The organism is Hymenobacter aranciens (genome assembly GCF_030580865.1).
Classification (GTDB): domain Bacteria; phylum Bacteroidota; class Bacteroidia; order Cytophagales; family Hymenobacteraceae; genus Hymenobacter; species Hymenobacter aranciens.
Genome location: NZ_JAUQSY010000007.1, coordinates 226542 through 282319 on the forward strand (window position 1 = coordinate 226542; position 55778 = coordinate 282319).

Consider the following 55778-nt stretch of genomic DNA (forward strand, 5'->3'; position numbering starts at 1 on the left):
ATGATGGTGTTCGGGTTTGCCCCGCTGGTGGCGTAGTCGCCGGTGGTCGTGATACTGCTAATCGATAAGGCCGCCGTGCCTGCGTTCGTCAGGGTGAAAATGGCGGTGCCGGGGGTATTTACCACCTGCGAGCCGAAGTTGTAAGCCCCGCCGCCGCTGGGGTAGCTGGTGCTGCCTTCCGTCACGGCCAGTTGCGGGGCCAGTACGGTGAAGGTTACGCCGTTGCTGGTGCCGCCGGGCGTCGTCAAGGTGACGTTGCCGGTAGCGGCGCCGCCGGGCACCACGATGCCGGTAATCTGCGTGCCCGCGCCATTCACGGTGAAGCCAGTGGTTACAGCGGTACCGCCCGCGAAATTAATGGACGAGGCACCGGTCAGGTTCGTGCCCGTGAGGGTAACGCTGGTGCCCACCGTACCGCTATTCGGACTGATGCTGCTTAGCATCGGGGCCGGCGTCTGGCCGTTGCCGGTCAGGTTCACGGTGTAGGTGCCCAGGCTGGAGGTAATCACCAGCGTGCCATTACGAACACCACTGGCCGTGGGCGTAAAGGTGGCGCTGACCGTAGCCGAACCACTGGCCGGCACCGTGGTGGGAACCGCGCCGCTCAGGGCGAAATTGCCGGAGGCGGTAATGCCGGAAATGGTCAGGGCCGCGTTGCCTACGTTGGTCAGGGTGAATGCTACGGGCGCGCTAGTGGTGTTCACCACCTGGTTGCCAAAGTTGTAGACGCTTCCATTGTTGGGGTAACTGGTGCCGCCCTGCGCCACGGCCAGCTGCGGGGCCGTCACCGTGAAGGGGAGGCCGTTGCTGGTGCCATCAGGCGTGGTTACCGTTACGTTGCCGGTGGTGGCGCCGATGGGTACGCTCACCGTCAGGCCGCTAGCCGTGTTGTTGCTGATGGCCGTCGTCGTGGTGCCGTTAAAGCTCACGCTGGTGGCACCCGTCAGGTTGCTGCCGGTCACGGTGACGCTGGTGCCTACCGGGCCGCTCGTGGGCGAGAGGCTGCTGAGGGCCGGCGCGGGCGTGGTCAGGTTGTTGAAGCGCACGCTCACCGTGCCACCGAAGTTGGCGGTGAGCAGGTCGAGGTCGCCGTCGCTGTCCACGTCGGCCAATGCCACGGTGGTGGGAGCAACGCCCACGACCGGGTTGGTGCCGCCGCCAAATACGCCGCTGCCGTTGTTGAGGCGCACGCTCGCGCTGGTGTTGCTAAAGTTGGCCGTCACTAGGTCGAGGTCGCCGTCGCCGTCCACGTCGCCCAGCTTCACGCTGTAGGGCGAGGTGCCCACAGCCACTTCCGTACCGCCGCCGAATACGCCCGCACCGTTGTTAAACCGCACGCTCACATCGTTGCTGCCGTAGTTGGCCGTCAGCAGGTCGAGGTCGCCGTCGCCGTCCACGTCGCCCAGGGCCACGCTATACGGGTTGGTGCCCACGTTCAGGTCGGTGCCGTTGCCGAACACGCCCAGGCCATTGTTGAGCCGCACGCTTACCGTGCCCACGTTGCTGTTAGGCGTCAGCAGGTCGAGGTCGCCGTCGCCGTCCACGTCGCCCACTACGGCGGTGTAGGGGCCGCTGCCCACGGCCGGGTCCGAGCCACCGCCAAAGCTGCCGCTACCGTTGTTGAGGCGAATGCTCACCGTGTTGCCGTCGTTGCTGGCGGCTAGAATATCGAGGTCGCCGTCGCCATCCACATCACCCAGCGTTACGCTGAAGACGTTATTAATAGCGGTAGGGCCCACGGATACTTCCGAGCCGCCGCCGAAGCTGCCGCTGCCATTGTTGAAGCGTACACTTACTGTGTTAGCGCCGTAGTTCGAAGTCAGCAGGTCGAGGTCGCCGTCGCCGTCCACGTCGCCCACCGTTACACTGCGGGGCAAGCTACCCACGGCCACCTCAGTGGTGCCGCTGAATGTGCCGCTGCCGTTGTTGAGGCGCACGCTCACCGCATTGTTGTCATCATGGGAAGCCAGAACGTCAAGGTCGCCATCGCCATCCACGTCGCCCATCGTCATGCTATAGGGGTAGAGGCCCACGGCCGGGTTAGTCCCGCCGCTGAAGACGCCCGTGCCGCCCGTGGCGGCCGCCGTGAACTGCACCACCCGCGCCGCCGCGAGGCTGCCGCCCGCTGTGGCCGTGGCGGCCGTCGTCACCGTGGCCTGCACCGTTTCGCCGGGCTGGAAGGTGGTGGCGGGCGTGTACGTCAGGGTCGAGCCACTGGCCACGGCTGGCGTCGCACCCCGCGTCAGCAAGCCGCCGCGCTGGCCGGAGAATACTTTCAACGCCGAAGCCGAGCCGCTGGTAACAGCCTGGTTGAACGCAACCTGCACCGGGCTGGTGCGGGCGGCGTTGCGCAGGTTGGCCACGGGGCTCACGGCCGTGATGGCCAGTGGCGTTAGCACGGTAAACGCTACCCCATTGCTGGTAGCGCTGGCCGTACTCACGGTCACGTTGCCGGTGGTGGCACCAGCCGGCACCACGATGCCGGTAATCTGGGTGGCCGTCACGCTGAAGCCACTGGTAACCGTGGCACCGCCGCCGAAGGTGATGGTCGTGGTACCGGTCAGGTTCGAGCCGTTCAGGGCTACGATGCTGCCCACTGCGCCGCTCGTGGGCGAAATGCTGGTCAGGGCCGGACCGACCACGCCGGTGCCGGTCAGGTTCACGTAATAGTAGCCCAGGCTGGAATAGATAGTGAGGTAGCCCGAGCGGGTGCCGGAGCTTAGGGGCGTAAAGGTGGCGCTCACGGTGGCCGTGCCGCCGGCGGGCACCGTGGTGGGCACAGCGCCGCTGACACCGTAGTTACCCCCGGACGTAATGCTGTAAATGGCTAGGTCAGCCGTACCCGCGTTGGTCAGGGTGAAGGTGACGGGGGCGCTGGTAGTGTTTACTACCTGGCTGCCGAAACTGTACGCCGTGCCGTTGCTGGGGTAGCTGGTGCCGTTCTGCGTGACGGCCAGTTGGGGCGTCAGGACGGTGAAGACGGGCCCGGTGGCCGTGCCGCCGCCGTTGCTCAGGTACACCGGGCCGGTGGTGCTGCCGCTGCGCACCGTGAAAACCAGCGTAGTGCCGTTGTTGCTGCTGATGGTGCCCGTGCTGCCGGTGCTGCCGTTCACCCGCACCGTCACGGTGCCGCCCGTCAGGTTGGTTCCGGTGATGGTGACGCTGGTGCCCGCGGGGCCGCTGGTGGGCGAGATGCTGGTGATGGTGGGCTGCTGGTACACCGTCAGGTTCACGCCGTTGGTGGTCACGGTTCCGGCCGTGGCCGTTACCGGGCCCGTTACGGCGCCGGCGGGTATCACCACGCCGGTAATCTGCGAGCCGGCGGCATTCACGATGAAGCCGCTGGTTTGGGTAACCCCGCCCCCAAAGGTGATGGTGTGGGTGCCGTAGAGGTTGCTGCCGTAGAGCGTAAGCGTAGCGCCGAGCGCCGCCGCCGCCGGGCTCACGCCCGAGAGGCTGGGCGTGGTCACGGTGAAGACGGGGCTGGTGGCCGCGCCGCTGGGCGTGGTCACGGTGATGGTGCCGGTGGTAGCGCCGGTGGGTACCACGGCCGAGATAGTCGTGGCCGAAGTAGCCGTAAAGCTGGTCGCCGCTACCCCATTAAAGCTCACAGCCGTGGCCGTACCCAGATTGATGCCCGTGATAACGACGGTGCTGCCCACCGGCCCCATCGTGGGCGCAATGCTGGTGATGCCGGGCTGGGTGCCCCCAATGTTGAAGCGCACGCCCACGGTGCCGGCGTTGCCGTTGTTGTTGTCACTCACCAGCAGGTCGAGGTCGCCGTCGCCGTCCATGTCGGCCGTGTTGATATTCAACACATACGACCCTACCGGAATGCTCTGGGTCAGACCGAAGATACCCGTGCCGTCGTTGAGACGCAGCAGCACTCGGCGGTCATTTACTTCCGAGGTCAGCAGGTCGGGGTCACCGTCGCCGTCCACGTCGGCCAGCACCGCGTCGTACGAGCGGTTCTCCTGGGCCACGCTGCGGGTGCTGAAGTTGCCGCTGCCGTTATTCAACCCAATGGTGGTGCCCAGGGTGCCGGTGCCGGTGCTGCACACCGCAAAGTCGAGGTCGCCGTCGCCGTCCACGTCGCCCAGCGACAGCTGGTAGGCGTAGTCGTTGACGGTAACCGTCTGCGTTTTGGTGAGTGCGCCGTAACCGTTGTTGGTCAGCACGTACACGTAAGCCGGATAGTTGAAGGTGCCGGACAGGGCATCGAGGTCGCCGTCGTTGTCGAGGTCGCCTACCACCAGGCCGCGCGAGGAGAAGCCCGTTGTAGTACCCTGCCCGGCGCCGAAGGTGCCGGTGCCGTCGTTCAGGCTTACGCCCACTCCTCCCGAGTCGGACGACACCAGGTCGAGGTCGCCATCGCCGTCCATGTCGGCCAGCACTACCTCTCCACTGGCGCTCACGGTCTGGCCGTTGGTAAAGACGCCGCTCCCGTTGTTGAGGCGCACCAAGGCCGATGAGCTGCCGGTGCCCACGAAGTCCACGTCGCCATCACCATCCACGTCGCCGGTGGCGATGTAGCTGTTGGCGCCGGCCAGAGTTTGTGAAGTGCTGAAGGATGTGCCGTTGCCGTTGTTCAGGCGCACGTTCACGCCGGCGCCGTTCGGGCCGCCCACGATACCTACCAGCATGTCCTGGTCGCCGTCGTTGTCAACGTCGGCCGTCACCACGGCCAGCGGGCCAGTGCCTACGCTATGGTCGGCGCCCAGCTGGAAGAGGCCGCGGCCGCCGGTGCTCACGCCCGTGCGGAATTGGTATACTTTGGACCGCGGCAAGGTTTCGCCGCCGGTAGCCATAGCGGCACTCGTGACGGACACGCTCACCACCTCGCCGGCCTGGTAGGGCTGCGTGGGGGTGTAGGTGAGGGTATTGCCGCTGCGCACTACCGGGGTGGTGCCGCGCGTGAGCAGGCCGCCGCGCAGGGTCGAGTGCACCCGCAGGCCGTTTTCGGCGCCGGCCGCCAGGGGCAGGCTGAAGGTAAGCTGCGAGGGGCTGGTCAGACCAGCAGCGCGGTTGTTGATGGTCGGCGACACGGTCGTGACGGCCAGGGCCGCGGTCAGCGTGAACGTGAGGCTGTTGCTGGTGCCGACCGGGGTGGTTACCGTCACGGGGCCGGTGATGGCCCCGGCGGGCACGATGATGCCGCTAATCTGCGTGCCGGCGGCGTTGATGGTGAAGCCGCTGCTGACGGTGTTATTTGAGCTGCCGGCGAAGGTGATAACCGTGGTGCCGGTGAGCGTGGTGCCCGTGAGGGTGAGGCCGACGCCCGTCGGGCCGCTGCCGGGGCTGATGCTGCTGAGCACCGGCGGCTGAATTACCGTGAACGTGCCGGTGCTGGTGACGGTGCCCCCCAGGGCCTGCACGCTGATGGGGCCGGTGGTAGCGCCCGCCGGCACCGTAGCCGTGATGCTGGTGTTGGAATTCACCACGAAGCTCGTGGCGGCCGTGGCGTTGAAGCTCACGCCGGTAGCGCCGGTGAAGTTGGTGCCCGTGATGGTGACGCTGGTACCCACCGGCCCGCTCGTGGGCGTGAAGCTGGTGAGCGTGGGCGGCAACACTACGATAAATATAGTGGAGCTGGGGGCGCTGGTGCCGGCGGCCGTGGTTACGTTAAGATAGCCGTTGGTGGCGCCCACGGGCACGTTTACCGTGAGGCTGGTGGCGGTGTTGTTGGCAATGGCCGTGGCCACGGTGCCATTGAAGCTCACGCTGGTAGCGCCAGTGAAGTTGGTACCGGTGATGATAACGCTGGTACCCTGGGCGCCGCTGGTGGGCGTGAACGAGGTGATGATGGGCACTAAGGAAGGCCCGTTGAGGCAGACGTTCACGGCCCCATACGAACTCCCCGACGAACCGGAGCTTTCGAGCAGCACATCGAGATCGCCGTCGCCGTCCACGTCGCCGGTGGCCAGGTTGTCTTCGGCGCCACCGGTGCTGAGGCTCAGGGTCTGGCCCCCGCCGATAATCCCGTTGCCATTGTTGAGGCGCACGTTGAGCGCCCCGGAGCTCACGGCCAGCAGGTCGAGGTCGCCGTCGCCGTCCACGTCGGCCAGGTCCACGTCGCTGGGATAATAGCCGCCCAGTACCGAGCTGCTGGCGGCGGTGCTGGGGTAGGTGCCGTTGCCGTTGTTCTTCCAGATAGCAACCGTCCCAGGCCAGTTGTAGGAGCAGGTGGCCAGGTCGAGGTCGCCGTCACCGTCCATGTCGCCCACGGCCACGCTCACGCTTTGGCCAGCGGTTATGGTGGAGCCGGCGGGACCCGAGGCGAACGTGCCGCTGCCGTTATTCACATACGTCGCAATCGAGGTGCTGCTGCCGTTGCCGCCGTTGCCTATGTCGCGCACGATGTCCAGGTCGCCGTCGCCGTCCATATCGGCCAGCACTACGTGCGCGGTGTTGGTCGAGGGCAGGGTCTGGCCGCCCCCAAAGCTGCCGCTGCCGTTGTTGAAGCGGATGGCCAGCTCCGAGTACAGCCGGAGCGGCGCCACCAGGTCGAGGTCGCCGTCGCCGTCGAGGTCGCCCAGGGCCAGCGTCGGCGCCGAGCCCGTACCCAGCGACACGGTACCGTTGGTGCTGAAGCTGCCGCTGCCATTGTTCAGCAGGATGGTGGCCCAGCCCACGGGCAGGGTCGAGGACCCTTGCTGGTATACCTGGGCCACGGCCAGGTCGAGGTCGCCGTCGTTGTCGAGGTCGCCCATGGCCAGCCCGGCCGCGCCGTCGAAGGTCATGATTTGGCCGCCGCTGTAGTTGCCCGCTCCGTCGTTGAAGGTGATGCCTACACTGCCGCTGTAGCTGCCGCTGGTGGCCATGTCCAGGTCGCCGTCGCCGTCGAGGTCGCCCAGGCATACGTTGCTGGCAGCGCGCGATGCGGGAGCGTTGGAGGCCACCGCGAAGTTGCCGGTGCCGGTGGCGCCGACGGCCGTGCGAAACTGGTACACCTTTTTGCTTACGGTCAGGCCGCTGGCGTTGGCAATGGTGGCCGGCACCGTCACTTCAACCAGCTCTCCCGGCTTGAAGTCGGCCCGGCTGCCGGGCAGGCTGCTGCGGAACGTAGCCGTGCTGCGGCTCACCGTTACGTTGCCGGCCTTGCGGCCGCCCACCTGGCTCGAAAACACCCGCAGGTTTTGCGCCGAAGCGGCCGTTACGGGTTCCGAGAAGGTCGTGCTCAGCGCGGAGCTGGTCACCAGCGCGGTATTCAACGCCGGCGCCGGGTTGGTGCTGGTCACGCGCAGCTGCGCCGTGAAGGCCGTGCTGGGCACGCTGGTGCCGCCCGGCGAGGTCAGCACCACCTGCTGGGTAGCGCCGGTGCCGGTGGGCACCGTGAAGCTGAGGCTGGTGGCTGTGCCCAGGGTGAAGGCGGCCGCGACGCCGTTCACCGTTACGTCAGTGACGTCGGCCAGGCGGCTGCCCGTCAGGGTGATGGTCGCGCCGGCCTGCCCGCTGGCGGGCGCAAAGCTGGTGATGACCGGGGGTAGCGACACCAGGAAGCTGAGGGCGTTGGTGGTGCCGCCGGGGGTGCTGACGGTGAAGGTGGCGTTGCCGGGTTGCAGGCCGCTGGGCACTACCACGTTCGAGAGCGTAGTGCCGGCCGCGTTGGCCGAGTAGCCGGCGGCCCCGAAAGTGCCGCCCACCCCGGTGAAGGTAACGGCGCTGGGGTTTTGCAGGTCGGTACCCGTCACGGTGAGCACGGTACCAGTGGCGCCCACGGTAGGCGTGGTGCTGGCCAGGGCCGGGGTCGGAATGACGGTAAGGTTGGTGCTGCTGGTGGCCGAACCGCCCGCCGTGCTGATGCGAATAAGGCCGGTGCTGCTGCCCGCACCCACCACAAAGCTGAGGGAGGTGCCGGTGGGCGTGCCCGAGATAGTCCCCGCCGTGCCGTTAACCGTGACGCCGGTGGCGCCGGCCAGGCCGGTGCCCGTCACGGTGACGGTGGCGCCGGCGCGGCTGGTGGTGGGCGCAAACGAGGTGATGGTGGCCGTGGCGTTCTGGTTCAGGAGCACGCCCACGGTGTTGCTGCCGTTATTGTTACTCACAATATCGGCCAAGGCGTCGCCGTTGAGGTCGGCCAGGGTCAGGGCCAGGGGGGCGCTGCCGGGGCCGGCGCTGTAGCTGGTGACGGTGCCGAAGGTGCCGGGGCCGCTGCCCAGCAGCACGCCGACGGCATTGCTGCTGTTGAGGGCCAGCACGGCGTCGGGACGGCCGTCGGCGTTCACGTCGGCCAGGGCGATGGCGGCGGGGGCGCTGCCGGCGCCAGTGCTGGTCGTCGTCACGGTGCCGAAGGTGCCGGTGCCGCTGTTCAGCAGCGTGCCAATGGTGTTGGAGCCGGTGTTGGCCGTCACCAGGTCCGGCCGGCCGTCGGCGTTGAGGTCGGCCAGGGCCACGCCGTTGGGGGTGCTGCCGGCGCCGGTGCCGTAGGCTGTAGCAGCGCCAAAGGTGCCAGGGCCACTGCTTAGCAGCACGCTGGCGGTGCTGTTGCCGCTGTTGGCCGTCACCACGTCGGGGCGGCCGTCGCCGTTAATGTCGGCCATGGCTACGCCCAGCGGGGCGGTGCCGGTGCCGGTGGCGTAGGTCACTACCGTGCCGAAGCTGCCGCCGCCCGCGTTCAGCAGCACGCCAATTGTGTTGCTGCCGTTGTTGGCCGTTATGATGTCGGGGTTGCCGTCGGCGTTCACGTCGGCCAGGGCCAAGCCCAGGGGGGCGCTGGCGGCGCCGCTGCCGTAGGTAGCCACAGCGCCGAAGCCGCCGCTACCGTTGTTCAGCAATACGCCTACCTGGTTGGTGCCAGTATTGGCCGTTACCAGGTCGGGATAGTTGTCGCCGTTCAGGTCGGCGGCGGCCACCCACTGGGGGGCGCTGCCGGCGCCGGTGCCGTAGGTGGCGGCGGCCCCGAGGCTGCCCGTGCCCGAGCCCAGCAGCACCGCCACGGTATTGGTGGCGTTGTTGGCGGTGGCCACGTCGGGCTTGCCATCGGCGTTGAAGTCGGCCACGGCCACGCCCACCGGGGCGCCGCCCGTGCCCGAGCTATACGTGGTGGCGGTGCCAAACAGCTGCGCCTGCGCTGCCGGCGCCAGGGCCAGCAACGCGGCGCTCATCAGCAGGCGGCGCATGGCCCCCGCTGCTCTCCCAATCCCTTTCGAGGAGAAGTGTTTCATATAAGCTTCCTGAACAATGATGATAGTCGTTGCTAACGTCCGTATTTAACGCAAGCAAAGGATTTTGCAAAACAGGCGCCAAAGGTCTGACTATTTGTTCGTACTTCCTACTATTTGTTCGGTATATCAGTCTAAAAATTCTTTTTTTTTAGCGCCGTTACGGCCGGGCTTTGCCAGAGCGACCCGCTGGTGATGGCCCTGTGACCATCCGTATAGTTTATAGTTGGCGAGGCCACTACGTAAGCAGCGCTGGGAATATTCCTGCTGCCCCCGCACCACTGATTACTAGTGGAGCCACTGCAGTAGCCGAAAAAGCTTGGCAAATATCTGTTTAGGTGCGTGTTGTAGAGAAGCTGCCATCCGCCGTCACTATGGCCATCATTACTGCTGTAAAAGCTGTTGAAATGACGCTACCGGTGCGCAGGGCGGCTTGCGTGACCAACTCAACACCAGGCCGCTGCAGGATAGTAACACCTTTGCGGAACCGGTCACCGAGACCGGTCACCGAGACCGGGTGCTCATTCTGGGTGTACGATATGGCCTTTAGAGGCGCTATTTGCTGCCCCTGCCGGTGCTGGTAAGGCAGGAGTGGTATCCACAATTGGTTGGCTCAATGCTGCTTATACTAGCTGATATAAGCAGGAATTGGCAAGTCTGCCACATAAAGCCAAAAAGGCCCTCAGCGTGCGCTAAGGGCCTTTTTTGTGGTCGCATAGGGAAATTAGGAATGCTGCCCGAGGCTGCCACAGGGCCCGCAATGTGGGCCAGCTTTACGCAAACGCGGGTAGCAGTCGCACGGCTTAGCACCGCTTGGCATCCGCTGGCAGGAAACCCGCCACAGAAACTGCCACACTACGCCGCCCGCCGCCGGGGCGACTTGCGCATGAATTCCTCGACTAAACGCAGCTCGTCCACGCCCACGTAGTGGTTAAACGCTTCCTCGGTCTGGTGGCCGGTGGCCTGCATAATCAGGCGCGCCGGCACGCCCTGGTAGAGCTTGAGGGTGACGAAGGTTTTGCGGCCGATTTTGGTTGTCAGGTTCAGCCGGGTGATGCCCGAGAGGCGCTGCACCACCTTCAGAAACTCGTTGGCCCGGTAGCACTCGGGCACCAGCAAATCGAAAGGCGAGCGGTGCTCGTAGCGGTTGGCCAGCGCGACGGGCTGGAATAAATCGTCGTCGTAGAAGGGGATGTACACCGTGGCCTCGTTCTTGGCCGTGGAGTCGAGCACGAGCAGGTTGCCGCGCACGTGCTGCCAGGCGGCGCGGTTGGCGTCGCTGATGCGCAGGCCGGTGTAGCAGCACTCCAGAAACTTGTCGCGGGCCAGCTCGACGTGCGCCAGCCAGGCCTCGGCCGAGGCATCGTCCTGGTGCTTGCCAGTGGCGCGGCTCATCTCCACGCGCAGCACCAGCAGCCGCTCCCGGGTGGCGGGGTCGGTGAAGTCGAGGGCCGCGATGGTGCGCAGCTCGGCTTCGCTGAGGGCATCGACGCGGCCACGCAGTTTGGGGGCCGTGAACTTGCGGTAGTGCCGGTGCACCGGCATATCCAGTTCCGCTTCGGCCCAGCCCAGGAAGGCTTTGAGCCGGGCGATGTGCTTGCCGAAGGTATTGACACCCTGGCCCAGCTCCTCGAGCATGTAGCGGCGGAAGTCCTGGTAAAATTCCAGGTTGAGGTTTTCCACGCGCAGCTCGATGCCCCGGGCCTCGGCGTATTGGTGGAAGCGCTCGCGGGTGGCCTCGAAGCCCGCCTTGGTGGTTTTGGAGAGCGGCTTGCCCGAGTGGCCCCGCGGCTTGTACAGCTGCTCCTGAATCCAGCGGCGCTGCAGCTGGTCGAATTCGGAGGTGGTAGGCGCGTCGGCCGTGGCCACCGGGGCAGGGGAGGGGGCCGGCTCCGGCACCGGGGCCAGGCGCAGCGCGGCCTCGACGGCGGTGCGGAGTTCGTCCTTGGGCAGCTTGCGGCCCTCGCTGGTGGCACGCTCCTGGGCCTGACCGGCGGCTTCGCTGGCCCGGTTCAGGCGCGGGTTGACGGCAGCGTGGGGCGTGCCGGGCTGCACCTTCACGAGCTTGGCGGCCTCGTCCCAGTGCTCGGGGCGCACAACCACGCCCGTGCCCAGGCGCAGGCGGTTGCCCTCCCAGCTGATGGTAAGCTGCACCGGGGCCGTGCCATCGGCGGCCAGGGCGTCGAGGCGGAGCTGGCGGGTGAGTTTCATGGCAGGGCGGGTAGAAAGGCCACAAGGTAGAAAAAGCGGCGCAAACCCGGGAATTCACAGCCGCGGCGGGCATAAATACGTAAGTGTTTTTGTTGCACTTTACTTCTTATACTTTGCATTCAGATGGCCGATACGGTTCTGTTTTCCGAGTCTTATGGCTCCGTGCTCGTGGATGAGCAGGTGCCCTGCGTCATTACCCAGTGGCACGGCTTTGCCAACCAGCAGCAGTTCCGCGCCCTGCAGGGCTTTGCCCTGGACTACTTCGAGCAGCGCTCGACGCCGGCGCGGCCCTGGGGCTGGGTGGGCGACGTGCGCCAGATGAGCGCCATCCCGCAGGCCGTGCAGGAGTGGCTGCGCGACGAGTTTAACCCCCGGGCCACGGCGGCCGGGCTGCGCGAGGTGAGCGTGGTGCTGGCCGAGAGCGTGCTGGGGCAGCTGGCCACCCAGCAGTACGCCGACCGCACGGCGCAGGCCGTGACCAAGGGCAGCTACGAGCTGCGCACGGCCTACTACCCCACCCTGGCCGAGGCCAAGCAGGGGGCGCGGCAGTCCCTGGCGCAAACCGCCGGCTAACGACGCAAGAGGGCGCGCCCGGGCGGCGCTACCTTACGCCCCGGGCTCCACTACCAGGGTTTTAATGACCAGCTTGAGCGCGGCGGTGAGGTTCTGGAAGTTGTTGTCGAGGTGCACCTGGCGCTGCTGCATGGCGGTCAGGGTGTTCTGAATTTCATCGAGCTGCTGCTCAATGGTGGTCTGCACTTCGCGGATGCGTTGCAGGGAGTGGTCGGGGTTGTCGGATGCGGGCATGGGTATAAGGCTTACCGGGTAGAGGTTAGCTGGTTAACCGGGATTGCGGCGAAAAGGTTGAGTCAGCGGGCGGCGCTTAGCTACCCGGCGTGGCTGGCTGCGCGCGGGTAGAGGTGTCGCCGCGTAGCAGGGCAATGACGTCGTTTTTGGTGGTAATGACGTCTTCCTGCGACTTGATGAGCCGGTGTAATTGCTCGTTTTCGACCTGCGTCAGGCGCAGTTGCGCCGCGAGCTCATGCGGAGGGAGGCCGCCGGGGGAAGCCGGGGCGGGGTCCGACTGCCCCTCCCCGTCGGGGGTAGCCAGGTGAGTTTCGACCAACTGCTGGAGCGCTTGCACCCGGTAGAGCAGCTCCGCTAGTTGGTCGTGCGAGCGCGAATCCATCGAGAGGGTGTACAGTAGAGTTTCGCGTTGTACGGCGCTGGGGCAATCCGTGGCGAAAAAAACCTGCTTCTTTCGCTGAAAAACGGCTTATTCGGCGCGCTGGCACCCGGTGAAGCGCCGGCTGGCCCCGGTGCCCGGGCGCTTGCCCGCCCCGCTACCGGGGCCGCTACCCGAGGCCGCATCGTCAGGGTGCTGGGGGTAGTTACCGGCTCAGGGGTCGGCGCGCTGCAACTGGTGCAGCAGCAGGCGCAGGTAGCGGTTGAGCACGGCCAGCAGCTTGCTGCGGTAGCGGGCGTAGGGCTGCTGGGTGGCGGCGGGCTCCAGCAGCTGGTGCAGGCGAAGCAGCGTGGTGGCGCGGGCCTGGAAGCAGGGGCCGGCTTCGCCGTGGCTCACGCTGGTGAGCAGGGCCACGGCGTGGGGCACGTAATCGGCCAGCGCGGGCAGTTGGGCGAGGCGGCGGTTGGCAGGCAGGGCCGCGATGGTATCGCGCAGCAGCAGCACGCGAAAGACCAGCGGACGCAGGGCCTGGCGGGTAGCGGTAGACAGGGCGGGCGTGGACACGCCCGTTCCTTAGCAGGAAGCGGGCCAAATGCGTTTTGCGGATGCTATTGAATCATCACTAGTTAGTTATGTCAAATTGCGGGGTGGTGGCAAGCCCCGGCACCACCGGCGTGGCCCTGTGCGGCAGCAGCTACTCGGACGTGCTTTTGTGCGGGGCGAAGTAGCCCTGGCCCAGCAGCCAGTCGGCCACGAGGCTCACGGCGAAGGTGAGGTAGAGCAGGGCGGCGGCGCTGAGCTCGAGGCGGCGCTGGAGCGGGCGGGTCATTAGCTACTACACCTCAACCTCGATACGGTTGGCAAGCTCAATGCGCGCATAGATTTGCTCACCGGCCATCGAGGTAAGTGTTACTGCCAGGGCAAATGGAATTTCTTCTTCTCGTTTCTCCCAGCCCTCATGAGCTGTTACAGCAAACAGAAGTTGGTCTGACGGCAGCTCAAATCCTTTTATAAAAGCCCAGTCCTTTTGCAAAGTGCTGTCCTGGCCTCTGATATTGTGAACGTAGTCATTCGTGCGTTTGCCTACCTGCCATGTGATGTTGTTGGTACCTGCCAGATTGGTTTGACGGTCTTCGCCACCGCTGTCGTTAGCTAAGGAGAATTTAATTCTGCCCTGGAACGAACCCATTGACTCCCCGAGCTTCGCCATCTGCCACTGTAAATGAGTGGATAGATAAGACCGTAAGTAACGACGAGTCCTGCGAGGCCGGGCGGCATAAGACAGCGTGACGTCAAGGCGATAGAGTTCAGTATCACCGGGCCGTCCAATACCTGGGATATTGATGGAATAGATTTTCGCCTTCTTAGCCGTGATAGTATCCTCGGTAATGAAGGTCACGCGAGACTCGTTGTTTTCAGTAGCCCGTTCCAAATCCGGGATGCCATACCCTAGCGTCCTGAAATGAAACAGTTTGTTTGACACAGCGTCATTTTCCGCGTAGTCGGGCCAACGTGCGGATTGGGCAATCAACGCGCGGTACAGCAGTGTCTTACTTGTTGGGAATTGAGCCTGTAATACAGCGGCGATATGAGTTACTTTGGGTGCGGCGAAGGACGTACCCACGACGTCACGACTGATGGCCGGATAGCCCCCAGCGACGGACGACACCAGTTCTGGGCTGGCATCTGGATGCGTTACAAAAAGCCCAGCGCTGTTTTGCACAGTATCGCCACCATATTCCACAACATCGGGCTTGACCATGCCCCACATGCCCAGGCCCGTTCTGGTGAAGGCAGAAGGATAATCCCTGTCGCCAAAGGAAGTATGGGTACCAGTGTTGACCTTGTCGAAACAAACCGAGCCTACCGTAATTGCTTGACAACTCTGTGCAGGGTTACCTATTCGACTCGCCGCGTCACCCAAATAAGCCGGGTAGGTATTTCTTGCCAAATGCTGAGCTAAGCCTACGCGTGTTGGCAAACTAGCGGTAGTTTCTATGTTTCCAGCGCATACGATGAAAAGCACATCCTCGGAGTAGCTGAGTTGGTCTATTTCAGCAGCCCACGCAGACATATGCACTAACCGGCACGGGATGGGCGTATGTACCGACATGTTATAAATGCGTGTCGGTTTGTGGTCTGCCACAATTTGCTGCATCAGTTCCGGCAGATAGACCTTTTTGTTGAGTTCTCCGTTGGGTCCTTCTAGGATGCGAGCATTTTGAATCCAGGCAACGGGCTGATATGTGCCAGTTGTAGGAATCTGATTTGGATACAGTATTGCTCCCGCAACCCGGGTGCCGTGCCCGCCTCCCGTAACAGAATCAATGTAGGATGTGTCGTATAGTACATACGAAGTTGACATATCCATTGCAGGGGCAAGCAGTCGATGCCCTACTTGCACGCCACTATCAATGACGCAAACCTTAGGCGCATCGGCTGCCGGCGCAAGGATGGTTGGATTGTAGTGTACCTCCTGGACAGTACCGTTGTTGTTTATGCGGGACGTTATGTCATGTTCCTTAATCTCCCACACATAGGGAAGATGGAAGAACAGGCTTTTAACGCCGCTCCCGGGAATTTTCACGCGACAGCTGGCGCTGTCTGCTACTTCTATTAGGCTGGATTCGATACTACCACCGTTAGATTGCACTACGGCTGCCAACTGCGCTTTGCGGGGCTCGCTTATAGCCTCGTATTCGTCGTTTTCCCGCTCCCAGGCGGCTTGTTGCCGGAGTGTCGCACCAGCGGGGGGGAAGACAGGCATTTTTGCCCCGATGTTGATGGAGACGTCTATCCAGCATTCCTCCTCGTCCTCGATTGTATCCCAGCGGGCCAGCAGTTCCTGGGAGACGACGTTTTCCAAGCTGCGCTCCCGGGTCTCCACTTTCCATAGTGCGGCTACACCCAACACGCCGTCGGTGCTGCCGGCTATCATCTGATTGAGCTTATCGGTTAGCTGCGGAATGTCACTCGATAAGGAGGCCGCGATTACAAAACCATTTTCCTCCTCCGAAACGATTTCAATACCCCATGCTTTCAACTGGTCATAGTTGAAGGCTTTGGGGTCTACCTGGAGAAACAGCGGAATCATTTCGCCTGAAGCGGTGAGCAATCCATCTTCTTCGCCTTCTCTTATAATTTCCTCCCACTTTTGACGGGCATCGTCCAACTGCTGCTTCAGGTTTCCACCGTGAGCAGGCATGTTCTCTCTGTTTCTGTCTGTTTGTGGGCTTCGGCCGCCACCGGATTTTCCTTTGTAGCTACCGAATACGGTATTGACAAACTGCAAATGTGGGAATTGGGGCATTGTGAGGATTAGGTGTTTTCGATGGTGGAAATTTCTTGGTAGGCCTGTTCGAGGTGTTCGGCCGTCACAAACTTATCATAGCTAAGTATGCATTGCTTAGCTGCATCATTCGCAATTTTAACCACTTGCGCAGCAGACATTCCTGTTAGTTTTTCGGCGAACCTATACAGGTAAATATAAGGGCTAACATCTATGCCACTGAGTGACCTATCCAGTAAGCGGACAATCTCATCAATGCCTGGACGCTTTATCTCTAATACTTCGTCAAACCGCCGAAATAGTGCCTTGTCCAGCGAATTCTCAAGATTAGTTGTAGCAACCAATAAGCCAGGCGCTTGATATTCTTCCAGCAAAAATAGGAGCATATTTACCAACCTGAACATCTCGCCTACGTCCTGGCCATATGTTCTTGATTTTGCGATGAAATCACACTCGTCAAGCAGCAAAACACAAGGCACATCTTTGGTGCTCTCGAATATAGTGCGCAGATTATTGGCTGACTCGCCTAAAAAAGAGGACATTAAGCTATCAAACTGCACTTTGTAAAAAGGCAATCCAATATCCCAGGCCAACCGCTCGGCCCCCATGCTCTTACCACAACCAGGTGCGCCGTACAGCAATATCTTCTGTCGAGGACGTAAGCCGTGCTCAGCCAACCGCTTTCGGGAAACAAACTCTTTTTCCAGTCGAGTGATGCGTTCTTCTACTTCTGGCGACAGTACCATGTGGTGGCGTAACTGCTCACGAGGCACCTCCACCATGAGCGGCAACTGATGCCGCCGGCTAACAGGTAGCTCGACTAACTTGTGTGTCGTAGTCTGCCTGCTGAGAGAGGTCGATGGAGTGATTTCAGCGGAGTGCTTGGTAGCACTAAGCATATTCTCCAGCTCTGCTACAAGTACATTGTGTCCCTTACGGCGCTCTTCATCCATGATGGAGCGAGCCACGCCTAACAAATCATTGTTGGGCTGGAGCTGAATGGACCGGAAGAGCCGTTTGATGGTTTCTGATTTCATGATTTTACGTGTGGGGCTGCTACTTCGGCCCCAACAACAATGACCGGATAATTCTCTCGAATTTAGTGAAAACCGGCGAAATTAACTAATTTTTTTAGGGTTTTAGTTGCGGGAAAAACAGGCCCGTCGGAGTTGCCTGTTATAGTATCAATTAGGGCGGCCGTAGCTGCTACGCAGCAGGTTGATAGTTTCGTCCTTCGCAGCAATCAGCTCATCCTTGAGCTTGAGCTGCTCACGTAGGTGGTCGTTGTCCTTCTGGGAGGCGGCAAGCTCACGCCGGCACTCTTCCAGGGTCACGTTATTGTTGATGGTGTTGTGGTTGCCAGTGTTGTTCTGAACAGTGCCTTTATTTTTTGAATTATTGATGTTGGTAGTCGTTCCGGCTTCAGCGGAAAGGAAGGGCTCACCTTCGCCAGTGATGAGCCAATGTGAATTCACGCTCGGAAAATGACGCAGTACTTTGGCTAAGTATTCATGCCTCGGCTCTGTCTGTCTGCTGCCTATATAGTTCTGCGTATTGGTCGGACTCTCACCAATCATTTCGCTAAATGCTCTTGCGCTTGGTGCATAGCTTTCTACCAGAAATTTTAGCCGCTGGTTGATAGTGGATTGGCTCAATTTTGATGCTATTTTGGTTTTGTAAACCAAATGGTGTGAACCAAATTTGGTTTAACGGGCGTATGTTTGCGTCGTGACACGACAATGCACCTGCAATAAAGCAAGGGCGAAATGAAATCACGCAAACACGATGGAAGCGCAAGCCGCCTATGGCCCCGGTGTGGCCGTGCCTGACTACCGCGAACTAGCCGCCCCGCTGGCCGCCTGGCTGGTCGGGCTGGGGTTTCAGGCCGTCGTCGGCCCCGCCCCCGACAGCCCCCACTATGTGAACCTCACGGCCCTGTGGCAGACCTCCACCGGCGAGACGTTCGAGGTGCGGCTGATGGCCCAGCGCGGCTGGGCCCTGTGCGACTGCCTCAAAACCATCGGCCCGTTCACCTACGCCTGTTTCGCCCGGACGCTGGTCGAGAGCCTGGCCGAGGTGCAGTGGCTGCTGCTGCGCAACTACGCCTTCTGCCGCGCCCGCCAGGCTGCCGGGGCGGATTTGCCCAGCGCCCCTGGCTTGGCCGCCGTGCCCGTCGAGTCGCATCCCTAAGCTCCATCACTTTTCTGGCTTATGCACGCCCCCCTCACCACTCCCCGGCAGCAGTACTACCAGCTCATGGCGCTGGTGTGCGAAGACCTGCCCACCACCGCCGTCGATACGCTCGTGCGCCAGGGCCACGAAGCCACGGCCGAGCAGCTGCGCGCCGTGCGCCAGAGCCGCAAAACGCACCTGGGCTGGCTGATTGACCTGGTGCGGGTGGGGCTGCCTGATTTCGTCATTCCCGCCGAACTGCTGCCGGTCGTGCCGGTGCGCCGGCCGGCCCCGCTCTTTCACTAGTTCACCCTTCACCATCTCACCTCATGCGCCTGAATACCGACCCGGCGACCCCGCCCAAGCTGCCCAACATCCTGGAGCTGCACGAACTCATCTCGCCCACCGGGCTGCTGCCCGAAAACCTGGTGAAGCTGCTGCCCGAAGCGGAGCTGGAGCGCCGCTGCCACGAAATCAACCTCACGCACCCGCACTACCAGGAAGAAACGCCGGTGGTGCTGCGCCTGGAGCGCGCCCGCCGGCAGCACCTGCGCGGCGGGGTGATGCAGGTGGTGCACCGCCAAAAGGTCGCCTGACGATGGGCAAGCAACTGTTTTTCCCGCCCATCTCGCTCACCGATGCCGCCACCGGCAAGCGGGTGCGCGTCGATTCGCTGCCCGCTGGTGCCGCCCTGGTGCCGGTGCCGCAGCCCATTCTCGGCTACGCCTACCAGCGCGGGCACCTCACGGTGTACGTCAACGGCACGATGCCGCCCGCGCTGCGCACGGCGCTGCAGGAAGGCTACACCGACCAGGAAGTGCTGCTCGTGGACGAGCTGCCAGCCGGCATTCAGGAAGTCGATTGGACGGACTGCCGGCGCGATTTCCATCTGTTGCTCCCTAAAAAAACTGCCTGAGCATGCACGCCCCCGCCCCCACGCCGGCCCCCGACCGGCCCCGCAACCTGGCTCCGGAGCTGCGCCCGGCGCTGGAGCGCCTCGGCTTCGTGGTGCAGGTAATCGCCTCGCCCGCGCAAACGCTGCTCATGGCCACGTGGCTCCAGGACGAGCACAGCACCTACCGGGTGCTATACATCTACCACGCGGCCACCGATGCCGACCGGCCGCTGAGCTACGTCAGCGTGCAGCACTGGGGGCGGCCGGGGGTGCAGGACCTGGTGACGGACACCCACGTGTGCAAGCTGGCCGAGGTGCGCCACTTGCTGCTCAACAACCGCAAGTACAAAGCCGCCCGGCAGGCCGCCCTCGACGCCGGCACCCTGCTCCCCGCTGACCAACTCGCTACCCGCTAACCACTACCCCCTGACGCCATGCTGCTCGACATTCCTTCCCGCCAGGATTTTGAAACCCTCACGGCCAAGCTCGACGCCGCGCTGAGCCTGCTCAGCCAGGTGGCCGCCCGGCCCAGCCCCGACGATTTCATGAGCCTGGAGCAGGTAGCCGCCTACACCGGCTTCGACCGCCGCACCGTGGAGCAGTGGCGCACCCAGGGCCGCTACAACGCCCAGGGCCGGAAAGTGTATTTGCAAGGCTACGAGTTCAGCGGCCGCTGGCGCTTCAAGCGGGCCGACGTGGAAGCCTTCGGGCTGGGCATCGGCGTACTCGAGCCCGCCACGACGGCCGGCGAGCGGCCCGCGCCGGCCAGGAAAGCACCCTCTAAAAAGCCAGTGCCCTCGGAAAAGGCGCTGCGCCGCGTGGCCTGATGGGAACGGCGCGGCACTTAGGCAGCTACCCGCTGCAGGAGCTCCAGCACGTCGCGCACCTGCGCCGTGCGCTGGTCCCACTGCGCGTGCATGGGCGGTTTGGTGCGCAGCTGGCTGCGCAGCTCCTCGCGCCGGGTGCGCAGGGGCTCGTCGGGCAGGGCGGCAGGCGGAATGGCGCGCAGGGCCCAGCGGGCGGCGTCCTCGGCCATGCCCAGGGCCGTCCAGTTCGTGGAACCCTCGGGCGTCAGGCGGCTCAGCAGAGTCCGGTAGGACTCCAATTCGGCTAAGTGGTCAAGCAGTTGCATAGCGAATAGGTACTAGAGTGTGAGCTACAAAGGTACCCGATTGGCCTGAGTAATAAATGTTGGCACTATTAATTTTTCCTTCTTCTCATGATTAGACTCTACACTTCCTGCCCGGCCGACCTGGGCGTGCAGGGCTTGGCCATCGCGCTGAGCCACAATTTTAATTTGCCGGTCGATGTGCTGCCACTCTCGCTGCTGCCGGCCCCCGATACCGAGCGCCGGCAGGCGCTGCGCGTCGAGCGCGCCGAACTCGTGGAGGCGCTGCAGCGGGCCGAGTGGAGCCTGGAGCAGTACCGCACCGGTCAGTGGCAGCCCGACGCCGGCCACCAGAACGGGCTGGAGTTCGACCGCCAGGCGTTGCTCACCCGCCGCGAGGCCATCGACCGCGTGCTGGGCGCGGAGAAGGGAGGGGTGGGCCGTGGGTAAGAAGATTCACAAGGACGTGTCGCTGACGGCCGCCCTGGCGCCCTACTTCCGCATTTTCGTGGCCAACTGGAACACGGACGTGGAGGGCCGGCCCACCACGCCTACCGTGGAAATCCTCTATGAGGAATCGGATGACGAGGGCACGGCATTCAGCCTCTGGTTCAAAAGCCGGGCCTGGGCGTATGCCTTCGGCGCTGATTGGGGCATTGCGCTGGTGCAGCACATCAATCCGATGATTGCGCAGGGTGTGAAACCAGTGGAGGAGGGGCCGGACCATGCATAAGTCCGAAGCTCCCGCTCTGGTCGCCACCGGCTGCATCACGGGCTGGCTGGCCTTGCTCACGCTTAAGCTGGCCGGCTTCGCGCCGGTGGCCACCTGGTCATGGTGGTGGGTGTGGGCCCCGCTCTGGTGGTGGCCCGCCTGGCTGCTGCTGCGCACGGCCGGCCGCTGGCTGGGCTACTTCATCCGAACCCGTTTGCTCCGCCGCTGATGCCTGAGCCGTTCTTTTCTTCCACCCCTACGCTACCCGCTGGTACTGCCTGCCTGGCCCGGCACGCACGCCCCCACCGGCGGGTAGCATCAGGCTGCCATCGCGCCCCTGGGCGCGGCCCCCCGGCCGGGCAGGTAGTGTATCTACCCGCCCCGTCGTCTAACTGAAGACCAGCCGTTTTCACTTTTCAGGTAAGGAGTGTTTTAACGTCACGGCTGATGCCGGCTCGAAGCCGGTCGGGTGCGCTATGGCCTTGCCACATCGGCAAGGCTTGGATTCTTATTGCCCATTCTCAACCTCTTTCCCTGTTTGTTATGATTCGCCCCGATTCGCTCAAACGTCGCATCAACTACCGCAAAACCTGGTCCCGCGTGGTGGGCCTGTTCAAGAACCCCGCTTCCATTCGCCCGGACGCGCTGCCGGCGGAACTGGCCGCGCAGCTGCTGCCGCGCTCGCTCCAGCTGCCCCGCCTCAAGGGCAACGTCTTTCAGACGCTGAAGGAAATCGTGACCATCCTGCTGGCCGAGTGGCGCGACGCGCCGGCGGAGCTGAGCCTGGCCATCCGCACCACCCGCACCTCGCTGGCCAAGCGCTGCGGCAACCTCGACCCCAAGACTGCCTACCGGCATATTCTGTGCCTCATCCACCATGGCTTCCTGCGCGCCAAAATCCAAATCAAGGGCGGGCTCCAGCTGCTGCTGAACCCGGAATTATTCGTGTTTGAGGAACCCGCCGTGCCAAGCAAGTCCCGTCCTGCCGCCGCCCCTGCGGTGAGCGTAGCGGCCCCTGTTTCGACCACTGCGGCCCCGGCTAATCCGCTGGCGGCGCTACGAAATCTGGCCCGGGGCCTGGCTCAAAATTTCACCCAGGAACTGCGCCCGACTTCTTAAAAAACTCAAAGCGGGCATAAATCCCAGCTTTATGCTCTAGGAACTTTCCTAGATGTTATGAAGCATAGGAACGCCGGTTTTCGGCCGACTTTTCCACCGGCGCAGGTGTGCATAAGTCGGGCTGGCTGAAAAAAAAATGACGGGGGGCGGCGCGCAGCGTCTCGCCCAGGCTTCCACCACGCCGCCGGCCGGCGTGGGTAGGGGCCGCTATTTCCAAAAAATCGAAAAACGACCATGGTACGCCTCTCGACCGCTGCCGCCAAACAGATTCCGCTGCTGGCCATCATGGCCCGGCTGGGCTGCCAGCCCCTGGGCTGCGCGGCCGGCGGCAATTACTACTTCCGCTCGCCCTTTCGGGAGGAGCAGACCGCCTCCTTCGTGGTGTGCGAGCCCAAAAACGTGTGGAGCGACTTCGGCGAGCCGCCCGGGCCGGGCCAGAAGGTCGCTGGCGGCGACGTGCTGGCCCTGGTGATGAAGCTCACCGGCGTGTCGCTGCCCGTGGCCAAGCTCACGCTCGCGGCCTGGTCGGCCGACCTGCCCCTGCCGCTGGCCCTGCCCCCGGCGCGGCCAGCTGGCGCGACGGTGGCCACCGGCCTGCGCACCTTCACCGACGTGCGCGTCGAGCCGCTCACCTGGGCCTCGCTGGTGCAGTACCTGAGCAGCCGCGGCATCAACTGGCCGCTGGTGCAGCGCAGCGTCCGCCATCAGGAGCACGTGCAGCAGATTTTCTACCAGGTGCAGGGGCAGCAGCGCTCGAAGCCCTACTTCGCATTGGCCTGGAAAACCGCCGGGGGCTGGGAGGTACGGAGCAAAAGTTTCCAGGGCACCATCGGCGGCAAGGGTCTCACCTGGCTGCCGGGCCACGAGCCGGGCGTGATGGTGTTTGAGGGCTTCATGGACTACTTCAGCGCGCTGACCTACTACCGCAAGTCGCACTTCCGCTGCACGGTGCTGGTGCTCAATAGCGTGAGCTTGCTCGGGGAGGCGCTGCCGCAGCTGCGGGAAGCGGAGATGATTTACTGGTTTGGCGACAACGACGCGGCCGGCATCCGGGCCCTGCACCTGCTGCGGCAGGCCGTGCCCTCGCAGTGCATCAAAGCCTTCAATGAGTTGTACCGGGGCTTCAAGGATTTCAACGATTTCCTGACCCAGACCAGGCCCGGCAAGCCGCTGCCGCCCTGGGGCGCGGAGCCCAGCCGGCTCAGCCAAAAGGCCGAGTTCTGGCTGTGGGCCGTGTTCAAGGAGCGGGCCCCGGGCACGAAGGAGGTGGATAATATCCGGCGTAAGTGCAGCTTTTACAGCTACTCCAACGACCAGGCCGGCCTCGACCAGCTGCGGCTGCTGCGCAACCAGCTCGGCGAGCAGCTGGAGTATTACCGCCTCTGCCAGCGCCTCCCCGGCCCTGGGCGCCCTTTCCGCATTCTGGAATATGCCGGCCGGTATAGCGTGAACCCGATTGTGACGCCATGAAACTGCCCCACCTCGACCAGCTCGTGCCGCTGGAGCGCGGCGAGGCCTGGCTGCTGGCCCGCGCCGTGCAGGTGCTTGTCGATGATGTGTACAAAGCCGAGCGGCCGGTACCAGCCTTGGAAGTGCTCATGACCCTGCCGCTGGCAGCGCTGCTGCGCAACTTGGTGCTGCGGCACCAGCGGGAGCTGCTGCGGCCGCCCAAGGCCCCGAAGCCCGGCAAGCGCCCGAAGCGGCCCAAGCCCCAAGTCTTCCGCGTGAGCTACGACCAGCTGGCCGCGCTGCACGTGCAGCGCCTGGCCCTGTTTCATGGAGGGGCGCTGTCGGAGCAGGAAAACCGCCAGCTGCAGGGCGTGGTAGGCAAGTTTCACCGGGAGTCGCTCAACCTCGACCAGCGGATACGCTTTGCTTAGGTGGCGGCGGCGGCGGGGGAGGGGGCGGGTTCTCCGGTTGCGTGGCCCAGAGCAGCGTCCCCCAGACAACGCCCACGCCCGCCGCCACCAAGCCCAGCCCTAGCAGCCGCTCGCGCCACGGGGGCCAGGCGGGGTACAGGCTTGGCGCAATCAAGCACCCCAAGCCCACAATGAACAGGGCCGCGATGAGCAGCAGCCACGCGAGGAATCCAGCTAAAAACATGGGGCAATAATACACCGCTCCGAACGGCTACCGCCCGCCCGGTTTTGTCGCAAAAAAAGTGCTTCTTCAACACCCCCCCAAAAACGGCCCTCCCAGGACCATTTTTGTCGACTAAAAATTGTCGCCCGAAAACCATCTGCTTTTTATGAGACAAACCCCCGTAGCGCTGCTGGTGCGCCGGATGGACTGCCCGGCTACTGCTACAGTCCTCCACTGAATTTACCCTTGTCCACCGCTGTTGCCCGGCCGCCTTATTTACCTCTTGGTCTATGTCTGTTTCTACCCTCCCTGGCGCCGTTGGGCCAGCCGCTTCCTCGTCCTTTGCGCCTGTGGCTGGGCAGGGTAGGTTTGGGCTATCTAAACCTGCTAGCGCCGTGAAACGAATCGACTTTCCTGTCAAGCCCCACATCTTAAAGTACCTGGTGGTGCATCTGAAGCTCCAGCGCATCGAAGGCCAGGAGTTGGTGCTGGAGGACTACGTGCTCAGCCGCACCGGCCGCTTTGGCTTTGCGCTTACCCAACTGCTGCGCAAGCCGGCCAAGTCGGCCCGGCACGAGGCCAGCGTGGAGGACTGCACGGCCCGCCTGGGCGTGAACCTGCGCAACTTCAGCGCCCCCTACTACGACCTGACCCAGGGCAAGCTCTCGGCCTATGCCGTTTTCCAGTTCAACGACTTTGTCGACGATTTCTTCCGGGCCGAGCTCTTCTGGTGGGTCCAGAAGGCCGTGGCCCTGCGCTCGACCATCAAGGATGCCATCTATTCGTTCATGGCCTTCTACGATATCCGCGAGGAGGACATTGCCTACGAAACCCTGCGCAAGGATGTGCAACGGAACGCCGATTTGCCCAAGCGGAAAAAAAACCAGCCGAAAGGCAAGAATTTTTCGGTGAATATGTCCCAAAAAACAGGCGGTTTGTCCCGAAAAACAGGCGGTTTGTCCCGAAAAATGGGCGTTTTGTCCCACAAGGACACGTTTGCCGCTGTACGCGAAGAGCTTATGAAGCTGCCTTTACCCCTCTTCGAGACCCAATTCTTCTATGCTGGTGCCTGAGTACGACCTGCGCAACCTGGTGCAGGTGCCGGCCGACAACCTGGGCGGCGTGGAGGCCTGCGTGTGGTACACCCTCGCCGCGAACCTGGTCAACTTCCCGGCCACCGGCGAGCTGGTTATCCGCGACTCGCTGCAGCTGAAGCCGGGCACGACCTGGTACCAGGCCCTGAGCGTGCGCCGCACGGTGCGCTACAAGCAAACGCCGAAGGCCCAGGGCCGGCACGGTGACCTCTACCAGCAGCGCCTCACCGGCACGCTGGCCCGGCACACGCCCGAGCTTGCCCAGGGCTTGGAGGCGCTGGAGGGCCAGGAGCTGGTGGTGCTCTACCGCGACCTCAACGGGCACGTGCAGCTGCTGGGTACGCCCGAGCAGCCGGTGAGCTGGACGGACGTGTACGACTCGGGCACGGCCGACTTCACCAACCGCAACAACTACGACTGGACGCTGGCGGCCGACACGGTGCGCCGGGCCCGGCCCTACCTGGGCACCTGGCAGGTGGCCGGCGGCGGCCTACAGGCGGGCATCGAACTGGGCGCCGGCGCCGGCGGCACCGTCACCATCCGCAACCGCGCGGGCCAGGTGGTGGCCACCGTGCAGGCCGGCCAAACCGTGGTGCTGCGCTCGGGCTTCCGCGTGGCCTTCTCTATTTTCTAAGTTATGTCGGGTCACAACCTCCCCATCACCCCCGCCCCCACGCTCACGCCGCTGGCCTTCATGCAGAAGTGGCTACTCAAGCTCGCCGATAACGAGTTCGAGAACATCGTCGAGGAAACCCTGCGCGAACTGGTGCTCGACCTGTTCGGCACCTTTCCTACGTTCAACGGCCTCACGGTGAAGAACGTGAAGGGGGCCACCTATCCGGTACCGTTCACGGATAGCCTGGGCACCATTCCCGCCAACTACCGGGTGCTGGGCATGCAGGCGATGGCCCGCAACGGCACGGACTCGGCCACGGGTGGCGCCGGTGTGACGGCGCCGCCGGTGTACTTCCAGTTGGTGAAAGACTCGGCCGGCCTGGTCGATGCTCTGCTCGACGAGGAGCTCAACACCGTGGCCACGACGAAGGCCCGTTGGGTAAAGGTCAGCGGCTCTGACAGCGAGAAAATAGCCTCCTTCCCGGTGCTGCTGCTGGAAGACCAGGACTACGTCGCCGGCGACATCCGGCAGTACACTTTTCCCGGTGGTCAGACGCGCCTGGTGCAATGGAAAGCCGACAGCGTGGGCTACTCGCACCCAGCGCCCACCGGCCTCGACACCGACCCCATCTACCGGAACTTCGCGCCCTTGTCGAGCGGTAGCGGCGGGGGCAGTACCACGTTTGCGGGCCTGACGGACAACCCGCTGGACAACCCGCTGCTTGCCGGGCTGCTCAACGCCCTGGCCGCGAAAGCCTCGCCCACCTTCACGGGTACGCCCACGGCCCCCACGCCGGCGGCCGGCAACAACTCCACCCGCCTGGCCACCACGGCCTTCGTGCAAACGGCCCTGAGTGCCGTGGCCGGCGGCATCCGCCCCTGGAGCGCCAGAAGCTACGCGCAGTACGAGCCGGCTTCCGCCGGTGGGGGCATCTTCGTGGCCAAATCGGCCCATGCCAGCACCACGAGCCCCCTGCTGGATGCAGGCTGGGCCGACAAGTGGGAGGTGCTGAGCCCGCCCACGGCCCTGCGCCTGCTCGATAATCCTACGGCGGCCACTGGCGATATTTTGACGTCAGTGACCTGGAACGGCCTGCAGGAAGCGCGCTGGCTGCTGCGCAACGGCCAGCCCCGCACCATCAACCTGCCGGCTACCTTCCTCGAAAATGTGACGCGGGAGCTGCACGTGCAGACCGACACCATCGCCGGCAACGACCTGTTATGGGCGTGGCCGGCCGGCTATACGCTGTACGTGGTGCAAGGCCGCAGCCTCTCGCCCTCGCCGGACAAGGACGGCCGCACCGGCTACACCGTGAAGCGCGAGGGCACGGAGTTCTGGGTGACGGTTGGGCCTAATTACCAACTTAAAGTATGAGTGCCGCTGCCGTCGTCGGCCACCACAGCCTGACGGTGGGTGGCCCCTTTGGGGTGTATGGCCTGCAGTTTGGCTCCGGCAAGTACGCCAGTGCCAGCACGGCCATCTCCGGTAACGCCAGCCGCACCTACCTGGTGTTTGTGAAGCCCACCAAAACGCTGGGCTACGCCTGGGGCACGGCCGTGATTCCCCTTTTCTGCTCCGGCACCACCGCCACCAACCAGGACTTCACCCTGCGTTACTATGGCAGCATCACGGCCAGCAGCTGCTACCTGGCCTTCAATGGCTGGAGCAATGACTTCAACCACTACATCACCCTGGAGGCGGAGGTCTGGACGTGCATCGCCGTGACCTACGACGGGGCGAAAGTGAAACTGTTCGTCAATGGCGTGCAGCCCATCAGTGGCACCGGCGTGCCGGCGGAGAAAGCCACGCCGGCCCTCAACACCGCCGTGGGCCCGCTGCGCTTCGGCACCGACCACAACGGGAACTCGACCGGCGCCACCTTCGCCGGCTTCCGGGTGGAGACCGTCGCCCTCACGGCCACGCAGATACAGAGCACCATGAGCACGCTGCTGCCACCACACGCCAGCCTCTACGCGCAGTGGCCCCTCACCGAAGGCAATGGCGCCAGCGCCGACGACAACTCGGGCAACAACCGCACGCTGACGCTGGTCGGCAGCCCGGTCTGGGTGAATTTGTAGGGACGTTTTCTGTCCTTTTTCGCGGGGGTAGCCGGGAGGAGCTTTGGTTCCTCTTAGCTACCCCCGATGCTTGCACTCGTCTCCCACCTGGCTGCTTCGCCCTGGCTCATCAGCCTCGAACACGCCCACTCGTATATGCCCCTGCTGGCCGGCCTGCTGCTGGGCCAGCAGCAGAGCCTGGCGCCGGGCCAGAACCTGGCCGAGCTGCGGGCCGCCGCTGCCCCGCGCGATTATGCCGTGACCGCTACCAGCAACGTGGTGAGCTACAGTGCCCGCGCCCAGGGGGGCGACAGCGGCACCGGCGGCGCCACCGATGGCATCCTGGTGCGCGTGCTGGGCGTGGAAGGCCCGCTGATGAAAGCCGACCAGTTCTGCGGCCCGCGCGGGCTGATGTCGCTGGCCAATGACCTGCAGCGCACGGCGAAGGATACCGACATCAGCGCTGTGCTGCTGCGTGTCGACTCGCCCGGTGGGCAGGTGTTCGGCACCCAGAGCGTCGTCGACGGCATCCGGGCCTGCCAGGCCGCCGGCAAGCCCGTCGTCGCCCTGTGCGAGGACGGGCTCATGTGCTCGGCCGCCTACTGGATTGGGAGCGCGGCCGATACCATCATTGCCACCCACGAAACCTGCACCATCGGCTCTATCGGCGTGATGGCCAGCTGGGCCGACGTGCAGCCCTACTTCGAGAAGCTGGGCGTGGTGTTCCACGAGGTGTATGCCGAGCAGAGCACCGCCAAGAATGCCGACTTCGCCGCCGCGAAGGCCGGCGACTATCAGCCGGTGCAGGCCAACCTGACGGCCATCGCCGGCGGCTTTCTGGGCGCCGTGCAGGCCAACCGGGGCGAGCGCCTCGACGCCAAGCTCTTCCAGAAGTCCGGCGCCAGTGCCGGCAAAACCTTCTTCGCCAGCCAGGCCGGCGACATCGGCCTCATCGACGCCCTCGGCTCCTTCCAGGATGCCCTGGGCGAATGCGTGCGCCTGGCGCAGGCGGGCAAAAAATCCTAGCCACTCCCTAACCCCCAATACCTTCCATGACACTCTTTGGAAAAAAAGACGTCGCCACCCTCACGCTCGGGGCTGCCATGCTGGCCCTGGTAGGCAAAGACACGGTCTCGGCTGAAGAAGCCGGCGCCGCCAACGAGGAGCTGAGCACGGCCGGCATCACCGGCGCCCAGCTCCTCAACCAGGCTTCCTTCAACGACCTCAGCGAAAAAGCCGGCCGCGTCGACGCCGCCGAAAAGGAGGCCGCTGACGCCAAGGCCAGCAACGAGAAGCTCTCGGCCGACCTGAAGGCGGCCAACGACGAGCTGGCCACCCTGCGCAAGAAGCCGGGCGCCACCCACACCACCCCCCGCCTGGCCGCCGGCCAAACCGACGTGGAGGCTGATGCCCCCGATGCCCACCAGCAGGCCATCGACGAGTTGCCCCACAACCAGGCGCTGGACAATCACCCCATTTTCGGCGGTAAGCCGGCCTAATCCAACGTTATCCGGGTCGCTTGACCCTCCTTATTTACCTTTTAATCAGTACTCTGATGCTCCAGATTGATGACATTAAGACCGAGTTCGGCGTCTATTACCGCGATGGCGGCCAGGACGTCGGGCGCCTGCTCCGTCGCCCCTTCATTCCCTCGCTGACCGAGGCCCTCTTCGGGCTGCTGCCCACCGACGACACGTCGTACCAGATGGGCAAAACCGAGCTGGGCCGCATCCTGCAGCCCTTCCAGAAGGGCTGGACGCCGCTGGGCACGCTCACGGCCACGCCCATCGTGCTCAACCAGTTCCCCATGAAGGTCGACCTGGAAGAGTCGCCCGACGTGCTGGAAACCTCGTGGCTAGGCTTCTTGGCCGACAAGAACCTCGACCGCACCCAGTGGCCTGTCGTGCGCTACCTGGTAGAGCAGCACGTCTACAGCCAACTCGACGAGGACTACGAGCTCAACGAGATTTACTTCGGTAAGTACGCTGCCCCCGTCGCCGGTGCGCCCGGCCCCGCCGGCACGTCGATGGACGGCATCCGCATCATCATCAACCGCGCCATCGCGGCCGGCAAAATCACGCCGATGGTGCTCGGGGCCATCCCCACCGACATCGTGGACTTCTGCAACTACGTGGAGGCGTTCGTGGAGGGCTTCAGCGCCCGCTATGCCAGCAAGGGTATGGAAATCTGCATGAACACCACGCTGGCCCGCCGCTACGCCAAAGGCCGCCAGAAGAAGTACGGCTCGGACAACAACTTCACCGCTCCCAAGCCCATCCTCGACGGGCTGGGCAACGAGTTGGTGCGCATCCCGGTGGAGTTCAGCAACCACTCGGTGGTGGGCCTGCCCAGCATGGGCACGTCGGCCAAAATCTGGGCCACGCCGGCGGAGAACCGCAAGCGCCTGACCAAGAAGACGGTCAACACCAAGCAGGTGCGCATCGAAAGCGCCAAGCGCCAGGTAGCCATCTTCACGGACTTCTACAAAGGCGTGGGCTTCCCGCTCCTGGAGGCCGTGTTCACCAACGACCAGGACACGGCGACGACCTAAGTCAGCCGCGCCCTGTAGCCCCGCCCGGGCAACCCGCCGGCCCATTCCTAGTGAGTGGGCCGGCTTTGGCGGCACCAGTCATTCTGTTTATCTCATTTATCATCAAATGGACACCAACGCCAACCGTACCCCCGAGGAAATCATTGAGGCGCTGAACAAGCAAATCGCCGAGCAAAACGAAATCATCAGTGGCCAGGCCGATGCCCTGAAGGCCGCTGAAACCCAGGGCTCGTCTTCGCTGCCCGTCATCACCCACGAAAAAAAGCAGTACCAGGTGCTGGCCAAGCAGTTCATCTTCGAGAGCAAGCTGGTGAAGGCGGAAGACCTGAAGACCAACAAAGACCTGGTGAAGGCCCTGCTCAAAGCCGAGGCGGGCATTCTGCAGCTGGTGGTCGAGAAGGAGGCTGCTGAGCCGGCCGCCAACTAGGCCCTGGCCACTTTCACTGAGTAGTTCAATCAATTTTTCAACAACTTACTCCACGACACATGGATACGTTTGATTTGCGCAACATGGGCGGCCCGAATGGAGCTGACAACACGCCCGGCCTGCGCGGCTACGTGCTGCTGGCCCGCGAGGACGCCTTCGCCACCATCGCCAAGCCGCCCACTGCCTTCGGCGCCCCTGGGGATACGGCCGTTATCACCACGCCCCACACCTTCATTGACGGCGAAGGCTGGTCGAAGGTGTATCTTACCCTCGACTCCAACCAACTCAAGGCCGACATCGTCGGCGAGCGCGACGGGCGCGGCACCAAAATCACCTTCGAGGGCTTCCACCCGGGCAACAAAGCGGCCGTGCTGGAATTCGCCCGCGTGGTGAAGAACCTGGGCCTGATTATGCTGGTGCCCGATGCCGATGGCACCTTCCTACAGGTGGGCAGCGAGGGCCTGCCGGTGGAGCTGGCCCCAAACTACGACTCGGCCAAGCTCAGCTCGGGCCGTCGGGGCTTCATCGTCAAAGGCGAAGCCTACGCCAGTGGCCTGGTCATCTACAATGCGGCCATCACCATGAAGCCGGCCCTGGTTGAGCAAGGAGGCTAAGCCGATGGCCAAGAAGACCCTTCCCCAGCTCCCGGCCGACGTGGCGGCGAAGTATCGCGCCACCATCGTGCCCACGGTCGTGATTCTCCCGACGCTCCAGCGCAGAATTGACATGACGAAGCTGACCGTGGCCGAGGCCGACGAGCTGGTGAAGCTAAAGGAGTTTCCCTACCTCGTGCTGAAGCGGCAACGCAAAAAGGCAGCGTAGGGAAACTCCCCCGAAAAAGGCCCCGGCGCGTGCGTTGGGGCCTTTTTTGCGTCCTTTTTTGCCGTGGCCGGCAGCGGCAACTTTGGGGCATGCAATCCGTGCCCCTCTCCGCCATCAGCGCCTGGCTGGCCTCCGACCGGCCCTTCGCCCAGGGCGCCGCCCTCTACGCCGCCGTCGGCCCGAGCGACACTTATAAGCGACTCTTCGGCCTGGCCGCGACCGACTACAGCCGCCAGGTGCTGGAGCGGGAGTTGCGCGCCCTGGTGCACGATGTGCCGGCCCAAGTTGCGGCCGTGGCGCCACCTCCACCGCCTGCGCCGCCAGTGGCCGTGGTACCAGCTGCAGTCTCAGCACCGGCGCCGGCTGGAGCCGACTCGCCGCTGCTCGTCGACGTGCGCCAGCAGCTGAAGGCCGTGCGCGACGAACGCAGCCACATTCACCCGCAATTGACGGGCAAGAATGTGGGCACCAAAGCCCGGCAGGCCGTGGCCCTGCGCATCGTGGAGCTAACTGACCAGGAAGTGGCGCTGAAGGCGGCCGAGGCCCACGTGCTGGCCCACGGTCGGCTCCCTGGCCCGGTGGCCACGGCCGACGTCGAGGACGAAGGCGAGCTGCGCCGCCGGCTGCTCAACCTGCGCAGCCGGCGCTCCCGGCTCCGCCAGCGCCCGGAGCGGGCCGACGACCTGGCGACGGTCAAGGCCGAAATCACCCTGATTGAATCTAAGCTTAAGTCGTTGAAATCGTGAACAACTCCCTCCCTACGCCCCCGCCACTCAGTGAGGTGCCGGGCGCTGACAAGGTGCCGCTGCCCAAATCGACGGCTATCGAGCGTATTTACGCCGCCTATCTGGAGGATACGCTGAAGGCCCTCCTCCCTGCTGACCGGCAAATGCATAGCGAGTTAGAAGCCGCCTACGCTCTTGTTCTGAATTACAACACGTTTGAGGATGCCTGGCCGCTATTGGCTGAACAGTTCGACATGAGCCGCGCGACCTGCTACCGGCGCCTGGCTGACGCTCAGAACCTGTTTGGCGACGTGAAAAAGGTCAAAAAAGAGGGCCGCCGGGCCATACTGGTCGAATTCTCCCGCAAAATCCTGCGTCTGAGCTTGCAGCAGAATGATTTTAAGAGTGCCTTGGCCGCGATGAAATTCGAAGCGAACCTGACCGGGCTGCTCCGGGCCGACTCACATGGCGAAGAGGGGAGGGGCACGGTGGGCGCCACCTCCTACGTCATCAACCTGCACGTGGAGGGCCGCAAACCGCGCGCCGTGGATATCAGCAAGCTCGGAGACGTGTCGGATGCCGACTACGAGCTGATTGAGGCGGCCGTGACGGGCCAGGTTATCGATGTGGACGCAATGGAGGTGCTGCTGGCCGACCGGCGCGCCCTGGAAGGAGGCGCGAAATGATAGACCAGGTCAAACTCGATTTCAACCAGGCCCAGCTGCGCTACATCACCGCCCGCGACACGAAGGAGAACATCAGCATCTGGGGGCGGGGTACCGGCAAGTCGTCGATTATCGCCTGGGACATGCACGTCATTGTGAAAACGATGCCCCGCTCGTGCTGGGTGATTGTGGGCTCGACGTACAAGCAGGTGCTCACCCGGACGCTGCCCAGCACCGTGGCCAGCCTGGAGCGGCTGGGCTATAAGCTCGGGCGCGACTTCTACATCGGGCGCAAGCCGCCGCCCTCGCTGAACTGGGAGCGACCCTTCCAGGGGCCGCTGAGCTATGACCACTTCATCATTTTCAGCAACGGCACCGGGTTTCACCTGGTCTCGCTCGATGCCGGCGGCTCGGCCAGCCGCGGCCTCAACGTGGACGGCTTTATCGGCGACGAGGCCCTGCTTTTCGATAAGCAGAAGCTTGATGCCGACCTGAGCGCCACCAACCGGGGCAACGGCCAGTATTTCGGCCACAACCCCATGCACCACGGCGTGCGGCTCTTCAGCTCGATGCCGTGGGGCGATACGGGCCGCTGGCTGCTCGACAAGGCCAACTACTACGAAGACCATGGTGTCGACCTCGTGGAGCGCCAGAATGCCCTGATTGACGCCCAGGTGCGCTTCCTGGACGCGGCCACTGACGAGGAGCGCCTTGACATCTGGCGCGACCAGGTGCTGCCGCTGATGAAGGCCGTGCGCTATTTCCCCTCGCAGCGCCACCGGGGCACCTACTACTCGGAGGCCAACGCCTTCGACAACCTGCAGAACCTGGGCCTGCAGTACCTGCTCGACCAGCGGCGCTTCATGACGGACTTCACGTTCCAGATTGAAATGATGAACCGCCGCCCCCTCACCGTGGAGGGCGGCTTCTACCCGCTGCTCAACCAGGCCGTGCACGTGCAGGAGTGCGCGGCCGATGATGCCTTGCTGGGCATGGTCGACGACAAGGGCCTGGGGCACCACCTCAAGACCCTACGCCGCCTGCAGGAGAAGCCCGACTCCCGTCTCGACAGTGATTGCCGTTCGCATTTGCCCCTGCGCCTGAGCGTCGACTGGGGCGCGCGCATCACCACCTCGCTCATTGGCCAGCCCCACCTGGACACGCGGGAGTATCGCTTCCTGCGCGGCTTCTACGTGAAGCACCCGGCTTTCATCAAGGAGCTGGTGGACAACATCTGCGACTACTACCAGTACCACTTGCACAAGGTGATACACTTCCTGGCCGACGAGGAGCACGGCGATGCCCGGCGCCCCGACTCGGAGTTCACGCTCAACGAAGCCCTGATGCGTGCGTTCCAGAAGCGGGGCTGGCGCATCGAGCGCTTCAACATGGGCCGTATCCCGGGCCACGCCACGCGCTACCTGCTGGCCCAAGACCTGCTCGGGGAGCAGAACCCCAAGCTGCTGCGCCCCCGCTTCAACAAGGATGGGTGCCGGGACGTGGTGACGGCCATGCTGCTGGCGCCCGTCAGCCAGGATAGTAAGGGCCGGATTATGAAGGTGAAGAAGAGTGAGAGCAAGGCCAGCTTCCCGGCGGAGCACGCGACCCACTTCACCGATAACGTCGACCTGCACCTGCTCAGCATCGGCACCGACGTGGTCAATGCCGCCCCCAACTTCGACATGCTGGGGGTATTCAGCACCTAGTATCCCTTTGTAAATCGTCTATTTGCCGTAGCTTAGTAAGATGAAAGCAGGGCTACTTATCGGATTGCTGACGAGCGTGGCAACTTCAGTTGCGGCGCAAACGCTGGCGGTTGACCAGCAGGCTGTTTATGCTCATCCCGTCACGCACCCCGATGTGGCCCTGACCCAGCAGGCCTTCCGGCTCGGGCAGCACTTTGACCAAGCTGGATGGGAAACCCTGGCCGCCGGGCTGCGGCTCAAGTCGCACCCCATTCATTCGTATTTGGGCTTCTACCCCAATCATTCCCTGCAGTCGTCTCTGCTGTTGCTGGCGAAGTTGCTGCCCTTGCATCCGACTGCGGCGCAGGTAGAGTTTGTGCGCACCCTCCCACCCACCGCCGGCGGATTGCGCTACCGAATCTACGGCAATGGATTTGGGGAAGAATTTGTGGGAGAACCCGTTTCTGGGCGAGACGTTCACCAACTCTACAAGCAACTCGATAAGCTGGTGCTAGAACGTCGCCAAACCGATTACGAACGCCTGAGCGACGTATTGCTACGGCGAGCCACGAAAGTGCGCAAACTTAAAGAGGCGCTACCAGTGCTACAGTTTATGGTTGACTCCACCGGCCAAGTTCTGGACGTGACCGTGGATAAGAAACGGACGAAGATGGGCCTGACGGCGCGTAGTCGGAAGATTATCCTAACGGCCCTTCGGAACGAGCGCTTCCGGGCCCTGGAGGCCCGCCGGGTATTTACAAAGCCCCGACCTTTTGCCGAGAAGGTTCACCATGCCTCCAGTCGGCTGGCCAATACGGCGCATCGCTTGATTGTGGGCATCCACTTCCGGCGACAGTATGCCCTGGATAGATGTGGGCCGCACTCGCAGAAGCAGGCCCGGCGCATGATGCGTTACCAGCGCACCTTGCTCATCCATAGGCACTAATTGCAGTGCAATAGACTGCTTAGCACTTGCCCCGACCGTCCTGCGGTCGGGTTTTTTTGTTGGCCCGTGCCGAGGCACGGCCCGGCAACCGGGAACCCCACAGATATCCCCGAGGCGGCCCCCGGCAATTGCCATCGGCTGACAGTGCAAGCCGGGGTCTTTCGCTCGACTTTTGAGACTGAAAAACGCCAAAATGGCCCAAAATCACGGCCCACGCGCTGCAAACGCGGTTGGCTGTGAGATTGGACTTTCAGCCATTTTCGGGGCTGGAACGGCGGTTTTCTGTCCTTTTTATGGCTGTTTGGGGGCAGGTACTTCGTGGTACCAATGGCAACGCTCCCCCTTATCCGCTTAAAAGACGCCCTGGCCCTGCTAGACGGCCCCGCGCCGGTGGCCGTGCAGTGGGTCAAGCTCGACCGCCGCCGCAAAACCGGCGGCGACTTCGGCCGGCTGAAGGCCGCGCGCATCGGCTCAGGTAAGCGCCAGGCTGCTGGCGTGCTGCGCGCGCCCCGCGCTGGCGAAGAAACCGACGCCGACCGCGCAGCCGTGACGGCTGACGGCCTCGTGCCGGTGCCTACGGGCGAAAAATCCGACGAGCCGACGCCCAAGAATCCGGCGCACTGGGTCAATGCCACCCGCAACCTGGTCGATACGCAGACCGGCGCCCTGGTCAAAATCCACATTTACCTGCTCACGCACGTGGCAGGCCGCAAAGTCCTCGTGTAAATGGAACAGCTCGTTTTTAGCAGCAACAATTCGCTGGCCTTCAGCAACCGTACCGGCAGCGTGTTCCGGTTGGGCGGGGCCGTGGGGGCCGCCGCCGGCGCCAGCCGCGCCGCCGGTACCGGCAAGGTGGATGGCATCGCTCCCACCTCGCCGGTGGAGAAGGGCCAGAACGGCGAGGTGGCGCCCTGGGGGCCGGCCAACGACTTCCCGCAACTCGTCAAGGCCGCCATCGCCAAGAGCACCGTCATCTGGCCGGTGCTGGACTGGAAAAACCGCGCCGTGTACGGCAAAGGCATCATTTACGGCAAGGTAACGGGCTACAACCCGGATGGCTCGGAGATATTCCAGCGGGTGAAAGACCCGGTGGTGCAGGCGTTTTTCCGCAAATCCAACCTGCACCGCTTCGGCTTCGAGGGCATCCAGGGGCTGGTGTTCTTCGCCAACGCTTTCCCCGAGTTGGTGCTCAGCAACGACCGCAGCGAAATCACCAGCGTCTGCATCCAGGACACCAGCTACTGCCGCTTTGCCACGCAGCAGCCGGGACAGGCTATGCCCAGCGACGTGTTCATTTCGGCCAACTGGCCCGACGCCAAGCCCGGCGACGGCTACACGACGAAGGTGCCGGTGCTCGACCCGTACTACAGCGACGTGGATGCCCTGCGTGCCGACACGCGCGGCTTCAAGTACATCTGGCCCCTGGGCATTCCCAGCCCGGGCAACGCCATCTACCAGCTGGCGGCCTGGAACGTCATCATTAAGTCCGGCTGGCTGGACGTGGCCCAGGCCATCCCCGAATTCAAGAAGCAGCTCTTCAAAAACCAGCTTTCGATTAAATACCTGATTGAGGCGGATATCCGCTACTGGCAGTGGAAGTACCCCGACTGGCAGGAGAAGAAGGAGGGCGAGCGCAAGCAACTCATCCAGGCCGAGCTGGAGGCGTTTGAGGCGACGATGACCGGCACCGATGGGGCCGGCAAGTCCATCCTGACGGTGACCATGCCCGACCCGCAGAACCCGGGCGCCACCATCAAGGTGTTCACCGTGACGGCCATCGACGACAAAATCAAGTCGGGCCTGTACGTGGAGGACTCGCAGGAGGCCAGCAGCCACATCTACACCGCCCTGCAGGTCGACCCCACCCTGAGCGGCATTTCGCCCGGCAAGGGCATTGGCTCGGGCTCGGGCTCCGACAAGCGCGTCGCCTTCAACACGTTCGTCGCTACGCACAGCTTCTACCAGGACTTGCTGCTGGAGGTGCTGCACTTCATCCGCGACTACAACGGCTGGGATAAGGAGCTGGAGTTCCGCTTCCTCGTGCCGCAGGTCAACACGGCCGACCAGCCCAGCGAGCTATCCAACAACTCCGCCACCCCTCCTCCCGCCGAATAATGCTACTCAAGACCTTAGACGAGCTAAAGAAGTTCGTCGCCACCGACGCGACCGTTGACCTCCCGCCGGCCATTGCCCTGGCCCTGGGTACGGTCGAAACCAGCGAAGTCGAGCCGCTGCTTGGCTCGACGCTGCACGCCTGGTTGCAGGCGCAGTACGACGCCCCGGGCTTCGATGCCGCCGGCCCGTCGGTAGCCGCCCGGCTGCTGCGCGCGGTGCAGGCGCCGCTCAGCCGCCTGGGCACGGCCGCCGGCCTGGCCGGGCACCAGGCTACCATCGACAACACCGGCGTGCACATCCTAAGTACGGACACCAGCAAGACGGCCTTTCCGTGGCAGGTGAACCAGTTGCGCGATTCGCTGGAGCGCCAGGGCTACCGCGACCTTGATACGCTGGTACAGTGGCTGGAAGACCACGCCGGCGACGCGCCCGAGCTGCAGGCCTGGGCGATTTCTGTGGCCGGCCAGCGCCACCGGCAGGAGCTCTTCACCAGCACGGCCGACTTCCAGCAGTACGAGAACATCAGCTCGAGCCGGCGGGTGTTCATCGCCCTGGGGCAAGTGCGCCGCCGGCTGGAGCACTTCGAGCTGGGCCGGGTGCTGGGCCTGGACTTCCTGCAAGAGCTGCGCGACCAGGTGCGCGACCGCGGCCTGACGTCGGACAACCGCAACTTGCTGCGCACCTACGTCTACCCGGCCCTGGCCGCCCTAGCCATCGGCCACGGCATTCCCGAGCTGGGCCTGCGCCTAGCCGACGACGGCATCGAACTCACGATTGCCCGCGTCGATGACAGCAACGCCAAGGAGGCCGACGCCGGCCTCGACCAGCTGCTGCTCGGCCGGGCCAGCAAGGCCCTGGTCAGTGCCGAGCGCTACCTGCGCCACCTCACGGATTACCTCGACCGCACGGCTTCTGCCACGCGCTTCGCCACCTACTTCCACTCGCCGGCCTATACCGCCCCCAACCAACCCGTCGTGCCCACTAACACCGCCGAATCGCGGATTTATAAGTTCTGCTAATGCGCCTGCTCCTCACTCTCCTGACGACTTCCAAGTGGTTCCAGTCCCTCGCCCTGGGCGTGGTGCTCACGCCGGTGCTGGCCATCGTGCAGAAGTACATCTTCGCCGATTGGGAATTCCTGCGCTACCTGGGCGTGCTCCTCGTCGTCGACACCATCCTGGGCGTGCGGCGCCACTGGCTAGCCCACACCATCAGTAGCCGGGGCTTCAGCCGGCTGTTCCAAAAGTCCGGCATCTACCTGGCCCTGCTCGTGCTCACCCACGTGCTCAGCTCCTTCACCGTGCACGGCGAGCCCAACCTGTTTTTCAAGTGGTTCGACACCTTCATGTACTCCTGCATGATGGCCCGCGAAGCCCTCAGCATCCTGGAGCATGCCGCTCTCATCGAGCCGCGTCTGGTGCCCAAGGCCCTGCTCAAGCGCCTGGCCCTGGTGTCGGAGGAAGGGTTCGAGGCCGCGCTGACGGCTATGCCTGCCTCGCAGCTCAGCACCGCGCCCCTGAGCACCGCGCCGCCGGCACCCCCCATCCCGTCACCCACGGACGCAAGTCCCTTAACCGATAGTCGCTATGACGCCTGACCAATTTATCGCCACCTACGCGCCGGCCGCCCAGCGGGCCTGCGCCGGCACCGGCCTGCTGGCCTCCATCAACCTGGCCCAGGCCATCCTCGAATCCGGCTGGGGCGCCTCGGGCCTCACCCGCTCGGCCAACAACTTCTTCGGCATCAAGGCCGGCAAGTCCTGGCGGGGTCCCGTCGTCACGCTGCCCACCCGGGAGCAGCGCCCGGATGGCACCCTGTACACCGTGCAGGCCGCCTTCCGCAAGTACCCCACGCCGGAGGCCGCCTTCCAAGACCGGGTGGCGCTGTTCCGCCTGCTGCCCCGCTACCACCGCCTCTTCCGCGTCGACACGGTGGCCGCCGAAGCCCAGCTGCTCAAGGACTGCGGCTACGCCACCGACCTGCAATACCCGGCCAAGCTGGTGAGCATCGTGAAGAAGTACAACCTCACCCGCTTCGACTCGTGATGCGCCGCGCCTCCCTCCTGCTGCTGGGCCTGCTGCTGGCCTGCAACCGCGAAGCCTGGCGTAGCGCCCAGCCGAACCCGGCCGCCGATAGCCTGCTGCGGGCCGAGCTACCCAGCGCCCGCAAGCTGAAGTTCACCGCCCCTACCACCATCATCGTGCAGCGGGGCGACCACAACTCGGCCGCGCCCACCACCACCGACAACACCAAGGCCGGCCAGAAGCGCGGCACGGCCGCCACCGGCCCCGGCAGCACCGCCACCAGCCAGCCGGCGGCCACGCCCTGGTGGGTGTATGGCCTCTTCGTCGCCGGGGGCATCGCTATAGGCTTCTGGATTCGTGGAAGACTCTGACGGAATTCGTCAACAACTTCACGATGGAGCAGTTCTTCCAACGCTACCATCTGCTGCCCCTGACGCCGGTCAGCAAGTTTGAGTATTAGCTCGTGATGATATGCGCCGCTTTAGAGCAATGCATCCGCGAGCTCGTCCCGAATGCGTAATGCTGCCGGCCCGACCCGACTGTCGGTCCGCTTATGATTCCCAAAAGAAAACGCTCCGGCCGGTTGGCTGGAGCGTTTTCTTTTGGTGAATGTGGCGCTTACGCGGCCAGGCAACTCATAATAGCCCGTACTTTTGAGGAATTGAGTTACTAACTACCTTTTTCATGCCTTCGCTGCCAGTGTCGGAAGATTCGTTGTCAGAAGCCGAATTGCTGGCCCGCCTGTTTCCGAACGGGGGAGAAATGGGGGAGCGGATTCGCCAGCTCGACTGGTCGGCCACCCTGCTCGGCCCCGTGCATGGCTGGCCCCAGAGCCTGCGCACCGCCGTCAGTATTATGCTGGGCTCGCGCTTTCCCATGATGGTGCACTGGGGGCCGGAGCTGGTGCATTTCTACAACGATGGCTACGCCACCATCCTGCAAACCAAGCACCCCGGTGCATTGGGGCAGCCGGCCAAGCCGTGGTGGCTCGAAATGTGGCCGTTTTTGCTGGAGATATTCGGCCCCGTGCTGGCCGGGCAGACTACCTATTTTGAGAACAGCCTGGTACTGCCCAACCGGCAGGGCTTTATCGAGGAGGCCTATTTCACCTTTTCCCACAGCCCCATCTACAACGAGCAAGGTACAGTAGGCGGAATTTTCGTAACGGCGCTGGAAACCACCACCACCGTGGTGCAGCACCGGCGGCTGGCCCTGCTCAGCCAGCTGACTGCCCAAACGGCCCTGGCCGCCGAGCTGGCAGAGGCGGCCCAGCACATCATGGCGGCCCTGTCTACCAATACGGCCGACATTCCCTTCGCCCTGCTCTACACCCACGACCAGTTCACGCCGCACGCGCAGCTGCGGGCCTGGTTTGGGCTGCCCGCCGGCGAGCCCACGGCCCCGGCCACCCTCACCGTAGTACCCCAGCAACAGGACCGGCGGGGCTGGCCGCTGGCCACCGTGCTGGCGCAGCACAAGCCACTACACATCCCCTCACTGGAGGAGTGCTTTGGCCCCCTGCCCCCCGGCTTGTGGCCGGAAGCCCCGACGCAGGCCCTGCTCCTGCCGTTGGCCATGAATGAGGCCGTACCTTTGCAACGCACCGTGCTCATTGTCGGAGTCCATCCCCGCCGCCCCCTGGACGAGGCGTACCGCGCCTTTTTCGACCTGGTGGCCGACTACGCTAGCCGGGCGCTGGTGCGGGCAACGGTCATCAGCGAGGCCCGACGCCTGAACCAGGCGCTACGCGAGATAAATGAGTCACTGGACTCCTTCGTCCATATTGTGGCGCACGACCTGAGAGGGCCGGTCACGAACCTGGACAGCCTGATAAAAGCCTACTATGAAGAAACGCCTGGCCCTGACCGGGAGTATATCGTGGGGTTTCTGCAACAGGAAATACAGCGACTCGGCGGCACCACCCAGGGCCTGATGCAGGTGTTGCAGGCCCAGTACGCGGCTGCCATCCCCACCGACATGCCCGTCGCCTGGCACGACGTGTATGTCAACGTGCGGTCGGAAGTCAGCATCCTGCTTGCCCAGCAGCAGGGCACCCTCACGGCGGACTTTCAGGCGGCGTCGATAACCGGCTACCCGCAGGCGTTCCTGGAAAGCATCCTGAAAAACCTGGTAACCAATGCTCTCAAATACCGTTCGCCGGAACGTGCGCCGGTCGTGCGGGTGCATACGTTCCGGGAAGGCAAGACCACGCTGCTACTAGTGGCCGACAACGGACGCGGTATTGATTTATTGAAAGACCGGGAGCGGCTGTTCCAGCCCTTCACCCGCCTGACGGCCGAGGGCGAGGGCGCCGGGCTGGGGCTGCACATGATTCGCACCCTGATATACCGGCGCAATGGCACGCTGGAGGTGGATAGCGCACTAGGCCTGGGCACCACCTTCACCGTCCGGCTACCGGAATAGCCCCGCGACACCGCTACTTAAGCCCGCCAACGAAAGCCCCGCCCCCACCGGCGGGGCTTTTTTGTGTCCTTTTCTCCCGTGGCGGGCGCTGGCAATTTCGTTGCATGGAAACCCTGCAAATCGGCAACATTACCAAGCAAGTCCCCTCGACCTGGAACGAGCTGCGGCGCCAGCAGCTGCTGCCGCTCCTGGCCGAACTCTACGCCCCGGAGCGGCCCGGCCGTCGGCTGCGGCTGCTGGCCCTGCTCACCGGCTTCCCGCTGCCGCTGCTCGGTACCCAGCCGGTGGTGGTGCTGGCCCAGCTGCTCCCGCTCACTGACTTCCTGTTTGCGGAGGAGCACCTGCTCACGGCGCAACTCCTGCCCACCCTGCGCGTGGCCGGCCGCCGGCTCCGGCGCCAGAGCACCTGGCACGGCCCACGCGAGTACCTGCGCAACCTGCTCTTCGGCGAGTTCATGTTCGCCGACACCTACTTCGTGCTCTACAGCCAGCACCAGCGCCCGGAGCACCTCGACAAGTTCCTGACCGTGCTCTACCGCCCGGCCCAGGAGGGGCTCGACGTCCACCACCCCGACTGGAAGGGCGACGTGCGCGTGCGCTTCAACGAACACCAGCTCGAGGCCCGCACCCCGCGCGTGGCGAAGGTGCCCGCCATCGAGAAGCTGGCCGTGCTCACCTGGTATCGCGGCTGCCGCGCCCAGCTGGCCCAGGAGTTCCCCGACGTGTTCACGGCAGCCGAGTCCATCCAGCAGGCAGAAGACCAGCAGGCTCCCGACTGGTCGCGGGTGCTGCGCAAGCTCTCCGGCGGCGCCTTCGGTACGCTCCAGCAAACGGCCGAGCAGCCCTTGCGCCTCATCCTGGCCGAAATGCAGGACGCCGCGGAGGAATACAACCGCCTTAAAAACCAGCCCCGTTAACCATGCGCAATTCCCAATACGCCGCCCTGTTCAAGGGCAAGGCCGAAACCCACGGCCTGATTCGCCACCGCGATAACTCGCCCCGCTTTGCCCGCATCATCGTCAGCATCGACCCGCTGCAGCGCCAGGTCGACTTGCTGGAGATGCAGGAAACCCTGCTCGGCCGCCTGCTGAAGCCCAACCACGGCGAGCAAGTGCTCGTGCTGGAATCGCTCCAGACGCAGTACACCGATAACCAGGGCGACCACTACCAGCGCCGCCGGCGGGGCGCCTTCTTCATTCTGGAACAAGTGCCCAAAGGCCAAGACCACTGGCTGGCCCTCGACCGCACGGAGCAAACCGGCGAGGAGATTCTGGGCGCCATCCTGGCCGATTATGCCGACGACGTGCAGGTGCGTTGGCCCATCGAAGCCATCCAGAGCGACGCCGTGGGGCCACTGCACGACGGCACCTGGTACGGCACCCGCTTCGACCTTGAATTCACCACCCCCGCCAACGCGGCCCTGGCCTACCGGCCGGAAGCCTTCCCTTCGTAAGCCCGATGATTGAGCTGATAACCTACTGGACGCAAACCGGCACCTACGGCAGCCAGGCCGACCAGGTGTACGGCACCTACTACGAGGCCGAGACCTGGTACTTCAACCCCGTTACCCGCCAGGTGGTGTACACGCCGCGCCCGTTGGGCGGCTCCTACACCCAGGAGCAGTCGGCCGGCGACCCGCCGCCCCTCACCTACAACCGCCCGACGACGGAGGAATTCTTCGTCTACGCCAGCGGCGCCGACCGCATCGGCTTCTTCCACGACGGGCTGGGCGGCTTCACCACCGTCATCACCACGCTGCTGGTCAGCACGCAGGTAGTCGACAACCCCTGCTTCGGCAACCGCGTGGGGCAAATTCTGGTGGCTGTGGGCGGGCTGGCCGGCCCGTTTACCTACGCCTGGGACGACGGGCCGACCACCAAAGACCGCAGCCTGGTGCCCGCCGGCGCCTACCGCCTGAGCGTGCGCGACGTGAGCGGGGCCGTGGCCCACGCCCTGGTCACGGTGGGCCAGAATCCGGAAATCCTCGTCGTGGTGAGCAAAACCGGCGGCGACGTCAGCCTGCAGGTGAGCGGCGGCACCGGCCCCTACACCTACCTGTGGAGCGACGGCGTCACCACCAGCGACCGCGCGGGCCTGGCCGAAGGGCCGTACACCTGCACCATTACCGACGCCGTGGGCTGTAGCAAGTCGGTGGAAGTGCTGGTGAATAGCAACCTGTTCTTCTGGTCACGCAACCCCATCCTGCTGAAGCTCGATGCCGGCGCCGCCTATCGCCTCGACCCGAGCACCAAGCCCAACCTCACCTTTCTGTGCGAGGTGTGGGTGGAGCACGTGTACGGCAGCGGCGTCTTCGAGCAGGTGGGGCCGTCGCTGGAGCAGCCGGCCGACGCCCAGGGCCGCACGGTGTTCGACGTGCAGGCCCTGCTCGGCGTGCTGCTCGACTGGCACGTGCCGGCGCCCACGCAGGTGGGCCTGCAGCGGGCCGACCCATTGTTCCGCCGCTTCTACCTGGCGCATGCCGAAAGGTTTGGTACGCCGGCCGTGCGCGCCGGCACCACCGTGCGCGCCCAGAGCTACGTGGTCAAGGGCGGGCTGAGCTTCTATGAGCAGCAGGCCCGCACCTGGCAGAACCGCTACCAGCCCACCGTGCGGCCCTTCCTCACCTGGGAGCCGCCGGTGAAGTCCGTGCTGCCCGACCAGCCCGAGTTTCTCTACTACCAGGTGCAGTTGCCGGCCACCGACATCCTGCTGCGCGTGCGCGTCACCTTTGCCGATGGCACCACCCACGTGGGCAACTACGGCAGTGCCAGCCAGGTGCTCCCCTACGAGGTGCATTGCGGCGCCGTGGGCTACAGCCAGCTGGGCCTGGGGCGTCTCGACCGGGCCGACAACCCGGTGCGCGCCTGGGAAGCATTCGTAATGGCCCCCGATGGCACGCCCCGGAGCGAGGTGCGCCGCTACGAGCTCGACCGCCGGCACTTCCCCCGCCGGCGCTACTTCCTCTTTGCCACCAGCCTGGGTGGCATGGCCACCTTCGCGGCCGTCGGCGAGGCCCAGCTCGAGGCGGAGGTGAAGGGCGAGGAGGCCGCGCTGGCGCTGCCGGCCGGCTACGACCCGATGCGCGGTGATACGCTGGTGCAGGAGCGCACCCTACGCCCCATCCTGAAGGTGGCCAGCAGCTTCCGCACCCGCGCCCAGCAAGAGGCCGCCCAGGACTTGCTGCTGAGCCGGCGCGTGCTGCTGCTCAGCCGGGAGGGCCGCTGGCTGCCCGGCTTTATCAAAGCCAAAAACGCCACCCTGCTCGACGAGAGCAAGGCCGTGCCCACGCTGGAGTTCGAGTTTTACCTGCCCACCGAGCGCCTGTTCACGCCCTTCCTGGGCGACGAGCAGGTGAGCTACACCACCCCGCTGCTGCCATGATTGGACTCAAAGTCGCCGCCGGCTGGCTCGACCTGGCCGCCGGCACCATCTCGATGGAAATCAACAACCCGCTCTTCGACACGGAGTCCGTGCCGGGCACCATCACCTACCCCTTCGCCCTGGTCTTGTCGCCCGATAACCTGGTGCGCCTGAACTTCCCCCACCTGCGCGCCGACCAGGGCGAGCGGGTGGCGCCCGAGCCCACGGAATTTTACATCGATGGCGTCCTGCGCTGGGTGGGCAGCCTGGTGTACCTGGAACACGACGAGGAGCGTGCTCAGCTGCTCTACAACTTCGTGGCGGAAGCGGCCGACCTGCAGAGCCGCATCGTCGGCCGCCAGCTACGCCAGCTCGAACTGGGCGAGGTGCCGCTGGTGCTCACCCACGATGCCCCGGACTACGCCCTGCCCTGCCTGGTCAACAGCCAGTTCTACGAGGCCGAAAAGGCGCCGGGCTACACCGGCGTGGTAAACCACTACGTGGCTGGCGCCTACCGGCCGACGCTCTACCCGGGTAACGGGGCGGTGCTGCACGCGCCCATCGTGCCCTTCCTGCGCCTGGTGCCGCTGCTGCGCCGCGTGCTGGCCAGCGTGGGCTACGCCCTGAGCGGCGAGTGGCTCGACGAGCCGGAGGTGCAGGCCCTGGTCATCTACAGCACCCGCGCGGCCGAGGACGCCGATGGGGTATTGCTGACGACGCTCACTCTCAACCAGTACGTACCCGCCATCGACGTGGCCACGCTGCTGGTCGGGCTGCAGAAGTTCTTCGGCCTGGCCTACAGCTTCCACCCGGTGCGCCGCGAGCTGCGCATCCGGGCACTACGCGACGTGCTGGCCGACCCCACGTACCAGGAGCGCACCGGCGGGCCGGCCCGCAGCATGGCCGTCACCACCCAGGGCTTCGTGCTCACGATGAACACCCCGGGCGATGACCTGGACCAGTCGCTCGGCACCGAGTGGGCCACCCTCCGCGTGGGCGAGGGCCAGCAGGAGCTGAGCGTCGACGTCGGCACGCTGCACGTGCAGCACACCGCCGACCCCATTTACCCCACCCGGGAGTGGTTCGTGCCGTGCGTCGAGGCGAAGGGCGCCAGCCTGGCTTACGAAACCGGCGACGACGCCAGCGCGGGCTTGTTCCTGCTGCTCGACCGGGGCCTGCAACCCGACAAGCAGGGCCAGCTCTACCCGCTGGCCACCTGGGGCCGCGAGAACGGCGACGGCTTCCCGGTGGGCAGCAGCAGCCTGCGCTGGGCCGGGCCGCAGGGCCTCTACGCCACCTGGCACCAGGCCTGGCTGGACTTCCTCGACCGCGCCACCACCCGCGAATGCACCGCGCAGCTGCGCGTGGCCGACCTGCTCACCCTCGACCCCACCCGCAAGGACATGGTCAATGGCAAGAAATACCTCTGGGAAAAGGTGTCGCTCAGCCTGAGCACCACCGGTAAACCCCTCGAAACCGCCCAATTCACTTATCGCTACTGCCGTTTATGACCACCACGTCCACCCCGCGCGAGCTGGCCACGGCCTGGCTCGACATCACCGTGGAGCGCTTCGTGGCCAACATGAAGGCGCTCAACATTCAGAACACCGGCACGCTGCTGGCCTCCTTTAAAAAGGAAGTCGTGGGCGGGGCCGAAGGCGACCCGCTGAAGCTGCGCCTGAGCTATGCCCTGTATGGCAAGTTTGTCGACATGGGCGTCGGCCGGGGCCACGGCAAGGGCGTCACCAAAGGCGACGATGGCTACAACCGCCTGCGCAATTCGCGCGGCAAGCTCCGCCGGCAAAAACGCAAGCCCCGGGTCTGGTATTCGAAGGAGGTGGCCTTTCAGACCAAGCGTCTCTCCGAACTCATGCTCAGCCTCTATGGGCAATTATACGTCACCCGAGCCACTGACTCCCTGCCGGGCGAGGTGCTCATTAACTTCTAACGCATGGCCACCGAAAAAGAACAACGGGAGGTTGAGATAGTCCTCAAAGCCCAGGAGGCCAATGCTTCCATCAAAGACATGGCCGCCGGCGTGGCGCTGATGAATAATCAGTTGGCCAAGATGGCTCAGGACGACCCACGCCGGGAGCAGCTCAAGCAGGATTTTCAGGAGCTGAGCACCCGCGTGGGCGCCGCCCGCGCGGAGCTGAAAGACATGAGCCACACCTATGCCGAGGTGGTGCTCAACGGCCAGAAGGTGAGCGCCTCGTTCAACGAGATGGAGAAGGCGGCCAAGATTCTGGAGGCCCAGCTCAAAGACCTCTCGGCCGACGACCCCGGCCGGAAGAAAATGCTCGATGACTACCAGGCCCTGCAGGAGCGTATCGAGGGGGTAAAGAAGGAAATGGGCCAAGCCCAGGAGGAAAGCAACGTCTTCACCCAGGCCCTGGCCTTCGCCGGCGTCACGGTCGGGGCCGAAGCCGTGCTGGAGGGCGTGATGGAGCTGGGCCAGGAAATCATGGCCACCACGAAAGAGGTCGAGACCCTGCGCAGCTCCATCAACACCATGACTGGCGCCGCCGGCGCCGACCTGGACGGCCTGACCACCGCCGTGCTGGCCACGTCGCGCACCTTCGGCAAGGAGTACAACGAGGTGCTGGCGGCCAGCAACACGCTCAGCAAGCAGATGGGCGTCAGCCAGCAGGAGGCCATGCGCCTGATTCAGCAGGGCTTCCTGGCCGGGGCCGATGCCGGCGGCGACTTCCTCGACCAGATGAAGGAGTACGCGCCGCAATTCAAGGCCGCCGGCTACGAGGCCGACCAGTTCATCGGCCACATTGCCAACGCCTCGCTGGGCGGGATTTTCGACGACAAGGGCGCCGACGTGGTCAAGGAGTTCGGGCTGCGCATCCGGGAGCAGACCAAGTCGACCACCGACGCCATGCAGGCGGCCTTCGGCTCTGAGTTTACCAATGAAATCTTCGGGGGCATCAAAAACGGGAGCATGACGGTGCAGGAGGCCCTGCAGCGGGTGAGTAAGGAGATGGACGAGACCAAAATCCCGGCCAACCAACTGCAAACCGTGATTGCCGACGTGTTTGGCGGGCCGGGCGAAGATGCCGGGCTGGCCTACCTGCAGTCGCTGAAAAATGTGGGCAAGGGCGTGGACGAGATGGTCGACAAAACCAACGTCTACACCCAGCGCCAGGAGCGGCTGCTGGCTTCGCAGACCGAACTGGCCGAAGCCCAGAACGACCTGACCAAGCAACTGGAGGGCAGCGGCACGGCAATGGATACGCTGGCCAACCAGGGCATGACGATGCTCTATACCCTGCTGGCCTCGCTGGCCGCCACCTTCGACGAGCTGGTGCAGCCGGTGAAGGAAATCTGGAACTCTTTTCTGGAACTGGGCAAGTCGATGGGCTGGGTCAGCGAGAAGGGCCTCACGGCCAAAGGCGTCGCGCAGGCCCTGGGCGACGTCATTCACTGGCTCATGACGCCCACGCGGCTGTTCTGGGGGCTGTTGGCCGACATCACCAAGGCCACCGTGGCGTGGGCCGAGAAGTCCGACTTCGCGCGGGGCGTGCTCGTGGCCCTGACGGCCCCTATCCGTGATATGTACGAGCTGCTCACCAAAGCACCAGCCTACTTCGCGGGCTTTTCGGCCGCTGCCGAGAGCAGCTTCGGCACCATCGGCCGGGCCTGGAGCCTGGTAAAGAACCGTGAATTCGGGGCGGCAGCCACCGAGATGGGCGACCTGGGCAAAAAGGCCGGCGACGCCTTTTCGACGGCCTTCGACCAGGCGCTGGTGGCGAAAGCGAAGGCCGACGCCGCTGATGGCAGCAGCGAGAAGAAGGAGCAGCCAGACAAACGCGACCAGGACGGCGACGGGCTGACCGATGCCGACCGGGCCAAAGCCGAGAAGGCCGCCAAGACCGCCCGCGACAAGGCCGAGCGGGAGCGCAAGGCCGAAGCGCTGAAAGCCGCCCAGGAGCGCCTCAACGACCTGAAGCAATGGGTAAAGGACGAGGGTCAGGTGCTGGAGGGCCGCAATGCCCTGCGCGACTCATTGGATACAGTGGCTTATACCGACGAGGCCCTGCGCCGGCAGCAGCAGGAAAAGAAAATCCTCGACCAGGCCACGGCCCACATCGACAAACTCACCGGCAAGGAGGTCGACTACGCCGCCCGGGTGCGCGCCATCGTGGAGGCGCGCGACCTGCAGCTGCGGGAGCTGGCCGCCAGGTTTGCCGACCAGGACCAGAAGGACGCCGAACAGGCGCTCGACGAGAAAATCAAACGCAACGAGGCCCAGCTGGAGGTCGACCTGGCCCAACTGGAGCTGCTGCGCACGCAGGCGGCCGAGTACGCCGCCCGGGCCAGCGAGGAGGAGCTGGCGAAGCGGGAGGAGAAAACCGCCCAGCGCGATGCCGATATGCTGGAGGAGCTGGCCCACGCGGAGCTGCAGCTGAACAATGGCCTCGTCACCCAGCAGAGTTACGACGAGGCCATCTTCCAGGCGAAAATGGCCGCGCGGGAGCGAGAGCTGGCCTACACGAAGGAGAAAAACGGCGAGGAGTCGGCCGAGTACAAGAAGCTGCTGGCCGAGAAGCTCAAAGCCCAGGCCGACCACACCACGAAAGCCAAGAAAACGGAGGACGACCTGGCTAAGTTCAAGGGCAAGCTCGTGGAGACGGACAAGTTCATGAACAACGACAACGTCAAGTTCCTGGAGGAGAGCATCGGCAAGCAGACGGTGCTGTATAAGACGTTCCAGGTGGCGCGCAAGGCGCTGGCCATCGCCAACATTGGCATGTCGCTGGTCGATGAAATCCAGCAGTATTGGGCCACGGCCGCCGGCATGGGGCCGATTGCCGGCCCCATCTACGGCATCGGCATGAGCGGGCTGGCCGTCATCCGCAGCGGCATGGCCATCTCGAAAGTGGCCGGCTTCCGGGAGGGCGGCGCCACCGGCGACGGCATGGTGGTGCAGCGGCCGAAGATGGGCGGCCTGCTCGACGTGTTCAGCGCGGCCACCGGCATGCGCATCGGCACCGGCGGCCAGCTCACCGACGCCCAGGGCTACGAGGTGGCCGGCGTCGTACACAAAAACGAGTACGTCATTCCCGAATGGATGCGCGCCGACCCCCAGGTGATGCAGGTGGAGAACTGGCTCGAGGCCCGCCGGCAGCGCGGCTTCTACGAGGGCGGCCCCACGTCGGAGGGCCGCCGGCCGGCCGTCGCCGGCGACGAGCTGCCCCGGCCCGACCAGGCCGCCGGCGACCAGCGCCTGGTGCAGGTACTGGAGTCGCTCGACCAGCGCCTGCGCCAGGTAGAGCAGTGGCCCGAGCGGCTCGACGTGGGACTCGACCTCATCAAGCTCGACCGGGCGCAGAAGAAGCTGAAGCAGGTGATGACGAACACCGGCGTGCAAGGCCAGAAATAAGCGTTCGAAAAACCCTCTGAAAAAAGGCCCCGAAAACCTGCGTTTTTGGGGCCTTTTTCGTGGGTCAGATTATTGTTCGGAAAACAGTAGTTTTGGGAATCACTAAACCGACTTTGTATGTCCTTCTTTATGTCTTTAACCAATAGGCCCCTCACATTCGAGCTTGAGGTCGGTCAAGAAACCGGGGTAAGCGGACCTGTAATAAAGATTACAGAGGCTCACACTTCAGGAAAAGAGGCAAAATACTTGTTGCCTCAAAGCTTGCTGGATAAAGCTGAATCGAATCCACATTTTGAGAATATGGATGCAGAAGACCGCTGCCGTTATTTTTTGCATCTAATGTTGGAAGCCGCCGAAGACTTAGACGCTAAATGACCGCTGCCCTCTACGCCCGCGTCAGCACCCGTGACAAGGGCCAGACCAACGACAACCAGCTCCACGAGCTGCGCGCCTTCGCCGAGCGGCTGGGTTACACCGTTTATCAGGAGTACTGCGACCAGGAAAGCGGCGGCACCGCCGAGCGCCCCGCGTTCCAGCAGTTGTTTCTCGATGCCCACCAGCGGCGCTTCGACGTGGTGCTGTTCTGGAGCCTCGACCGCTTCAGCCGCGAGGGCGTGACCGAAACCCTGAACCACTTGCAGCGCCTGGGCGCGGCCGGGGTGCAGTTCAAGTCCTTCACCGAGCAATACCTCGACAGCACCGGCGTGTTCAAGGATGCCATCGTGGCTATCCTGGCTGCCATTGCCAAGCAGGAGCGCGTGCGCTTCTCCGAGCGCATCAAGGCCGGGCAGGCCCGCAGCAGCAAGAAGCCGGGGCGGCCCACGCTCGACGCGGCGAAGGTGGCTGAACTACGCCGGCTGCGCGAGGAGGGGCTGAGCTTTAAGAAAATTCAGGTGGCGACTGGCGTGCCGGTGGCGACGATGCACAAGTATTTGAATCCGAAATAAGGAAACTCCGGCAAAAACTGCCACAGAAATTGCCACATAAAAAGCAAAAAGGCCCTCAGCAGTGCGCTGAGGGCCTTTTTTGTGGTCACATAGGGAGTCGAACCCCAAACCTTCTGATTCGTAGTCAGATGCTCTATCCAATTGAGCTATGCAACCGTTTTTCCCGTGTTGGGAGTGCAAAGGTAAGAAGTTTTTTTTTGAAAGCGCAAGCGGATGCGCAAATTTTTTGCCTGGATTTTGTGTCTGAAACCGCAAGCAATTCAAAATCAAGCCCCATTTTTTGGCGTGGCATTACGACTCAGTGCCCGTTGCAGGGCGCGGTTGAAAAGAACGTAGAGGCCGCCGACGGAGGCGGCTATCAGGGCCAGCAGCACCAGCTTGCTGAGGGTGCCGCCGTCGGGGTCGCGGAGCAGGGCCAGCACGTCCTGGGCCTTGGTACCCAGCCAGAAAAAGAATAGACTGCGTGGGAGCATGCCCAGCACCGATGCCAGCAGGAACTGGCGACGGGGCACACCTACCATCGCCAGCACGAAGGTCATGAGGGCAAAGGGCAACACCGGCGACAGGCGTGTAAGGATGATGAGCTGCCAGCTTTGATGCTGTAATTCATCAACTACGGCACCCGCTTTGGGGAAGAGGTGCAGGAAGTGGCGGAGCTTGCCGTGGTCGAGGCGGCAGGCCAGCTCGTAGCCGATGGCGGCGGCCAGGGCATAGGCCACCACCATGCCCGGCAGGCCACTCCAGCCCAGGTAGTAACCCGTCACGATGGCCACGACGGTGGTAGGGGTGAGGGCAAACGCCATGGTGAATGCAATCACCAGGAAGTACAGCAGCATCTGGGCCGGGCTCAGTTGTTGCAGCAGCTCCTGGTAATTATTCAGCACCAGCAACAGCGACGACGAACCCAGCAGCGGCACGGCCACCAGCAGAAACATGGTGAGCAGCGTGGAGAAATTCTTCTGAAAAAGCTCGCGCAGAAAATTCATAGAGGGACTACGGCCGACAGTTGGCCAACTGCTAGCACAGACGCAACTCAGCCGCTGGAGTTGCCAAAACCTGAAAAGGATAGAAGTGCCTGATTAGGCAGGCAGCGAAGATACCGCCACCAATGCCGCGAAACCGCGAACTTTGCGGGCATACTTCCATCTTCGCCCCGCTTTTCCATTTCCCACCCCCATGAAATTCGCAACCAAGGCTATTCACGCCGGCGTGCATCCCGACCCCGCCACCGGGGCCATTATGACGCCTATCTATCAGACTTCGACTTACGTGCAGCGCTCGCCCGGCGACCATAAGGGCTTTGAGTACTCGCGCACCCACAACCCCACCCGCACCCAGCTGCAGGACGCCTTGGCCGCCCTCGACAACGGCCGGCACGGCATCTGCTTCGCCTCGGGCATGGCGGCTATCGACTGCGTTATCAAGCTGCTGCAGCCCGGCGACGAGGTGATTTCGACCAATGACCTCTACGGTGGCAGCTACCGCCTGTTCACGAAAGTGTACGAGCCGCTGGGTATCAAATTCCACTTCGTGCCGATGCACGACATGGCCGCCGTGCGCGCCAAAGTAACCGAGCGCACCCGCCTCATCTGGGTCGAAACACCGACTAATCCGCTGCTGAATATCATTGATATTGAGGCCGCGGCGGCCGTGGCGAAAGAGTGCGGCGCCCTGCTGGCCGTCGATAATACCTTCTCGACGCCCTACCTGCAAACGCCACTGGAGCTGGGCGCCGACATCGTGACCTACTCGCTCACCAAGTACATGGGCGGGCACTCCGACGTGGTGATGGGCGCGCTGGTGCTCAACGATGATAAGCTGGCTGAGCGGCTGAGCTTCTACCAGAATGCCTGCGGCGGCACGCCCGGCCCCCAAGACTGCTTTCTGGTGCTGCGCGGCCTCAAAACCCTGCACCTGCGCATGCAGCGGCACTGCGAAAACGGCCGCGCCGTGGCCGAATACCTGCGCCAGCACCCTAAGGTAGAAAAGGTGTACTGGCCCGGCTTCGAAAACCATCCCAACCACGCAGTGGCAGCCCGCCAGATGCGCGACTTTGGCGGCATGATTTCCTTTGTGCTCAAGGGTGATAAGAAGGAAGAGGCCATTGCGGTGCTCGAAAAATTCCAGCTCTTCTCGCTGGCCGAAAGCCTCGGCGGCGTCGAAAGCCTGAGCGGCCACCCCGCGACGATGACGCACGCCAGCATCCCGGCCGAGGAGCGCCGCAAGGCTGGCCTCAGCGACTCACTTATCCGCCTGAGCGTGGGCATCGAGGATGCCGAGGATTTGATTGAGGACTTGGCGCAGGCTATTGGCTAAGAACGTGTCAGGCCGAACGCCGTGAAGCATCTCTGCCGCAGCAGTAATTTATTTACATGCGTGGTAGAGATGCTTCACGGCGTTCGGCCTGACACGTTCTATTTTATTTCTATGCCATGCCCCATGCCCTGCCGGCTATTGATGTCCTGCCGCTCTTCCCGGTTCTCGACCGGAAGCTCATCACGCTGCTGCAAAGCCTGACGCCCGCCGACTGGCAGCGCCTCACGCTGGCCCGCCGCTGGACGGTAAAGGACATCGCTGCCCATCTGCTCGACGGCAACCTGCGCACGCTCTCGATGCTGCGCGATGGCTACTTCGGCGAGGCGTCGGGCGCAATCAACTCCTACGACGACCTGCTGGCCTTCCTCAACCGCCTGAATGCCGAGTGGGTGACGGCCATGCGCCGTCTTAGCCCAGTGGTGCTGATTGAGTTGCTAATTCAATCGGGCCGCGAATACGCTGAATTTCTGGCTACACTCGACCCGCAGGCACCAGCCGCTTTTGCCGTGGCCTGGGCGGGGGAAAGCGAGTCGGTCAACTGGTTCCACATTGCCCGCGAATACACCGAGAAGTGGCACCACCAGCAGCAAATCAGGGAAACGGTGGGCCAGACGGCCGAGCTGCTGACGCCGGAATTGTTCCGGCCATTTATCGAAACCTTCATGCGCGGGCTGCCGCATGCCTACCGGCAGGTGGCGGCGCCGGTGGGCACGGTGGTGCAGGTGCGCGTGACGACGGCCAGCGGCGGTAGCTGGCAGTTGGTAAAGGGTGAGGCTGGCTGGCGGCTTCAAAATGTGGCCCCTGATGCCGTGCTGGCCGCAGAAGTCGTGCTGATGCCCGAAACCGCCTGGCGCTTATTTACCAAAGGCATCGACCCCGCCACTGCCGAGGCAGAAAGTGTATTGCACGGCGACCGGGAATTGGCACTGGCCGCGCTCCGCATGGTAGCAGTAATGGCCTGACACCTGCGCCGCAAACCCAATGCCGGCCCGGCGGCGTAGGTTAGCAGCCTCCACTTTCCAGCGGCTGCTGCTATGCGTACTCTTTTGATTGGGATATTGCTGACGACCCTCGGCATGGGTTGCATGAAAGACCATGCGGCTCCCGCACCGGTTAATACCCCCAACGCCGGCATGCCTTTTCTGGCGCTGGGCGACTCCTATACCATCGGTGAGGGCGTGCCGCCCGCCGAGCGTTGGCCCGTGCAACTGGCCCGGCTGTCGCAAACTCAGCCCGTACCGCTGGCCGCGCCCGACATCATTGCCCGCACCGGCTGGACTACTGCCGAGCTGCAATCGGCTATCGACAACTCAGACAATCGTAAGACTTACGGGCTGGTGTCGCTGCTGATTGGGGTGAACAACCAGTACCGTGGGCAGGGCCTGGGCAAGTACCACACTGAGTTTCGAGAACTGCTGCGCACGGCGGTGCGCTTCGCAGGCGGCCGGGCCGGGCGGGTGGTCGTGCTGTCGATTCCCGATTGGGGGCAGGCGCCGTTTGCGCAAGGGCAGGACCGCGCCCGCATTGGTAGTGAAATAGATGCCTTCAATGCCGTGGCGCAGCAGGAGTGTCAGCTGGCGGGCGTGGCCTACGTAGATATTACCAGCCTGAGCCGCGCCGCCAGTGGCGATGCCAGGCAGTTTGCCAGCGACGGATTGCACTACTCGGGCCACCAGA

56 protein-coding genes and 1 tRNA gene (2 of these 57 cut by a window edge) are annotated in these 55778 nt (G+C 63.9%); 45 read left to right on the forward strand and 12 right to left on the reverse strand.

Annotated elements, in window-relative coordinates; all coding sequences use genetic code 11:
• On the reverse strand, positions 1 to 9164 hold the 5' portion of the coding sequence (locus Q5H93_RS12215; protein WP_305006813.1) for an FG-GAP-like repeat-containing protein. 3511 nt of this gene lie to the left of the window's left edge; the window shows 9164 of its 12675 coding nt (coding positions 1-9164); it begins with the start codon at positions 9162 to 9164; the stop codon falls past the left edge of the window.
• 852 nt (positions 9165 to 10016) lie between these two features.
• Positions 10017 to 11372: a phage integrase SAM-like domain-containing protein gene (locus tag Q5H93_RS12220; RefSeq protein WP_305006814.1), complete on the reverse strand. Its 1356-nt coding sequence runs from the start codon at positions 11370 to 11372 to the stop codon at positions 10017 to 10019.
• 123 nt (positions 11373 to 11495) lie between these two features.
• Here Q5H93_RS12220 and Q5H93_RS12225 point away from each other — a divergent pair, with 123 nt between their 5' ends.
• Positions 11496 to 11945 carry a hypothetical protein gene (locus Q5H93_RS12225; protein ID WP_305006815.1) on the forward strand — a complete coding sequence of 150 codons (450 nt, stop codon included), beginning with the start codon at positions 11496 to 11498 and terminating at the stop codon, positions 11943 to 11945.
• Between the two features lie 33 nt (positions 11946 to 11978).
• Here Q5H93_RS12225 and Q5H93_RS12230 read toward each other — a convergent pair whose 3' ends face one another.
• The 7 genes from Q5H93_RS12230 to Q5H93_RS12260 form a co-directional block, all read right to left on the reverse strand.
• Positions 11979 to 12179 carry a hypothetical protein gene (locus Q5H93_RS12230; protein WP_305006816.1) on the reverse strand — a complete coding sequence of 67 codons (201 nt, stop codon included), beginning with the start codon at positions 12177 to 12179 and terminating at the stop codon, positions 11979 to 11981.
• Between the two features lie 76 nt (positions 12180 to 12255).
• Positions 12256 to 12561, reverse strand: coding sequence for a hypothetical protein (locus Q5H93_RS12235; protein ID WP_305006817.1), 306 nt, complete (start codon positions 12559 to 12561; stop codon positions 12256 to 12258).
• 210 nt (positions 12562 to 12771) lie between these two features.
• Entirely contained in the window at positions 12772 to 13122 is a 351-nt protein-coding gene (locus Q5H93_RS12240; protein WP_305006818.1) for a hypothetical protein, read from the reverse strand.
• Between the two features lie 130 nt (positions 13123 to 13252).
• The gene (locus Q5H93_RS12245) at positions 13253 to 13387 is read right to left on the reverse strand and encodes a hypothetical protein (protein ID WP_305006819.1); all 135 of its coding nucleotides are present in this window, start codon (positions 13385 to 13387) and stop codon (positions 13253 to 13255) included.
• Between the two features lie 6 nt (positions 13388 to 13393).
• Complete coding sequence (locus Q5H93_RS12250) at positions 13394 to 15868, reverse strand: S8 family peptidase (RefSeq protein ID WP_305006820.1); 2475 nt, start codon at positions 15866 to 15868, stop codon at positions 13394 to 13396.
• Positions 15869 to 15876: 8 nt separating this feature from the next.
• On the reverse strand, positions 15877 to 16884 hold the full coding sequence (locus tag Q5H93_RS12255) for an AAA family ATPase (RefSeq protein ID WP_305006821.1): 1008 nt from the start codon (positions 16882 to 16884) through the stop codon (positions 15877 to 15879).
• A gap of 147 nt (positions 16885 to 17031) precedes the next feature.
• Positions 17032 to 17322 (reverse strand): hypothetical protein, encoded by a 291-nt coding sequence (locus Q5H93_RS12260; protein ID WP_305006822.1) that lies wholly within the window; start codon positions 17320 to 17322, stop codon positions 17032 to 17034.
• Between the two features lie 310 nt (positions 17323 to 17632).
• Here Q5H93_RS12260 and Q5H93_RS12265 point away from each other — a divergent pair, with 310 nt between their 5' ends.
• From Q5H93_RS12265 to Q5H93_RS12290, 6 genes are read left to right on the forward strand one after another with little or no spacing between them, the layout of a single operon-like run.
• Positions 17633 to 18037, forward strand: a complete 405-nt coding sequence (locus tag Q5H93_RS12265; protein WP_305006823.1) for a hypothetical protein — start codon at positions 17633 to 17635, stop codon at positions 18035 to 18037.
• A gap of 21 nt (positions 18038 to 18058) precedes the next feature.
• A complete protein-coding gene (locus Q5H93_RS12270) occupies positions 18059 to 18325 on the forward strand; it encodes a hypothetical protein (protein ID WP_305006824.1) in 267 nt (88 codons plus the stop codon).
• 23 nt (positions 18326 to 18348) lie between these two features.
• The gene (locus tag Q5H93_RS12275) at positions 18349 to 18615 is read left to right on the forward strand and encodes a hypothetical protein (RefSeq protein WP_305006825.1); all 267 of its coding nucleotides are present in this window, start codon (positions 18349 to 18351) and stop codon (positions 18613 to 18615) included.
• A gap of 2 nt (positions 18616 to 18617) precedes the next feature.
• Complete coding sequence (locus Q5H93_RS12280; protein WP_305006826.1) at positions 18618 to 18935, forward strand: hypothetical protein; 318 nt, start codon at positions 18618 to 18620, stop codon at positions 18933 to 18935.
• Positions 18936 to 18937: 2 nt separating this feature from the next.
• Entirely contained in the window at positions 18938 to 19330 is a 393-nt protein-coding gene (locus tag Q5H93_RS12285; protein WP_305006827.1) for a hypothetical protein, read from the forward strand.
• Positions 19331 to 19348: 18 nt separating this feature from the next.
• Positions 19349 to 19741 (forward strand): helix-turn-helix domain-containing protein, encoded by a 393-nt coding sequence (locus Q5H93_RS12290; protein ID WP_305006828.1) that lies wholly within the window; start codon positions 19349 to 19351, stop codon positions 19739 to 19741.
• 17 nt (positions 19742 to 19758) lie between these two features.
• Here the strand turns inward: Q5H93_RS12290 and Q5H93_RS12295 are convergent, their stop codons facing one another.
• Positions 19759 to 20046 carry a hypothetical protein gene (locus tag Q5H93_RS12295; RefSeq protein WP_305006829.1) on the reverse strand — a complete coding sequence of 96 codons (288 nt, stop codon included), beginning with the start codon at positions 20044 to 20046 and terminating at the stop codon, positions 19759 to 19761.
• An 87-nt stretch (positions 20047 to 20133) separates the two neighbouring features.
• Between Q5H93_RS12295 and Q5H93_RS12300 the strand changes: the two genes are divergently transcribed.
• The 35 genes from Q5H93_RS12300 (at position 20134) to Q5H93_RS12470 (ending at position 51785) form a co-directional block, all read left to right on the forward strand.
• Entirely contained in the window at positions 20134 to 20472 is a 339-nt protein-coding gene (locus Q5H93_RS12300; RefSeq protein ID WP_305006830.1) for a hypothetical protein, read from the forward strand.
• Positions 20465 to 20755: a hypothetical protein gene (locus tag Q5H93_RS12305; protein ID WP_305006831.1), complete on the forward strand. Its 291-nt coding sequence runs from the start codon at positions 20465 to 20467 to the stop codon at positions 20753 to 20755. Before Q5H93_RS12300 ends, Q5H93_RS12305 begins: the two co-directional genes overlap by 8 nt.
• The gene (locus Q5H93_RS12310) at positions 20748 to 20963 is read left to right on the forward strand and encodes a hypothetical protein (protein WP_305006832.1); all 216 of its coding nucleotides are present in this window, start codon (positions 20748 to 20750) and stop codon (positions 20961 to 20963) included. The genes Q5H93_RS12305 and Q5H93_RS12310 overlap by 8 nt, the downstream gene beginning before the upstream one ends.
• A 314-nt stretch (positions 20964 to 21277) precedes the next feature.
• The gene (locus Q5H93_RS12315) at positions 21278 to 21853 is read left to right on the forward strand and encodes a hypothetical protein (RefSeq protein WP_305006833.1); all 576 of its coding nucleotides are present in this window, start codon (positions 21278 to 21280) and stop codon (positions 21851 to 21853) included.
• 234 nt (positions 21854 to 22087) lie between these two features.
• Positions 22088 to 23323, forward strand: coding sequence for a DUF8464 domain-containing protein (locus tag Q5H93_RS12320; RefSeq protein WP_305006834.1), 1236 nt, complete (start codon positions 22088 to 22090; stop codon positions 23321 to 23323).
• Complete coding sequence (locus Q5H93_RS12325) at positions 23320 to 23733, forward strand: hypothetical protein (protein ID WP_305006835.1); 414 nt, start codon at positions 23320 to 23322, stop codon at positions 23731 to 23733. Before Q5H93_RS12320 ends, Q5H93_RS12325 begins: the two co-directional genes overlap by 4 nt.
• A 597-nt stretch (positions 23734 to 24330) precedes the next feature.
• Positions 24331 to 25008: a hypothetical protein gene (locus Q5H93_RS12330; protein ID WP_305006836.1), complete on the forward strand. Its 678-nt coding sequence runs from the start codon at positions 24331 to 24333 to the stop codon at positions 25006 to 25008.
• A complete protein-coding gene (locus Q5H93_RS12335) occupies positions 24995 to 25663 on the forward strand; it encodes a hypothetical protein (RefSeq protein ID WP_305006837.1) in 669 nt (222 codons plus the stop codon). The genes Q5H93_RS12330 and Q5H93_RS12335 overlap by 14 nt, the downstream gene beginning before the upstream one ends.
• Before the next feature lie 3 nt (positions 25664 to 25666).
• Positions 25667 to 27019, forward strand: coding sequence for a hypothetical protein (locus tag Q5H93_RS12340; RefSeq protein WP_305006838.1), 1353 nt, complete (start codon positions 25667 to 25669; stop codon positions 27017 to 27019).
• Entirely contained in the window at positions 27016 to 27723 is a 708-nt protein-coding gene (locus tag Q5H93_RS12345; protein WP_305006839.1) for a LamG-like jellyroll fold domain-containing protein, read from the forward strand. The genes Q5H93_RS12340 and Q5H93_RS12345 overlap by 4 nt, the downstream gene beginning before the upstream one ends.
• A 66-nt stretch (positions 27724 to 27789) precedes the next feature.
• On the forward strand, positions 27790 to 28728 hold the full coding sequence (locus Q5H93_RS12350) for a S49 family peptidase (protein WP_305006840.1): 939 nt from the start codon (positions 27790 to 27792) through the stop codon (positions 28726 to 28728).
• 26 nt (positions 28729 to 28754) lie between these two features.
• Positions 28755 to 29201 carry a hypothetical protein gene (locus tag Q5H93_RS12355; RefSeq protein WP_305006841.1) on the forward strand — a complete coding sequence of 149 codons (447 nt, stop codon included), beginning with the start codon at positions 28755 to 28757 and terminating at the stop codon, positions 29199 to 29201.
• Between the two features lie 56 nt (positions 29202 to 29257).
• Positions 29258 to 30253, forward strand: coding sequence for a hypothetical protein (locus Q5H93_RS24280; protein WP_305006842.1), 996 nt, complete (start codon positions 29258 to 29260; stop codon positions 30251 to 30253).
• Between the two features lie 106 nt (positions 30254 to 30359).
• Positions 30360 to 30680 carry a hypothetical protein gene (locus Q5H93_RS12365; protein ID WP_305006843.1) on the forward strand — a complete coding sequence of 107 codons (321 nt, stop codon included), beginning with the start codon at positions 30360 to 30362 and terminating at the stop codon, positions 30678 to 30680.
• A 59-nt stretch (positions 30681 to 30739) separates the two neighbouring features.
• Positions 30740 to 31294, forward strand: coding sequence for a hypothetical protein (locus Q5H93_RS12370; protein WP_305006844.1), 555 nt, complete (start codon positions 30740 to 30742; stop codon positions 31292 to 31294).
• Positions 31295 to 31298: 4 nt separating this feature from the next.
• A complete protein-coding gene (locus Q5H93_RS12375) occupies positions 31299 to 31502 on the forward strand; it encodes a hypothetical protein (protein ID WP_305006845.1) in 204 nt (67 codons plus the stop codon).
• Positions 31503 to 31591: 89 nt separating this feature from the next.
• Positions 31592 to 32248: a hypothetical protein gene (locus Q5H93_RS12380; RefSeq protein WP_305006846.1), complete on the forward strand. Its 657-nt coding sequence runs from the start codon at positions 31592 to 31594 to the stop codon at positions 32246 to 32248.
• Positions 32245 to 32913 carry a hypothetical protein gene (locus Q5H93_RS12385; protein ID WP_305006847.1) on the forward strand — a complete coding sequence of 223 codons (669 nt, stop codon included), beginning with the start codon at positions 32245 to 32247 and terminating at the stop codon, positions 32911 to 32913. The genes Q5H93_RS12380 and Q5H93_RS12385 overlap by 4 nt, the downstream gene beginning before the upstream one ends.
• The gene (locus tag Q5H93_RS12390) at positions 32910 to 34598 is read left to right on the forward strand and encodes a hypothetical protein (RefSeq protein WP_305006848.1); all 1689 of its coding nucleotides are present in this window, start codon (positions 32910 to 32912) and stop codon (positions 34596 to 34598) included. Before Q5H93_RS12385 ends, Q5H93_RS12390 begins: the two co-directional genes overlap by 4 nt.
• Positions 34599 to 34674: 76 nt before the next feature.
• Positions 34675 to 35523: a hypothetical protein gene (locus Q5H93_RS12395; protein WP_305006849.1), complete on the forward strand. Its 849-nt coding sequence runs from the start codon at positions 34675 to 34677 to the stop codon at positions 35521 to 35523.
• A 327-nt stretch (positions 35524 to 35850) separates the two neighbouring features.
• Positions 35851 to 36249 carry a hypothetical protein gene (locus Q5H93_RS12400; protein ID WP_305006850.1) on the forward strand — a complete coding sequence of 133 codons (399 nt, stop codon included), beginning with the start codon at positions 35851 to 35853 and terminating at the stop codon, positions 36247 to 36249.
• Complete coding sequence (locus tag Q5H93_RS12405) at positions 36250 to 37638, forward strand: hypothetical protein (RefSeq protein WP_305006851.1); 1389 nt, start codon at positions 36250 to 36252, stop codon at positions 37636 to 37638.
• Positions 37638 to 38657: a DUF6712 family protein gene (locus Q5H93_RS12410; RefSeq protein WP_305006852.1), complete on the forward strand. Its 1020-nt coding sequence runs from the start codon at positions 37638 to 37640 to the stop codon at positions 38655 to 38657. The genes Q5H93_RS12405 and Q5H93_RS12410 overlap by 1 nt, the downstream gene beginning before the upstream one ends.
• On the forward strand, positions 38657 to 39235 hold the full coding sequence (locus tag Q5H93_RS12415; protein WP_305006853.1) for a phage holin family protein: 579 nt from the start codon (positions 38657 to 38659) through the stop codon (positions 39233 to 39235). The genes Q5H93_RS12410 and Q5H93_RS12415 overlap by 1 nt, the downstream gene beginning before the upstream one ends.
• Positions 39225 to 39683 (forward strand): glycoside hydrolase family 73 protein, encoded by a 459-nt coding sequence (locus Q5H93_RS12420; RefSeq protein WP_305006854.1) that lies wholly within the window; start codon positions 39225 to 39227, stop codon positions 39681 to 39683. The genes Q5H93_RS12415 and Q5H93_RS12420 overlap by 11 nt, the downstream gene beginning before the upstream one ends.
• Complete coding sequence (locus Q5H93_RS12425; RefSeq protein WP_305006855.1) at positions 39683 to 40033, forward strand: hypothetical protein; 351 nt, start codon at positions 39683 to 39685, stop codon at positions 40031 to 40033. Before Q5H93_RS12420 ends, Q5H93_RS12425 begins: the two co-directional genes overlap by 1 nt.
• A 313-nt stretch (positions 40034 to 40346) precedes the next feature.
• Entirely contained in the window at positions 40347 to 42086 is a 1740-nt protein-coding gene (locus Q5H93_RS12430; protein WP_305006856.1) for a sensor histidine kinase, read from the forward strand.
• A 104-nt stretch (positions 42087 to 42190) separates the two neighbouring features.
• Positions 42191 to 43003 carry a hypothetical protein gene (locus Q5H93_RS12435; RefSeq protein ID WP_305006857.1) on the forward strand — a complete coding sequence of 271 codons (813 nt, stop codon included), beginning with the start codon at positions 42191 to 42193 and terminating at the stop codon, positions 43001 to 43003.
• 2 nt (positions 43004 to 43005) lie between these two features.
• Entirely contained in the window at positions 43006 to 43539 is a 534-nt protein-coding gene (locus Q5H93_RS12440; protein ID WP_305006858.1) for a hypothetical protein, read from the forward strand.
• Between the two features lie 5 nt (positions 43540 to 43544).
• A complete protein-coding gene (locus Q5H93_RS12445) occupies positions 43545 to 45467 on the forward strand; it encodes a SprB repeat-containing protein (protein ID WP_305006859.1) in 1923 nt (640 codons plus the stop codon).
• Positions 45464 to 46957 (forward strand): hypothetical protein, encoded by a 1494-nt coding sequence (locus Q5H93_RS12450; RefSeq protein WP_305006860.1) that lies wholly within the window; start codon positions 45464 to 45466, stop codon positions 46955 to 46957. Before Q5H93_RS12445 ends, Q5H93_RS12450 begins: the two co-directional genes overlap by 4 nt.
• Entirely contained in the window at positions 46954 to 47394 is a 441-nt protein-coding gene (locus Q5H93_RS12455) for a hypothetical protein (RefSeq protein ID WP_305006861.1), read from the forward strand. The genes Q5H93_RS12450 and Q5H93_RS12455 overlap by 4 nt, the downstream gene beginning before the upstream one ends.
• A 3-nt stretch (positions 47395 to 47397) precedes the next feature.
• On the forward strand, positions 47398 to 50838 hold the full coding sequence (locus Q5H93_RS12460) for a phage tail tape measure protein (RefSeq protein ID WP_305006862.1): 3441 nt from the start codon (positions 47398 to 47400) through the stop codon (positions 50836 to 50838).
• A gap of 117 nt (positions 50839 to 50955) precedes the next feature.
• On the forward strand, positions 50956 to 51213 hold the full coding sequence (locus Q5H93_RS12465; protein ID WP_305006863.1) for a hypothetical protein: 258 nt from the start codon (positions 50956 to 50958) through the stop codon (positions 51211 to 51213).
• A complete protein-coding gene (locus tag Q5H93_RS12470) occupies positions 51210 to 51785 on the forward strand; it encodes a recombinase family protein (RefSeq protein ID WP_305006864.1) in 576 nt (191 codons plus the stop codon). The genes Q5H93_RS12465 and Q5H93_RS12470 overlap by 4 nt, the downstream gene beginning before the upstream one ends.
• Before the next feature lie 82 nt (positions 51786 to 51867).
• On the opposite strand, the gene Q5H93_RS12475 is transcribed toward Q5H93_RS12470, so the two are convergent.
• Positions 51868 to 51941: transfer RNA gene (locus Q5H93_RS12475), tRNA-Arg, on the reverse strand.
• A 110-nt stretch (positions 51942 to 52051) separates the two neighbouring features.
• Positions 52052 to 52771, reverse strand: a complete 720-nt coding sequence (locus Q5H93_RS12480) for a TVP38/TMEM64 family protein (protein ID WP_305006865.1) — start codon at positions 52769 to 52771, stop codon at positions 52052 to 52054.
• A gap of 190 nt (positions 52772 to 52961) precedes the next feature.
• On the opposite strand from Q5H93_RS12480, the gene Q5H93_RS12485 reads away from it, so the two are divergent.
• The 3 genes from Q5H93_RS12485 to Q5H93_RS12495 all read left to right on the forward strand — a co-directional run.
• The gene (locus Q5H93_RS12485) at positions 52962 to 54101 is read left to right on the forward strand and encodes a cystathionine gamma-synthase (protein WP_305006866.1); all 1140 of its coding nucleotides are present in this window, start codon (positions 52962 to 52964) and stop codon (positions 54099 to 54101) included.
• Positions 54102 to 54217: 116 nt separating this feature from the next.
• A complete protein-coding gene (locus Q5H93_RS12490) occupies positions 54218 to 55063 on the forward strand; it encodes a maleylpyruvate isomerase N-terminal domain-containing protein (protein WP_305006867.1) in 846 nt (281 codons plus the stop codon).
• A 72-nt stretch (positions 55064 to 55135) separates the two neighbouring features.
• Positions 55136 to 55778 carry the 5' portion of an SGNH/GDSL hydrolase family protein gene (locus Q5H93_RS12495; protein ID WP_369811013.1) on the forward strand. The gene runs 59 nt beyond the window's last position, so only the first 643 of its 702 coding nucleotides appear in the window; the start codon lies at positions 55136 to 55138; its stop codon lies off the right edge, out of view.

Bases quoted from the DNA above. Each gene is read 5' to 3' on its own strand.
- Q5H93_RS12255 (WP_305006821.1), bottom strand. From the start codon at position 16,884: ATGAAATCAGAAACCATCAAACGGCTCTTCCGGTCCATTCAGCTCCAG.
- Q5H93_RS12335 (WP_305006837.1), top strand. From the start codon at position 24,995: ATGCTGGTGCCTGAGTACGACCTGCGCAACCTGGTGCAGGTGCCGGCC.
- Q5H93_RS12480 (WP_305006865.1), bottom strand. From the start codon at position 52,771: ATGAATTTTCTGCGCGAGCTTTTTCAGAAGAATTTCTCCACGCTGCTC.
- Q5H93_RS12355 (WP_305006841.1), top strand. From the start codon at position 28,755: ATGACACTCTTTGGAAAAAAAGACGTCGCCACCCTCACGCTCGGGGCT.
- Q5H93_RS12435 (WP_305006857.1), top strand. From the start codon at position 42,191: ATGGAAACCCTGCAAATCGGCAACATTACCAAGCAAGTCCCCTCGACC.
- Q5H93_RS12455 (WP_305006861.1), top strand. From the start codon at position 46,954: ATGACCACCACGTCCACCCCGCGCGAGCTGGCCACGGCCTGGCTCGAC.
- Q5H93_RS12250 (WP_305006820.1), bottom strand. From the start codon at position 15,868: ATGCCCCAATTCCCACATTTGCAGTTTGTCAATACCGTATTCGGTAGC.
- Q5H93_RS12410 (WP_305006852.1), top strand. From the start codon at position 37,638: ATGCTACTCAAGACCTTAGACGAGCTAAAGAAGTTCGTCGCCACCGAC.
- Q5H93_RS12235 (WP_305006817.1), bottom strand. From the start codon at position 12,561: ATGGATTCGCGCTCGCACGACCAACTAGCGGAGCTGCTCTACCGGGTG.
- Q5H93_RS12280 (WP_305006826.1), top strand. From the start codon at position 18,618: ATGGGCAAGCAACTGTTTTTCCCGCCCATCTCGCTCACCGATGCCGCC.
- Q5H93_RS12445 (WP_305006859.1), top strand. From the start codon at position 43,545: ATGATTGAGCTGATAACCTACTGGACGCAAACCGGCACCTACGGCAGC.
- Q5H93_RS12465 (WP_305006863.1), top strand. From the start codon at position 50,956: ATGTCCTTCTTTATGTCTTTAACCAATAGGCCCCTCACATTCGAGCTT.
- Q5H93_RS12275 (WP_305006825.1), top strand. From the start codon at position 18,349: ATGCGCCTGAATACCGACCCGGCGACCCCGCCCAAGCTGCCCAACATC.
- Q5H93_RS12485 (WP_305006866.1), top strand. From the start codon at position 52,962: ATGAAATTCGCAACCAAGGCTATTCACGCCGGCGTGCATCCCGACCCC.
- Q5H93_RS12405 (WP_305006851.1), top strand. From the start codon at position 36,250: ATGGAACAGCTCGTTTTTAGCAGCAACAATTCGCTGGCCTTCAGCAAC.
- Q5H93_RS12345 (WP_305006839.1), top strand. From the start codon at position 27,016: ATGAGTGCCGCTGCCGTCGTCGGCCACCACAGCCTGACGGTGGGTGGC.
- Q5H93_RS12220 (WP_305006814.1), bottom strand. From the start codon at position 11,372: ATGAAACTCACCCGCCAGCTCCGCCTCGACGCCCTGGCCGCCGATGGC.
- Q5H93_RS12440 (WP_305006858.1), top strand. From the start codon at position 43,006: ATGCGCAATTCCCAATACGCCGCCCTGTTCAAGGGCAAGGCCGAAACC.
- Q5H93_RS12450 (WP_305006860.1), top strand. From the start codon at position 45,464: ATGATTGGACTCAAAGTCGCCGCCGGCTGGCTCGACCTGGCCGCCGGC.
- Q5H93_RS24280 (WP_305006842.1), top strand. From the start codon at position 29,258: ATGCTCCAGATTGATGACATTAAGACCGAGTTCGGCGTCTATTACCGC.
- Q5H93_RS12390 (WP_305006848.1), top strand. From the start codon at position 32,910: ATGATAGACCAGGTCAAACTCGATTTCAACCAGGCCCAGCTGCGCTAC.
- Q5H93_RS12325 (WP_305006835.1), top strand. From the start codon at position 23,320: ATGAAACTGCCCCACCTCGACCAGCTCGTGCCGCTGGAGCGCGGCGAG.
- Q5H93_RS12300 (WP_305006830.1), top strand. From the start codon at position 20,134: ATGATTAGACTCTACACTTCCTGCCCGGCCGACCTGGGCGTGCAGGGC.
- Q5H93_RS12245 (WP_305006819.1), bottom strand. From the start codon at position 13,387: ATGACCCGCCCGCTCCAGCGCCGCCTCGAGCTCAGCGCCGCCGCCCTG.
- Q5H93_RS12350 (WP_305006840.1), top strand. From the start codon at position 27,790: ATGCTTGCACTCGTCTCCCACCTGGCTGCTTCGCCCTGGCTCATCAGC.
- Q5H93_RS12430 (WP_305006856.1), top strand. From the start codon at position 40,347: ATGCCTTCGCTGCCAGTGTCGGAAGATTCGTTGTCAGAAGCCGAATTG.
- Q5H93_RS12265 (WP_305006823.1), top strand. From the start codon at position 17,633: ATGGAAGCGCAAGCCGCCTATGGCCCCGGTGTGGCCGTGCCTGACTAC.
- Q5H93_RS12365 (WP_305006843.1), top strand. From the start codon at position 30,360: ATGGACACCAACGCCAACCGTACCCCCGAGGAAATCATTGAGGCGCTG.
- Q5H93_RS12225 (WP_305006815.1), top strand. From the start codon at position 11,496: ATGGCCGATACGGTTCTGTTTTCCGAGTCTTATGGCTCCGTGCTCGTG.
- Q5H93_RS12310 (WP_305006832.1), top strand. From the start codon at position 20,748: ATGCATAAGTCCGAAGCTCCCGCTCTGGTCGCCACCGGCTGCATCACG.
- Q5H93_RS12295 (WP_305006829.1), bottom strand. From the start codon at position 20,046: ATGCAACTGCTTGACCACTTAGCCGAATTGGAGTCCTACCGGACTCTG.
- Q5H93_RS12490 (WP_305006867.1), top strand. From the start codon at position 54,218: ATGCCCCATGCCCTGCCGGCTATTGATGTCCTGCCGCTCTTCCCGGTT.
- Q5H93_RS12340 (WP_305006838.1), top strand. From the start codon at position 25,667: ATGTCGGGTCACAACCTCCCCATCACCCCCGCCCCCACGCTCACGCCG.
- Q5H93_RS12375 (WP_305006845.1), top strand. From the start codon at position 31,299: ATGGCCAAGAAGACCCTTCCCCAGCTCCCGGCCGACGTGGCGGCGAAG.
- Q5H93_RS12290 (WP_305006828.1), top strand. From the start codon at position 19,349: ATGCTGCTCGACATTCCTTCCCGCCAGGATTTTGAAACCCTCACGGCC.
- Q5H93_RS12400 (WP_305006850.1), top strand. From the start codon at position 35,851: ATGGCAACGCTCCCCCTTATCCGCTTAAAAGACGCCCTGGCCCTGCTA.
- Q5H93_RS12470 (WP_305006864.1), top strand. From the start codon at position 51,210: ATGACCGCTGCCCTCTACGCCCGCGTCAGCACCCGTGACAAGGGCCAG.
- Q5H93_RS12285 (WP_305006827.1), top strand. From the start codon at position 18,938: ATGCACGCCCCCGCCCCCACGCCGGCCCCCGACCGGCCCCGCAACCTG.
- Q5H93_RS12315 (WP_305006833.1), top strand. From the start codon at position 21,278: ATGATTCGCCCCGATTCGCTCAAACGTCGCATCAACTACCGCAAAACC.
- Q5H93_RS12320 (WP_305006834.1), top strand. From the start codon at position 22,088: ATGGTACGCCTCTCGACCGCTGCCGCCAAACAGATTCCGCTGCTGGCC.
- Q5H93_RS12460 (WP_305006862.1), top strand. From the start codon at position 47,398: ATGGCCACCGAAAAAGAACAACGGGAGGTTGAGATAGTCCTCAAAGCC.
- Q5H93_RS12230 (WP_305006816.1), bottom strand. From the start codon at position 12,179: ATGCCCGCATCCGACAACCCCGACCACTCCCTGCAACGCATCCGCGAA.
- Q5H93_RS12370 (WP_305006844.1), top strand. From the start codon at position 30,740: ATGGATACGTTTGATTTGCGCAACATGGGCGGCCCGAATGGAGCTGAC.
- Q5H93_RS12270 (WP_305006824.1), top strand. From the start codon at position 18,059: ATGCACGCCCCCCTCACCACTCCCCGGCAGCAGTACTACCAGCTCATG.
- Q5H93_RS12380 (WP_305006846.1), top strand. From the start codon at position 31,592: ATGCAATCCGTGCCCCTCTCCGCCATCAGCGCCTGGCTGGCCTCCGAC.
- Q5H93_RS12425 (WP_305006855.1), top strand. From the start codon at position 39,683: ATGCGCCGCGCCTCCCTCCTGCTGCTGGGCCTGCTGCTGGCCTGCAAC.
- Q5H93_RS12415 (WP_305006853.1), top strand. From the start codon at position 38,657: ATGCGCCTGCTCCTCACTCTCCTGACGACTTCCAAGTGGTTCCAGTCC.
- Q5H93_RS12420 (WP_305006854.1), top strand. From the start codon at position 39,225: ATGACGCCTGACCAATTTATCGCCACCTACGCGCCGGCCGCCCAGCGG.